Below are 57,671 nucleotides of genomic sequence, written 5' to 3'. Positions count from 1 at the left end.
CCAAGTCTAGGCTACGATCGTTATTATAATGAAGCTGACTTTAAAGTATCTGCAGCTACTTCAATTGGCTGGGGTCTGAAAGATAAATATTTTGTTGAGCAATCTGTAGAAAAAATGGCTGCTGAACCTAAACCGTTCTACAACCGTATGATTACATTAACAAATCACTATCCGTTTGAGTTAGATGATAAAGATTTAATGATTCCTCGTTTAAAAACAGGAGACCAAACTGTTGATAATTATGTTACAACAGTTCGTTATTTAGATGAATCGATCAAACGTTTCATTGAAGAAATGAAAGCAAAAGGTTTATATGATAATACGATTATTGTTATGTATGGTGACCACTATGGTATTTCTGAAAACCATAATCGTGCAATGAGTGAAGTTTTAGGACAAGACATCACTCCTGCTGAACATGTTAAATTACAACAAGTACCTTTCTTTATCCACTTACCTGGACAAACTAAAGGTAAAACAATGCATGAAGTGGCAGGTCAAATTGACATTAAGCCTACAATCTTAAACTTATTAGGTGAAGATCCAAATAAAACATCTATCAACTTTGGTAATGATTTATTCTCTCCAAAACACAAAGATTTCGTAGTCTTCCGTGATGGTACAATTGTTACTGATAAGTATATTTATACTGGTGAGAAGATGTATGATCCAAAAACTGGTGAAGAATTAAAAGGTCAAAAACCACCTAAAGAAGATTTAGCAAAAGCAAATAAATCACTTGAGTACTCAAACTCAATCATTTATAAAGATTTACTACGTTTCTACCAAATCAAATATGATAAAGGTGAAACAAAGTTTGAATAACGACAAAAAGCACTTCCTTTAAGGGAGTGCTTTTCTTTATTTTTACTTCATACAATTAATTAGATAAATTTATATGAGGTTAGATAAATTTATATGAGGTGAAAATATTGAATAATAGTAATCGACCCTTTGTCTTCTATCCAAGAAGATATGATTTTAATGAACTAACTAATGATATCAGTTTACTAGTTGAAAAATTTCCTTTTCTTCGTGTGAATACAATCGGTTATAGTGTTTTGAACAAACCTATATACGAAATTGAGATTGGCAATGGTCCGAGAAAGATTCATTGGAATGGTTCATTTCATGCAAATGAATGGATTACAACCTGTGTCATAATGAAGATGGTTGTTTGGTTATGTAACACGTTAGCAATGGAGGATTTACCCTTCCATCAAGAGCTATTGTCCTTATTTAATCAAAATACATTATCGGTTGTACCAATGGTTAATCCTGATGGAGTAAATTTAGTTTTAAATGAAGTTGTTGATTATAAAGAATTTATGGATTTTGTTAATCTAATAAACAATGGAAATGATGGTTTTACTGGGTGGAAAGCGAATATAAGAGGTGTTGATTTAAATAATCAATTTCCGGCAAATTGGGAGATTGAAAAAGAAAGAAAGAAGCAAAAAACATACGCTCCAAGAGATTATCCAGGAGATGCGCCATTAACTGAACCAGAAGCAATTGCAATGAGCAATTTGGCGATTGAAAAGCAGTTTGATCTATTATTAGCACTCCATACACAAGGTAAGGAATTCTATTGGGGCTATGGTCAGCTTGAGCCGGCAATTTCGGAAGTTTATGCTAATTATTTTGCTAGTGTGAGTCCATATAAGGCGGTAAAAACGATTGATAGCCACGCAGGCTATAAAGATTGGTATATACAAGAATTTAGGAAACCTGGATTTACATTGGAATTAGGTAAAGGAATTAACCCATTGCCACTTTCTATGTTTGAAACCATTTTTTCAGAAACGTTTCCAATCCTATTAGGATCATTATTTAATTTAGAAAATTACCCCAACCAAACTTTAAAATAAAAAAGCTGACAATTTAATGTCAGCTTTTTTATTTTAAGTAACATGTTTCTATGTAGAAATTAGTACGCTACATAAAGAATAAATATTATAAGTGCGCTGGTGGATATCCGTTATGTAAAATTGTCATAATGGCAAACCAACCGAATAAAACTAATGTAGCTCCAGACCAAAAAATGGCTAAAAAGTTCTTCTTTTTTATTGATCCTAAAAAAGCTGGAACACTTAGAATAGCTACTAGTATAAAAATGATAACTGTACCCATTGTAAACCCCCTATAAATTTCTTCAAGCAACCCCTGTTTGCTATCACATCATTATTATTGTAAAACTTTTATGAACAATTGTCTATTTGAAATTAAGTGCTAAAACAAAATTATGATATAGTATTATATAGATTAAATAAAGAAAGCAGGGTATGAATATGAATGTTTTTCAATTACCGTTAGGTCCTTTACAAACTAATTGCTATATCATAAGTAATGATCTGAAAGAAGCAGTAATCTTTGATCCAGGCGAAGATGCTGATGTAATCTTTAATAAAATTGAAGAAAATGGATTAAAACCATTAGCAATTCTTTTAACGCATGCTCATTTTGACCATATTGGGGCTGTTGACGATGTGCGTGATGAGTATAATATACCCGTTTACATCCATAAATATGAAGCAGATTGGTTAACTGACGGTCAAAAAAATGGTTCTGAATTATTTATGAGAAATCAATCCATTTTTGCTAGGGAGGCAGATCACCTAATTGAAAAAGAAGGTAAAATGGAAATCGGTCATTTCTTATTTTCAATTTTTGAAACCCCAGGCCATTCACCAGGAAGTGTTTCATTTTATTGTAAAGAAATCAAAACAGTCTTTTCTGGAGATGCATTATTTGAAGGTAGTATTGGCCGTACAGATTTACCAGGTGGAGATCACGACCAACTTATTAGAAGTATAAAAGGTAAGCTTCTTTCATTACCTGATGATGTAGTCGTATGCAGTGGTCATGGTGATACAACAACAATTGGTGACGAGAAAAGGTATAATCCATTTCTTTAAGGTGAAATGATGAAAAACTTAATTTTTAACGCAATAAATAATAGTGAAGATCATTTTATTACATACGAACAATTTATTTCATTAGTACTTTATGATCCTGAAAAAGGTTATTATCAAATGGCTAATGAAAAAATTGGTCGAAAAGGTGATTTTTATACTTCAAGCTCAGTTGGTTTAATATATGGAGAAGTAATTGCAGCTACCTTTTGTCGATTTGTTAAGACTAATCTAATTGAACCTTTTTTTGTTGAAGTTGGCGGTGGAAACGGTAGATTTGCCTCATCCTTTCTGACGTATTGTGAAGAACTGGAGCCAGAAATATATAATCGATTAACTTACTATATAATTGATGCAAGTAAATATCATCGAAAATTACAACAAGAACTATTAGAAAACCATTTGAGTTGTAACTATTTCTCAAATATAGAAGAGATTGAACAAATCAATAACGGGATGATATTCTCAAACGAATTGTTTGACGCTTTACCAGTACGAGTAGTGGAATTCAATCATAACGAGTGGCAAGAGGTTGTAGTTACTCTTGATGAGCAAAATAATCTAAAAGAAAATCTTGTTAATATTAAAGATCCAATAATAAGCGATTTTCTAATAAGAAATCATTTTGATGGTAAAAATGGTCAAAGAGTTGAAATTCCGGTTGGAATGGAAAAATTATATGACCTTTTACAATCAAAACTTAATTATGGAATCATATTAACTGTTGATTATGGATTTACTAGAGAAGAATGGGATGCACCCCATCGAATCAAAGGAAGTTTGCGTGGTTATTCAAAACATGAAATGAAAACAAATTTATTTGAGAACTTAGGTACAATGGACATAACTACACATATACACTGGGATGAACTAAAGAATTTTGGAACGCTTAATAATATTGAAAATCTATACTTTTCTAGTCAAAGAGAGGCTTTATTAGATTTTGGAGTCTTAAATTGGCTCATTCCTCATGCTCAATCAAATCCATTTTCGAGTGAGTATAAACAAAATAGGGCAGTCCAATCACTGATTATGCCTGGTGGGATAAGCGATTCGTTTCAAGTCCTATTACAAACAAAGGGAATGTCAAAAATTGATCAAACTAAGTTGAATGAGTTAATTTCATTAAATGAATATAAATAAAAAAACCAGTCATATGACTGGTTTTCTTATTATTCACTAAAGCTAGGTACTAATAAGAAAGTACTATAATATGTAAATCCAATAAAGAACACAGTTAAGTATGCGCCAAAGATATAGATGTACATACGCTCAGAAAGCTTCAGAGAGCCTAATACAAAGAAAAATGCTGTTTGACATGCGAAAATAAGTGCTGCTGCTGACATATGTCCAACAAAAAACATTACTGTAAATATTGCTGTCCAAAATCCTAGAACGCGGAACATGCGATCCATTCTAAATCCCCCCATAAAAAATTTCTACCCATTCATTATTATAAAATAAGAAAGTTACAATTGTAAACAATGTATTAATACAATTCTAAATTGATACAAAGATAATGAATGTAGCTTATCCATTATTATTTTTCTTAATTTGATATTTTCTATACATTGCTTTAAAAATCACCATATTATTTTTCAATTTATTTTTGAATTTCAAGTCCATTATTTCGATAAAGTAACCTTTTGTTTGTATGGAAATATTGATGAAAACTAAGATTTTTAAACAAATATATAATTTTCATGATTTGATAGTCGATTGAAACGAAACTACAATCTCAGACGAATCATTAGTTATTCGAATTCACCCTCAAAAAAAACTTCTCCAATAGAAAGTCTATCCTAATTTCCATATACAATTCGTAAGCTTTTTTCTTTATTAAATCATACACTTGGATTAATGTTGTTTACAGGTCCTACAGATTGTGGAAAATACAAAAAATTTAAGGCATATAAATTTAGGAATAGTTTAACTATTAGTTATTTATACATGATATTATGAAAATGAAAGGTGGTGATATTGTGGTATGGTTTATTGTAATTGTAATTGTAATTATTGGTATAATACTTAAAATGAATAGCACTTCTAGCCGTAAGGAAGAAAAACATACTCCTGAAGAAATTATAGAAATTGCAGAATTCGAACTGAAATTCAGGTCAGAATTTGCAAAAAATAAAATGTTACTAAAGAGTGGTAAGATATCAGATAGACAATCAATGAAATGGTCAAAAAATTTATTGGAAGAACACAATGAAATCCAAAAAAAATACAATATAACAGAAGAAGAAATGTCTGAATACTATGAACTTGTATATTCTAAATCAAGCGTTTATCGTAATTAAAATTATTTCAAATCCTTAGTAAAACTAGGGATTTTTTATATTCCCTTAGTTATGGACAAACTGGTTGCGCTAAAACTACTACATTGTATTCTTTATTACAGTCAGCTAAAAAAGACATTGCAAGAAATATTATAACTTTAGAACACCCGATTGAAAGAAAGTCAGATGAATACTCTCAAGTACAAGTTAATGAGAAGGCCGGGCTAACTTATGCAACAGGTTTAAAAGCTATTCTTCAATCAGACCTGATATCGTAATGATAGGAGAAATAGATTTAATTAGTTTTTTTAAAAACTATCGTCTCAAAATTTATGTAGGACTACATCAATTTATTTTTGAATTTCAAGTCCATTATTTCGATAAAGTAACCTATAGTTTGTATGAAAATTTTGATGAAAACTAAGTTTTATAAACAAATACATAATTTTCATGATTTGATAGTCGATTGAAACGAAACTATAATTGCTACAAATGAGAAAGGGGGAAGAAATGTGGTATCGGTTGAAAATATGGTCGAAGAACTTTTAAAAAAAGCTTGTCATTTTGGTGCCTCGGATATTCATTTATTACCAAAACAAGATCACGTAGAAATTTATTTTCGTGTTGATGGCGATTTGAAAATCATTCAGCGAATTAATAAGGAGAAATCTAAGAGGATGATTACGCATTTAAAATTTTTAGGAAGTATGGATATAGGCGAAATAAGAAGGCCACAAACTGGAATATTAGTCGTTAATATAAACGACATATTATTATCGCTCCGATTGGCAACATTACCTACGATCTCGGACGAATCATTAGTTATTCGAATTCACCCACAACAAAAAATTTCTCCAATAGAAAGTCTATCCTTATTTCCATCTACAACTCGTAAGCTTTTGTCTTTATTACATCATTCACATGGATTAATGATGTTTACAGGTCCTACTGGTTGCGGTAAAACTACTACATTGTATTCTCTATTACAGTCAGCTAAAAAAGATATTGCAAGAAATATTATAACTTTAGAAGACCCAATTGAAAGGAAGTCAGATGAATACTCTCAGGTACAAGTTAATGAGAAAGCCGGGCTAACTTATGCAACAGGTTTAAAAGCTATTCTTCGATCAGATCCTGATATCGTAATGGTAGGAGAAATCCGAGATGAGGAGACAGCGAAAATCGCTGTTAGAGCTGCTTTAACAGGTCATTTAGTATTAACTACAATTCATTCTAACAATACTAAGGGTGCGATTTATAGAATGCTGGAGCTTGGGATTCCTAAAGAAGAATTATTCCAAGCGATCGTAGCAATCGTTTCACAGAGATTAGTTCAAGTAAAATGTCGTTTTTGTGAAGGTGAGTGTGAGCCGAATTGTTTCGTTCATCGAACAAACCGGAGATTAGGGGTATATGAACTACTGTATGGAAATGCATTAAATTCGGTCATAAAACAAATTAAAGGAAGCGATAAACAAATTCAATTCAACACTTTAAATGATCAACTCATTAAAGGATATGCTTTAGGATTTATTGATTATAAATCTTTAGACAAAAGTATGCTATATGGTTAAAAAGTTTATTAAAAGAAGGCTATCGTATAGTGAACAGGCTCGGCTTTTAAAAATACTAAGTGAACTTTTAGAAAAAGGATATCCCTTAATACAAGCGATTGAATTTCTAACGATACAATTCCAAGACGATGTTAAAGGATTAATTGAAAAAGCTAAAATATCATTGTTAGAAGGGCATTCATTTATTGAATTTGCTAAATTATTAAGGCTTCATCCAGACGTTCTTGTTTACTTGTATTATGCTAAAAAGCATGGCGATTTATCTTTTGCATTAAGTGAAGGTAGCTTTATGCTAACTAAAAAAATTCAACATAGAGCCTATTTAAGAAAAATCATGGGCTATCCTATTTTTCTAATTTCAATTCTTTTATTCATTTTATTTTTGTTTAAAAGTTTAATTATTCCTCAATATGAAATGCTTTTTTCTACGTTTCAATCCAACCAGCATTCGTTTATTTTCATCTACTTAAAATTTATAAAAAACTTACCTTCAATTATGTTTTTCTCACTGATCATACTTGGTTGCATTGTTTTTGTTTATTTAATTACGATAAAAAAATTAAATCCGATCGAGCGAATGAATAAATTTGTTCTCATCCCATTCGTTAGAAAATATTTAATCGCGATCAATACTTATGAATTTTCAATGCAATTAAGTATTTTACTACATGCTGGATTTCCAATTAGTGATGCATTAAAAACGATGCAGAATAATGAAAGTAGAACATTTTTAAAAGAAAAAGCGGTTGTTCTATATAATCAAATTCGCAATGGAATCTCTATGCAAGAAGCTTTAAGAAATGAACGTACATTTCATAGAGATTTATTATTTGTGATTGAACATGGCATGAACAATAGTACACTGGGAAAAGAACTTGCTGATTACGCTGATTATTTAAAAGATAGCATCGAAGAATATTTTCATCGATCAATAAAAATCATTCAACCAATTATTTTAATTCTTATCTCATCAAGTATTCTTTCTCTGTACGTAGCCATTTTATTTCCAATGTTTCAATTAATGAACAATATTTAGGAGGATTATGTTGTGAATGAGCGTGTGTTTACTTTAAAGAAAGTTCGTAAATATGCTCGTTTAGGGACTGACAAACTAAATGAGCAAAATGCATTCACCCTTATCGAAATGCTAATTGTTTTAACAATCATTTCCCTTTTATTATTACTTGTAATTCCAAATTTAGGAAAGCAACAAGAGTCAATCCAATCGAAAGGCTGTTTGGCACTACAAAAAATGGTTCAATCGAGCGTTGAGGCGTATAGGTTAGACAATGAACAATTACCAGAAAGTTTATCAAGTTTGAAGGAACAGGGCTATATAACAACTTATAAATGCAAAAATAAGGTTGAATTATCGTATGACAAATCGACTGGCACAGTATCGATGCCTTAAAAAAAGATTGGGGAATTCTCCTGGTTTTACGTTTATTGAATTGTTATTAGTCCTAACATTAATGATGATGTTATTAATTTTACCGATTTCTCAAGTTAGAAAAGTTGAAGATGAACAAAAACTAAGTTTATTTATACAAATGCTTCAGAATGATATTTTTCTTGCTCAAAGAAACGCAATATTAAAACAAATTCCAACTAGAATAATTTTTTATCAAAATAAATATGAGTTGGAGGATAATTTACTAAATCCACCAGTAGTAATTCGAAACTTTGACGAATTGATTAAGATTACCTATCTTACTTTAAAACCTCCATTACGATTCAACTCTGACGGTAATATTTCCAACTTTGGCACGATTTCAATTAAGTATAAAAAAATAGAATACATTGTTACTTTTTATTTGGGAAGTGGTCGATTTAAGTATGATAAAAAGTGAAAAGGGATTTACATTCATTGAGGCAATCATCTCATTAAACTTGCTAATTATTTTTTGTTTTATGATCGTTCCTTCAATGTCATTATTTTTACAAAAAAAAGATCAATTAACTATTAGAAATAGCGCAGATGATTTATTAACGGATATGGTGCATCTTTATTTTGTTAATAAAGAAGATTTTATAGAAGGTTTATATAAGAAGAATGGTAAAGATTTTTTTATAAAATTAAAGTCTAGAAATCATTCGCACTCGATTTGTGTTTCATGGGTCGATCGTGATAAGGAATGTGAAATATGTGAAAAAATTATTGGATGAAAAAGGGTTTACTTTAATCGAAACACTTTTTTCACTTGTTTTATTTTTAATGATTATCGCTATAACTACTTCAAGTTTAAAAAGCTTCGTTAAACGAAATTATCGCTATGAATCAGTTAATAAATTGGAATTAGATAATTTTATTAAAGAAGTTCAGAAAGAAGCAAATATAAGTAGCAGTTATAAAGTTTATTCAGATATGCTTTTATTTGAAGATTACGCTCATGTTCCAATTACTTATCGTAAGTATGCAACGATCATTCGGAGGCAAAAGCTTGGAACAGGACATGAAATAGTCCTTCAAAATATAAGAGACATTGAATATAGTCAAAATTACCAAAGTCAAATTTTAGTAAAAGTGGTTGATCTAAATGGTGGTATTTATGAAAAAACGATTCGAGTATTTACTAATTAAATTTAAGTGGCTTGATGAAAGCGGAATTTATTTACCTTATACAATATTTATGATAAATCTTTTATTAGTTTTTTTTCTAATTCAAGTTGATATCTTTCAATCAATTCACACTTTTTATAGCTATACAATTAGTCAAAATAATCTAGAGCGAGCACATATACAAGCAATTTACGAATTAAAAAGTGGAGAAATACCCTTTCAATCAAATACAATAAAGTATTATAATAATACAAAAATTGTCTGGAATTTCTCTTTAATAGCTAATGATGAATACCATGTTACATTAACTAGTAGTAATTCAAATATTAAAAAACATGTTGTTCAATTCAATTATAAAAAGAATTCAAACCAAGTATTTAAATGGATAGACTAAGTTGGAGGATGTAATGGAGTCAGTTTATTTAGTAGGATTTATGGGATGTGGAAAGTCAACTGTTGGTAAAGAACTAGCCAGAAGAATGAACAAAAAATTTATTGATTTAGATGAGGAAATTGTCATTCAAACAGGAAAAAGTATACCTGAATTGTTTAATGAATACGGTGAAAGTGGATTTCGTGATTTTGAAACGCAAATTTTAAGAAATGTATCAGGAAAAAAATCGGTTATTTCAACAGGTGGGGGCATCATACTGCGCGATGAAAATATTTGTTGTATGAAAGAAACTGGTAGTATTATCTATCTTGAAACATCAATTGATGTAATATTCGATCGAATTCACTTAGATTCTAATCGACCAAATGCTGTAAATCGAACGTTAGAGGAGTTAACCGTTTTATTTCAAAGTAGAGAAGCGCAATATAAAAAAGCGGATTTTAAAATATCAACGAATAATTTAACGCCAATTGAAATTGCGATGGAAATCATTGACTGTTTAAATTATTCAAAAGGAGGAGATAGTAGAAATAAGTGATAAGAAAGTAAGGTGATTTTTTTGAAAACGAATGATTATGTGAAATATATGACTGAACAGTTTATTAATTATATCGATCAGCCTAAAGAGAAGCGAGATTCAATGAAACAAGAAAAAGAGGATTTGAAAACACCATTTTCTACCAACATGTTTGGAATGTTACCATTGAGTATAGCTTTATATATGAAAAAAATTTCAAATCGAAAAGAAAAAGAAAAGAAAAGTATATAATTAAAAAGACTGATTTCCCTAAAAAACGAAATCAGTCTTTCTTTTTAATTTAAATCACTCATTGTGTTTGGTGATAAATAAAATAGTCCACCATTAATACAATCAACATGAATGATTGGTTCATAAAGTTCCTTTAATGCATTTAACTCAACATGATAATTTTCTGGTTTATCCTCATCATCTTTATAAAATTGATTTAGTAAATCTAAATCATGTTGCCATCTATTTCTTGCTTCTTCAGCCCAGCTTTTATCTTCAGCCTCAATTTTATTCCGAAGTAATTGTTCCATACGATTTAATCCACTAATTGGTTTAATGATCGGAGACATTGAATAGCAAAAGTCAGGAATTTTGGAGTTGAATTGAATTTTTTCAAGTTTTGTATGAAAATCCTCAATTATTTTTCCTGAAATCAAATGGATTCCAAAAGAATATAAATAATCTTTTTTATGATCACAAGTAAATGAAACTTGATAATTAACAGCTAACCAAGGATGAAGTGCAATCTGTTGGCCTATCGGTGCTTTTGTGTCTTCATAAAGTCTAATTGATTGTCCAAGTTCATTAACAATTGAGAAAATCTGGTGAAGACGAGGCGAGCCAAAATGAATTTGTTCGCCTTTAAGATCTTCCGGTGCATTATCACTATCAGTAATAATTGTTAATTTCATTGGATTTGGAATGCCACCAGTTTTTTCTAAGTAATGCCAATAGAAAGGTCGGTTCATTAATTTTTTATCCATGTCGATTGTTAATTGAATTTCTAAATATGTTGGCATTTTCTTTATGATTTCACAATCATTATGTTGGAAAAAATGTTCAATATAATCATTAATTTCATGTTGCTGCATAACTATCACCTGCTTGTTTATGTTGCTGTAATTGAATAATGGATGTTAAATTTTCCATTTTAATTTTCATTTCGCCTTCTGTTTTTGAATTAATAAAAATTTCATTCATATGGGCTTCGAAATCTTTATATGGAATTCGAGTTAAGATATCGTCAAGTTCACCAATTACACGTTCAAATAAATGAATTTTCTCATAAAGCAATCGTAAAATGTGTTCTTCAATCGAACCGACTGTTGCAAAATTATAGATGCTAACATCCTCTGTTTGTCCAAGACGATGAATACGACCAATTCTTTGTTCTAATCTCATTGGATTCCAAGGGAGGTCATAATTGATCATATTAGAACAGAATTGTAAGTTAATCCCTTCTCCACCAGCCTCGGTTGCTATTAGAACTTGTACCCTACTTTTAAATAATTCCTTCATCCAGTCTTTTTTTCCGCGTTTAAAACCACCACGAAATGGAACAGACGTAATGCCATTTTGTTTTAAAAACCATTGTAAGTACAATTGGGTAGCTCGATATTCAGTAAAAATAATTACTTTATCATTTATTTTTTTTATTAGTTCAACTACTTTATTTGCTTTTGAATTGGAGGTAATTTGATTAATCTGATTAAAAACTTTATCGACATAAGGATCATTCATATCAATATTTTCTTTTTCGAATCTCTGTAGCATTTTCTTCATCGAGACATATACAGCTTCACGACTACTACAAGCTTCTCTTTTAAATGTTAAAAAAGAGAAAGCTGATGTTACACCGGTATATTGTGATTTCTGCCATTCATCTATTAAGTCATATAGTTTTTGTTCATCTTCACTAAAATTAATTAGTACTGTTTCAACCTTACGCTTAGTCCACTCGATACCTGTATCTTGTCTACGATTTCGAACCATTACTTTTCCAATAAGTTCGCGCAGCATGTCTTCATGTTCTAATGAGCGGTTTTTAGCAGAAAAATATTCTTCAAAACTAGATTTATTACCTAAGTGACCTGGTTTTAATAATGAAACTAGGTGAAAGATTTCTTCAATATTGTTTTGAACTGGAGTAGCAGTTAATAGTAAACAATATTTCTTTTTAAGAAGTTGAACAAACTCATAGTTTTTTGTTTTATTATTTTTAAGTTTGTGAGCTTCATCGATAATGATTAGATCATAATTAATGTCTAATATTTTTTCGCGATGAGGTTCTCTTTTTGCCGTATCTATTGAAGAAACAACTACATCACAACTATCCCATACATAATTCTTTTTTTGTTGAGCTATTGCAGGGATATGGAATTTTGTATTTAATTCAAATGTCCACTGTGATACGAGGGAAGCTGGAACTAGAATTAGAACTTTATTAACTAATCCGCGAATCATGTATTCCTTTAAAATTAATCCTGCTTCAACTGTTTTACCTAAACCTACTTCATCGGCAAGAATTGCTTTACCGTTCATTTTTTCAATGACAGTCGTAGCAACTTCTAATTGATGGGGTAGTGGAGTTAAATTTGGTAAATGGGTAGGAGCAATCATACCGGTAAAAGAAGGAACTGCTAATTTCGTAGAAGTATGATATGCGAGTTTATAATTCTCCCAATTTGACCATGGTCCATCACTTTCTAGCTTTTCTAAGAACTCTTCCTGCCATTCTGTATGGAATTTAATCTCTATTGACATGCAAAATTCACCTATTTCTAATTTATATTAGATAATCATGAACGTTATAGTAGAATAACTGATATAATGTTCGTAATTTTATTTTTAAAAAAATTCACTTTGATATTGCTGAAACTTGTCGTTTAATGTTAGGATAATAGTGTAGAAAAAAGTAAAAATTTATTATTCTTTTATTAAACAAAAAACTCTTATTGTTAAGAAAAAACAGTTAATTATTACAGTTTGATAATATTTTCTTGTTTTCTACTAGTTTTTCCGAAAATATACAAAAATATGTAAATTATTTAATGGTTAGCTGGATGAACTATTAATTTAGTTTTCCATCATGCTAGCATGTAGATAAGGGGGAAATGGCTACATGACGACTTTATTACGCACACCATTGTTTGAAGATTACAAAGTATTAGGTGGTAAAACAATTGATTTTGGTGGCTGGGAGCTACCTGTTCAATTTTCAAGCATTAAAGAAGAACACGAAGCTGTTCGTACGGCAGCTGGTTTATTTGATGTTTCTCACATGGGAGAAGTTGAAGTAACTGGTAAAGATAGTCTTAAATATTTACAAAAAATGATGACAAATGATATTTCAAAATTAAATGAAGAAAGCGCATTATATACTGCTATGTGCTATGAAAACGCTGGGACTGTAGACGACTTACTAGTTTATAAGTATAACGATGAACACTATTTATTAGTTGTAAATGCGTCTAATATTGAAAAAGATTTCGAATGGTTACTTTCACATGTTGAAGGTGATGTAAAAGTAGAAAATAAAAGTAATGAAGTTGCACAATTAGCTCTACAAGGGCCAAAGTCTGTGGCAATTTTACAACGTCTAACTGAAGAAAACGTTACGGATATTAAGTACTTTACGTTTAAAAATAATGTATTAATTGGTGACCTAAATGTTTTAGTTTCACGTACAGGATACACTGGTGAAGATGGGTATGAATTATACTTAGCTGCTGAAGACGCGTCTAAACTTTGGACGTTACTATTAGAAGCAGGTAAGGAAGACGGTTTAAAACCATGTGGATTAGGTGCACGCGATACACTTCGTTTCGAAGCAGCGCTAGCTTTATATGGTCAAGAACTTACTAAAGACATTACTCCATTAGAAGCTGGTATCGGCTTTGCTGTGAAATTAAATAAAGAAGAAGATTTCTTCGGTAAAGAAGTTCTGAAAAATCAAAAAGAGCAAGGTGTACCTCGTAAACTTGTTGGAATTGAAATGATTGACAAAGGGATCCCAAGAACTCACTATCCTGTATATGTAAACGGGGAAGTAATTGGTGAAGTAACAAGTGGTACGCAATCTCCAACATTAAAGAAAAATATTGGCCTTGCATTAATTAAATCTGAATTTTCTGCTTTAGGCACTGAGCTTGAAGTTGAAATTCGAAATAAAAAATTAAAAGCTGTTGTAGTTTCAAAACCATTTTATAAAAGAGAGAAGAAGTAACTAGGGGGAGAAAGGGGATTACCTTAATGCATCGTTATTTACCAATGACAGAGCAAGATCGTCAAGAGATGTTAAAAGTAGTAGGCGTTTCATCAGTTGATGAATTATTTAGTGATATTCCTGAGAAAGTTCGTTTTAATGGCTTATTAAATATTAAAAAAGCTAAATCAGAAACTGATTTAATCCAGGAGTTAAGTGGATTAGCGAATAAAAATGCTAACTTAAGAGAGTATGTATCTTTCTTAGGTGCTGGTGTTTATGATCATTACTTACCAACAGTTGTAGATCATGTTATTTCACGTTCAGAGTTTTATACTGCTTATACGCCGTATCAACCTGAGATTTCACAAGGTGAACTTCAAGCAATTTTTGAATTCCAAACAATGATTTGTGAATTAACAGGTATGGCTGTAGCAAACTCTTCAATGTATGACGGTGGTACTTCTTTAGCGGAAGCAACTACTTTAGCAGCAGGTCACAATGGTAAAAAACGTATTTTAGTATCAAAAGGTGTTCATCCACAATCACGTGAAGTTATCTTATCTTATGCAAAAGGTCAACACTTAGAGGTTGTTGAAATCGGCATTAAAGATGGAAGAACTGATATAGAAGAATTAAAAAATGAAATGAATGATAATGTAGCATGTGTTGTTGTTCAATATCCTAACTTCTATGGACAAGTAGAAGAATTAGCAGAAATCGAACCAATTGCACATACTGGTAAAAGTTTATTCGTTGTTTCAAGTAATCCATTAGCATTAGCAGCTTTAACTCCTCCAGGTGAATTCGGAGCGGATATCGTTGCAGGTGATGCTCAAACATTTGGTATTCCAACTCAATTTGGCGGACCTCACTGTGGATATTTTGCTACAACAACTAAATTAATGAGAAAAATGCCAGGTCGTTTAGTTGGTCAAACTGTTGATGGAGAAGGTCGTCGCGGTTTCGTATTAACATTACAAGCACGTGAACAACATATTCGTCGTGACAAAGCGACTTCAAATATTTGTTCTAACCAAGCTCTAAATGCATTAGCAGCTTCTGTTGCTATGACAGCTCTTGGTAAAAATGGTGCTGTAGAAATGGCAATGCAAAATATTTCTCGTACTCAATATATGAAGAAAAAATTAATTGAAAACGGTATCGAAGTTGTATTCCAAGGTGCTGCATTCAACGAACTAGTAATTGATGTGAAACAAAACGTTTCAGAAATCAATAAACAATTATTTACAAAGAAAATTATCGGTGGTTATGACTTAGCAAAAGTTGAACCTACTATGGAAAATCATATGTTAATCGCAGTAACTGAATTACGTTCTAAACAACATATTGATACATTTGTAGAAGAGTTAGCACTATTAGTAGACGGAAAGGGGATTCAACATGCTGAAGGATCAACCGTTAGTTTTTGAGATAAGTAAAGAAGGTCGTATTGCATATAGTCTTCCTACATGGGATGTAGAAGAAATAGATCTTAATGAAGTGATTCCAAGTGCTTATATCCGTAAAGAAAAAGCGGAATTACCAGAGGTTTCTGAATTAGATTTAATGCGCCATTATACTGCATTATCTAAACGTAATCATGGTTTAGATTCTGGATTCTATCCTCTTGGATCATGTACGATGAAATACAATCCAAAAATCAATGAAGCTGTAGCACGTTTTGCAGGTTTTGCACATATTCACCCACTTCAAGATGAATATACAGTGCAAGGTGCCCTTGAATTAATGCATGAGCTTCAAACAGAATTAAAAGAAATTACTGGTATGGATGAAGTAACATTACAACCAGCTGCTGGTGCTCATGGTGAGTGGACAGGATTAATGATTATCCGTGCTTATCACGAAAGCCGCGGTGACTTCAACCGTACTAAAGTAATCGTACCAGACTCAGCTCACGGTACAAACCCAGCATCTGCTACTGTAGCAGGCTTTGAAACGATCACTGTTAAATCAAATGAAAAAGGTTTAGTAGACCTTGAAGATTTACGTCGTGTAGTTGATGAAAATGTTGCAGCATTAATGCTTACAAACCCTAATACATTAGGTCTTTTCGAAGAAGATATTTATGAAATCTCTGAAATCATCCACGCTGCTGGTGGTAAAGTTTACTATGATGGAGCAAACTTAAATGCTGTATTAAGTAAAGCACGCCCAGGAGATATGGGATTTGACGTAGTTCACTTAAATCTTCATAAAACATTCACTGGTCCTCACGGTGGTGGAGGTCCTGGTTCTGGTCCTGTTGGAGTTAAAGCAGATTTAATTCCTTACTTACCAGCACCAATCGTTGAGAAGGTTGGAGATGAGTACGTATTAAATGCAGATCGTCCAGAAACAATTGGTCGAGTTAAACCTTTCTTCGGAAACTTTGGAATTAATGTTCGTGCATACACTTACATTCGTTCAATGGGTCCTGAAGGATTAAAACAAGTAACAGAAGATGCTGTATTAAATGCTAACTACATGATGCGTCGTTTAGAGCCTCATTACGATCTACCATTCGATCGTCATTGTAAGCATGAATTCGTATTAAGTGGAAAACGTCAAAAGAAATTAGGCGTACGTACATTAGATATCGCAAAACGCCTATTAGACTTTGGTTACCATCCACCAACAATTTACTTCCCATTAAACGTGGAAGAGTGTATCATGATTGAACCAACTGAAACTGAATCTAAAGAAACTTTAGATGCGTTCGTTGATGCAATGATTACAATCGCTAAAGAAGCAGAAGAAAATCCAGAAATCGTACAAGAAGCTCCACATACAACAGTTGTAAGCCGTCTTGACGAAACTTTAGCGGCACGTAAACCAGTATTACGTTACATTAAAGCATAAGTAAAAAGTTCCCTTTTGTTAGGGAACTTTTTTTTGTCTGATTTAACTATAAAAACAGAGTAAAGGGCTTATAAGCAAGCAAAAAGGAAGAATCTGAAAATATGATACTCATAAGAGGATCATGAGTTAAAAAAAGAACAAGAAGAAGGAAATAATTAACTCATAAAGGGTTCATGAGTTAAAAAAAGAGCAAGAAGAATTAATAAGTTAACTCATAAAGATTACAATAAAAGGCCAATCCAAAATAACACGGATTAGGCCCTTATTTGTGTTGCCTATAATCTAAAAAAATGGACAAACACTTCCAACAGACAGATAATAGCAACGTAGAAGTAAAAGGAATCCGAAATCCCCCTAATAATTGATGTGAAATAAAAAGCTGACTCAAATAAGTTGTTTTTCAACGAATTTTTGAGTCAGCTTCTTTTTTGTTAAAAATAAAAAAGATGAGGAGCTTAAAAAATAATTCTACAGAAAACTTTACAATCGAGCCATTTAAGTAACTTTCTTTATCTATTTTATCCGAATGATCCGTCCATCATATACTGCGACCAATGGATTTTTTTGTTCCTTCACATAATTTTCAAATGCATCTAAATCAGTTTGACCTTCGATTTTATTTTTACCATCAAGTAAAACGGAGAAATTGTCACCGCCATTTGAGAGATAGCTATTCGTTGTAACACTATACTTAGTTTGAGGATTTATTGGGATACCATCTGTTCGCATAATATTAATCACTTTTTGGCCGGGTTGCTTACTATCATCCCAAGTATATTTTAAACCAGAAATTTGTAGCATTCGAACGTTTCCGTTATCCTGCCATTGTTGATTGAGCAGTTTTCGGATTTGTTCACCAGTTAAAGTCATCTTAACAAGTTTAAGTTTAAATGGTTGGATTGTGACCAATTCATCCATCGTTACATCCCCTTTAGGAAGATCAGCACGTATACCACTAAAGTTCATAAATGCAAAATCGGAATTCATTGCAGTGCGTTGTGAATCTGCAATTATACTTCCTAAACTGGATTCTCCGTTATGATTTTTCTTACTAAAAACGTCGTTTGCTGCTTTTCCAACAACTTTATTAACAACGGGTGCAATTTTTGATTCATATTTTTGAATCATTACTTTTATTTCAGAATCTGGTTTAAATGCATCTTGATAGACCATCACGATTTTAGCCTGTTTGTCTATGATATCTTTCGTTTTAGTATCGATTTTTAACTGAATATCAGAGAAAGCTGTTCCGTAAGAATATGCTTGCACAATCAGTTTTCCATTTACTTCTTTATTAAGATAAGTATGTGTATGCCCAGAAATAATAACGTCAACTTCATCATCCATTTTCTTTGCCATTCGAACAATATCACCTGTAACTTTTCCAGTAGATTTGGATTGACTTCCTCCATCATGTGCGAGTACGACAATTGATTTCACACCTTGTTTTTTTAGTGCTTCTACAGAATGGTTAATTGCTGTTGCTTCATCAATAAACTTTACTCCAGCGGTTTGATTAGGTGGTGCAATTTTTGGAGTATCTTTTATTACGACACCAATAAATCCAATCGGTACACCATTTATTTTTTTTATACTATATGGAGGTAGAATTGTCTTACTTGTTTTATCATCAATTACGTTAGCACATAAATATGGGAAGTTTGCTCCGTTAAAGTATTCAGTTTTTGAATTTTTTCCTCCGTGTATTAGCTTCATCATTTCTTTTACACCGCGATCGAATTCGTGATTACCTAGTGTTCCATAGTCAAAATCCATCTTGTTTAATACTTCAATGGTAGGTTCATCTTGGAGAAATGAAGAGATTGGAGGACTACCGCCAACCATATCACCAGCATGAACTAAAATAGTGTTTTGGTTTTCTTTTTTCTTTTGTTTCAAATATGCGGAAAGATAAGCTGCTCCGCCAACATTCCTTCCTTTAAATTTTCGAGTTGTATTCAATTGTCCATGAAAATCGTTAATGCCGAGTAATTGTACTTGAATGAAACGGTCCTTATCTTTCTTGTTGTGAATAGGAATGTCTAGTGCTGCCGGTTTACCGGAGACCATAAATACACCCACAGATAATGTAGTCGTAAGAACAAAAGCAAAAGCTGCCTTTTTCAATGCGTTCCAATTCAAAATTTTCTCCCTCCTATTTCGCTAGTAGGTTACTTACTAAGCATAGGAAAGGAATGTAAAAACAACTTTGCTTTAGTGTGAATTTTCAGTTAAATTTTAAAACAAAAAATAAAAGAAAGCTTATGTATAATCTTATAAGTCTTCGGAAAATTATAGTAAGCTATTAGTTAATCTAATTAACTAATAGCTATTTTAAAGAGAATATAAGAAAAAATTAATACGTTAAAGGTTCGTTAAAGGTATGTCTTCTACTATTGTTACTGTAAGACAGCTGCTTACATAAATCAGAATATAGGAGGAAATTAAAATGCAAGAAAGATTTAAAACGTTGTTAAATACAACAAAAAAGAAGGCAGTTGCAGCATCAGTATGTAGCGCTTTAGTGTTAGGCATCGGTTCAGGAGCTGTATACGCTGCTAATAATGATGGATCCAAAGTTAAAAGTGAGGAAGCTTCTGTTTCTCTACAAGGTGAAAAAGTTATGACAAAAATGTTAGTTAAAAATGAAAATGGTGTTATCAGTCACTCAATTGATGATGGTAAAACATGGATTCCAGGTGCACCTGAAGGGGGAAAAATAATTCATGATGTAGATGGAAAAGAATCATTTATAATTGGTGAAGCTAAATCCGCACCTTCTGGAGGTTTAATGGTAAAGAATGAGAACGGAAAGCTTAAGTTCTCAAAAGACAGTGGGAAGACTTGGAGCGAAAAAGCACCTGATCATTTTAAAATCGAAAAAGGCAATGGAGCTGTTTTTGAGAAAAGGAAGCTGATTATAAAAAAAGAAAATGGTGCTGTTAAAATTTCTAAAGACGGTGGTAAAACTTGGATTAAAGGTGAGCCAGAAAAATTGAAAGAACCATTTATGACAAAGAATGAAAACGGTAAAGTGATGTTTTCTACAGATGGAGGAAAAACTTGGTCTGAGAATGCTCCAAAAGGTGTAACAATTATAAAAAATGAAGATGGTTCAATTATTGTTAAAAAGAAAATTGATTAATGATCGGCACTAAGACAGAAATTACATGAAATTTTCACATCCATATAAGTGAATTTAATAACAGCAAGTATATACTTAGAGCATCTTCAACAAATGAGAAGTGTACAGCTCATTTGTTGGAGTTGCTTCGGATAAAAGAACTAGGTAAAGAGGATAAACGATGAGAATATTAATGGTTGATGATGAAATTTATATTTCAGAGGCAATTGCACAAGTTTTAAAGAAAAATCACTACAGTGTCGATTTAGCAGGTGATGGTGAGTTTGGACTAGATTGTGGACTGTCAAATATATATGACATTATTATTCTAGATATCATGCTTCCTAAAATGGATGGCATTCAAGTACTAATAGAATTACGCAAAAATGGAATTAAGACGCCAGTCATTTTGTTGACAGCTAAAGGCGATCTTACTGATAAAATAAGAGGTTTAGATAGTGGTGCTGATGATTACCTAGCGAAGCCATTCCACACTGATGAACTTCTTGCTAGACTTAGAGCATTAGGACGACGAAAAACAGAGTTAATAAGAGATGGTATTCTTACTTATGAAGATATTTCGCTTAATCAAAAGATGTTAGTTTTATGCTGCAGAGAAAATGAAGTTAAGTTGACTTTAAAAGAGTTTCAACTGTTAGAGTTGCTTATTAACCGAAAAGAAGCAATTAGCTCGAAAGAAATTATTATCGAAAAACTTTGGGGTTATGACACAGATACAGATGATCGTCATGTTGAAGTACAAGTATCACTTTTACGAAAAAAGCTAAGACAGGTTGAATCAAATGTTTCAATAGCAACAATTCGAGGTGCAGGTTATTTTTTGAAAAATGATAAAGCTGGAGAAAAATATGTTTAAGAAACTCCGTAATAAATTTCTGCTTATTAATATGTCAGTTATCTCATTAGTAATGCTTGGAGCTTTTTCAATTATCTACATTATGACATATAACAATATTCAAAATGAAAATAAAAAAAAGCTAGACGCTCAGACTGAAAAACTAATTACGTTTCAAAAAGAATTTAAGAATAAAGAAATTGGATCTGAATTAAAAAATAAAATTGAAGAAAATGGACAGGCTGAAACGAAGAAAGAAGTTACAAATATAATTGGTGCGGGAGGAATTGTTACACAAAAAATTTCTCTAGGGGATTCGGTTTCTTTTAGTGTGGAAGTTGATTCAAATGGTAATGTTGTAGAAGGGCATTCATTTATTTCAATGCCTACTGAGACATTTAAAAGGGCTACAGAAATTGCATGGGAAAATAAAAAGAACTTCTCGACTTTCACATTAGATGGGAAAAAGTGGCAATATATAATAAAACCGTCAGAGATGATTGTTAATCAAATGAATGAACAACCACAAATAATAAATAAAGTAACTTTAATTAATTTTTTAGATGTTACAGAGTCTCATAAAGCACTATTTAAGCTTTTGACGACATTAATAAGTGTTGGACTAATCACGCTTATTGCTATTTATTTTATCAGTCGATATTTCGCAAATCGAGCCATTGAACCGATTGCTGAAGCTTGGAAGAAGCAAAATCAGTTCGTAGCAGATGCATCACATGAGTTAAAAACACCATTAGCTATTATTAATGCTAATTATGATGTATTAATGGCTAATCAGGATGAAACAATCGAAAATCAGCAAAAATGGTTTAACCATATAAGAGTTGGCTCAGATCGAATGACAAAATTAATTAATAACTTATTAACTTTAACTAAAATGGAAGAAGCAATTGATGAAGTAGATTGTAAGATGTTTGATCTGAGTAAAGAAGTATATGAAGTGATGATGTCAATGGAAACAGTTTTGAAGGACAAGGAACTTACATTAAATCATGCCATTGAATCAAATATTATGATCGAAAGTGATTTAGAAAAAATTAAGCAACTAATGATTATTTTATTTGATAATGCAGTTAAGTACACAAATGAGCATGGAAAAATTGAAGTAAACCTTATAAAAGTAAAACGACATGCGAAGTTTACGATAAAAAATAGCGGTAAAGGAATTTCCGGAGAGGATTTGCCAAAAGTATTTGATCGCTTCTACCGTTCAGATCCCTCAAGGGTACATAAAACAGAAGGGTATGGACTTGGTTTATCAATCGCACAATCAATTACGAATCGTTTAGGTGGTACTATATCTGCTTCTAGTATAGAAAATGAATACACAGAATTCACTTTACTTCTAGAGCTATAATAGTATGAGCTCCCTATTTTTAGTAATCTCCTTTTCGTAAAGAGATTGCTAAAAATAGGGAGTTTTTTATTTAACATATTTTTGAGGTAGCAGTTTAAATTTTATGAAAATATTTTTAAGTGGATTTTTATACAAAATTATTAAGCGTAGCTATCGGAATCAAAAGTAAAATTGCGAGATAGCGAGGAAGAAAAAACAGGCAACTTTTATGAGCCAGCTGTATGCTTGTTCAAGTATTCCCTTTATCCTACCTTTTTTCGGCTGCACTACCATATACCTATTAATTTCAGTGCTTCCTATGAGCTTCCTTTTTCACTAGAGTGAATAAATACCCATAACAAAGCTAAATTCTTTTTGTGGAATACTAAAATTTCCCAAAAATCTTTTTAAATAGTGTTGATTTTTTCTCGTAATAGGAGGATAATTGTAGCATTATTTTAACTGAAAATTAACTTAATTAGGGGTAATAAAAATGAAAATCGTAAAATTTGGTGGGTCTTCATTAGCCACTTCTGAACAAATTGAAAAAGTATTTCAGATTGTTACATCAGATGTTGAACGTAAAATTATCGTTGTATCTGCACCAGGTAAAAGATTTCCAGAGGATATTAAAGTTACCGATTTACTAATTAATTGCGCACAGCTTGCTCTACAGGAAAAGGATTATTCTAAAGAATTTGATCAAATCATTCAAAGATATTCTGAAATTGCAAATGGATTAGGAATACATGCGGATATTGTGAATGAAATTTCACTAGGTATCGAACTTTCGATTAGTAGTAAAAGGGACGATCCTGCAAGATTTCTGGATGCTGTTATGGCATGTGGGGAAGATAACTGTGCTAGATTAGTAGCTTCTTATTTTCAGTTAAAAGGACTTGAGGCTAGTTACATTAATCCAAAAGAAGCGGGTTTATTTGTAACAAATGAACCAGGACATGCCCAAGTTTTACAGAAAAGCTATGATAACTTATTCAAATTGAGAAAAAAATCAGGAATACTCATTTTCCCTGGATTTTTTGGCTATTCAGAAGACGGGCATATCGTTACATTCTCACGGAGTGGATCGGATATTACTGGATCTGTTGTGGCAAATGGAGTTAAAGCTACACTGTATGAAAACTTCACAGATGTTGACGCAGTTTTTTCTGTTAATCCGGCGATTATAAAAAATCCTAAGGAAATTAAAGAATTAACTTACCGAGAAATGCGAGAGCTATCTTATGCAGGCTTTAATGTATTTCATGACGAAGCATTGATTCCCGCCTTTGAAGCTGGCATTCCAGTAAACATTAAAAATACGAATAATCCCGTAGGTCCTGGTACACGAATTGTAAAGGAACGAGCATTGTCAAACGGTCCTTTAATTGGTATTGCTAGTGACAATGGATTTTGTAGTATTTATATAAGCAAGTATTTAATGAACAGAGAGATTGGATTTGGTCGTAAATTATTGCAAATTCTTGAAGATTATCAAATTTCATATGAGCATCAGCCAAGTGGAATTGACGATATTTCAATCATCATTCGTCAAAGTCAATTATCAGAGGAATTAGAGTTTGAAATTATTAAACGAATCCAAGATGAATTAGACGCAGACCATGTCGTAGTTGAAAGGGACCTTGCATTGATTATGCTAGTGGGTGAGGGTATGCGTCATAATGTTGGTACTACTGCAAGAGCGAGTCAAGCATTAGCAAGTGCAGGGATCAATATAGAAATGATAAACCAAGGGTCATCAGAGGTTAGTATGATGTTTGGCGTAAAATCATGTGATGAGAAAAAAGCTGTTCAAGTGATTTACGAAGAATTCTTTACAAATGTGTCATCTAACTAAAATATTAAAATATAGATGAATAGAATAAACAACTGAAGGTTATTCCAGAAAAATTGGAATACATAAGGAGTAAATGAAAATGACAGAAAAAGAAATACAATTATTACAGTGTATCGAACAAAATGGTCGATTAAATAATGATGTTTTGGCAAAAATGATTGGAGCTACAGAAGAAGAGGTAGCTCAAATATTAACGAAGTTCGAAAATGATCGTGTTATTCTTCAATATATTACGCTTATTGATTGGGGTAAAGTGCCAGTTCAAGAAAGTATAACTGCAATGATTGATGTGAAAGTTGCACCAAAACGCGGGGTTGGCTTTGATGAGATTGCAGAAAAAATCTATTTATACCCAGAAGTAAAATCAGTTTATTTAATGTCAGGAACATATGATTTATCAGTTGTAGTTGAAGGGAAGACAATGACATCAATCGCTTCATTTGTATCTCAAAAACTTTCAACTTTAGAATCTATTTTATCAACAACTACCCATTTTATTTTAAAACGATATAAGCATGACAGTATTGTATATGGTCAAAAACAAAGTGATAAGCGTATGGTGATCACGCCATGAGTAAATTTAATTTATCAAATACAGTAACTTCACTACAACCATCAGGGATTCGTAAGTTTTTTGATTTAGCGGCTAGTATGGATAATGTCATTTCACTTGGGGTAGGTGAACCTGACTTTGTCACGCCTTGGAACGTAAGAGAAGCAAGTATTTATTCATTAGAGACTGGACATACGGCATACACTTCAAATGCTGGACTACTAGAATTACGTGAGGAAGTAAGTCGTTATTTTGCAAAGAAATTTGATGTACATTATAGTCCAGAGGAAGAATTAATTATAACTGTAGGGGCAAGCCAAGGGATTGATATTGCATTAAGAACAATTTTAAATCCAGGGGACGAAGTAATCGTCATTGATCCATGCTTTGTATCATATGCGCCTCTTGTATCACTAGCTGGTGGTGTTCCAGTTCATTTAGCGACGACGGGAGAAGAGGAGTTTAAAATTAATCTCCAAGCGTTAAAAAAGAAAATTACACCGAAAACAAAGGCAATCTTACTTTGTAATCCTAATAATCCAACAGGTACTTTATTAGAAAAAGAATTATTAGAAGATTTAGCTATATTTGTTAAAAAGCATAATTTATTAGTTATTTCGGATGAAATTTATGCTGAACTTGTTTATGATGGCGAATATACAAGCTTTGCAAATATTGATGGAATGAGAGATCATACAATCTTAATCTCTGGATTTTCGAAAACATTTGCGATGACAGGTTGGCGTTTAGGAATTGTTGCGGCACCTTCGGACATTATTTCCCATATGCTTAAGGTACATCAATATGCAATCATGTGTGCACCAACAATGTCTCAGCATGCAGCGGTTGAAGCACTTCGTAATGGAGATCATGATGTAGAAGCTATGAGACGAAGCTATATGCAACGACGTAATTTCCTTGTTCAATCGCTACAAGAAATTGGATTATCATGTCATAATCCTGGTGGCGCATTTTATGTTTTCCCATCAATTCAAAATACTGGCTTAACATCAGAGGAATTTGCTGAACAATTATTATTAAAAGAGAGAGTAGCGGTCGTCCCGGGAAATGTTTTTGGGGATTGTGGTGAAGGATATATTCGATGTTCTTATGCAACTTCATTAAATCAATTAATTGAAGCTACAAAAAGAATTAATCGTTTTTTACAAACACTGCCAACTTACAAACCAACAAATTTCTTGAAAGTTGAAAGTAAATAATAAAAGTAAAGCTCTTGTTCTTTCATAGAAGGAACAAGAGCTTTTATTTTGCCACAGTGATTAATTGTTTTGCTTGAGATTCATGAATTCTATCAGTAAAAATTGAAGTAATTAACGGGTCATATCCTAATGGTTCACATAATATCCAGTTATTTTGCATAGCTAGAGGTAGCGTTTTTTGTTTATGCTTTATTTCATTCATAAGCGTTCCTGAAAAAAATAAATAAGGTACAATAATAACTTGATTATTTTTTTCGTTCATTAGTTGATTCCAAGCTTCATGAATAGTTGGCTTTGAAACAGCCATAAACGCCGGTAAAACAGGGTGATTTAAATTAACCTCAAGTAGTTTAACAATCGAATTAAAATCTTTGATGGTTAGTGGATCACTACTTCCTCGTCCAACTAACATAATTTTGGTTGGTTTAATTAAATTCTTCGCTTTTTCATTTATGCGTTTTTTAATTAATTCAATCATATTTTGGTGAATGCCAATTGGTTCAGCTATATTAATCGTAATGTCTGGATATACCTCTTGAAATTTTGCAATTTCTAGAGGTATATCCACCTTTGCATGATTTGCAGAAAGGAGTAAAACCGGCAATACTGTTACCGATTTTGCTCCTTTACGCAAACAATTCTCTAATCCTACTGAAATTGATGGTTCAGCGAGTTCGATGAAACTAATTTCTTGTACTTTGCAATCAATTTGCTTTTGAACTTTTTTAACAAATTGTATGGCAGAATGGACAGCCGATTTTACACGGCTTCCATGACATACATATAAGATTGCATCCATTGTAAAGCACCTCATTTCATGCTAGGCGAGAATTTAAAGACTAGAATAATTAATATTTTTATGGTCAGCTATAGCGTTATATTTCGTTTCAAACCATTGTAATTGATGATGTAAGTGAACGACCTCTCCTACAATAATCATACTAGGGTTTGTTATTTTTTCTTTTTCAACATCTGTTAAGACATTTTTTAATGTACTTATGACAGTTCGCTGTTGTTCAGTAGTACCGTAATGAATTAGTGCAACAGGGGTATCTTGATGCTTTCCATTTGAAATTAGTTGATGACGAATATATGGTAAATTATTAACTCCCATATAAATTGCTAGAGTATCGATGCCTTTTGCTAAAGCTGCCCATTTTACAGTATCCTCTTCTTTGCAATGCCCTGTTACAAATGCAAATGAACTACTGTAATCGCGGTGGGTAACAGGTATGCCGGCATAAGCTGGAGCTGCTATACCTGAAGTAATACCAGGAACAATTTCAAAGGAAACACCACGTTCAACAAGATAAGCTGCTTCTTCACCACCGCGACCAAAAATGAACGGGTCTCCACCTTTTAATCGAACAACGTTTTTTCCTTTTTTAGCATATTTCACTAGGAAGGCATTTATAGTTTCTTGCTTCAATGCATGGTAGTTTGGTAGTTTACCAGCGTATATTAACTCGACGGATTCTTTTGCATAATCTAGTAGTTCCTTATTGACTAATCGGTCATATATAATGACATCTGCATTTTGAATGCACTTTAGTCCTTTTACAGTAATTAGATCAACATCCCCTGGCCCAGCTCCAACTAAATAAACTTTTCCAATCATTCCACACACCTCATTATTATCGTTTACTTAAAACTTCTAAATCTAAAACAAATCCACCACTTTGACTAACTTTCTTTTTTTCATACATTAGTAGATCTTTAACGTCTGGTTTTTTTACATAAAACTTTTCAAGTTCAGTATCAACTAACTTAAATGCTTTTTCATCATCACTTGCTAAAATAACAATAGGTACGACACGGCTTTGGATTGTTGCTTCAAATCGATATAAAAACATATGTCACCGTCTTTCTTTAAGATGCTTTAACAGTTTCAAGAATAGCTGTTAAATGATTTTGCAATTCTTCAATTCCAACTCTTGATACATAATCTAAATAAGGTTCAGAAGGTAGTTTATTTTGACTAAAGTGCTGCAAGAATTTTTCTAATACAAGATGTAGGGCAGGGGATTCAACCTTACCTTTTAATTTTTCGTTTAATTTACCACCGTTCGCTAATGTACCACCTACGTAAATTTCAAAAGCTTCTACTAATTCTTTTTTCTCATTACGAGCTTTGATTCCTTGAAGACCTATATCCGCGATTGCTCTTTGACCACAAGAGTTAGGGCAACCGACCATATGAATTCTGACAGGGACATCTAATGTGATTTTTTCATCTAAATAAGAAGCAGTATCCTTCATACGAGCTTTTGTTTCCACTAATGCTAAGTTGCAATATTCATTTCCAGTACAAGCGACAGAGTAGCCAATGAATTTTGGAGGCACTGGCGTGAATTTTTCAAGAATAGGTTCCTTTAATAGTTCATCAAGATTTTCTGTTGGGATATTTGGCAAAATTAAATTTTGTGAATTACAATTTCGTATTTCACCATTACCATATCTTTTTACGATTCTAGCTAATTCAAAAACGTCCTTAGAATGTAATCGTCCAACAGGTATACTTAATCCCACATAATTTAGTCCTTCTTGCTTTTGTGGATGAACTCCGTAAAAATACCCTGCATTCCATGACTCCTCAAAGCCTGTTCCTTTCGTTAATAGCTTACCTGTGTATCCTTCTAAAACTTCTTTAAACTTCTCAACTCCCCAATCAGCGACCAAAAACTTTAAACGGGAGTGATGGCGTTTTTCACGATAGCCAAAATCTCTAAAGATTGTTGTAACAGCTATTGAAACTTCTTTAACTTGATGTGGTAGTACGAATAGATCTAGTTCTTGAGCTAAATGTGGAGCGGCAGAAAGTCCACCACCAACTTTTACATGGAAACCAGAAGTTTCTTTTCCATCAATCTCTTTAATTGCAGGAACAAATGAAATACAGTTAATTTCTGCATTGGATGCATTACTTTTATTCGTACTAATCGACATTTTATATTTTCTAGGTAGATTAGAGAAATCTTCATTAAACTGAAAAAATTCATAAATTTCCTTCACAATTGGTGTAGTATCAAATAATTCATTTGGATCGATTCCTGCAAGTGGATTTCCAACGATATTACGAGTAATATCACCGCATGCACCGGAACTAGAAAGCCCAACTTTTTCTAAACGGGTGAAAATATCTGGTATTTGATCAATTGTTAACCAATGAAATTGGATTGCTTGACGAGTTGTAATGTCATAAACATCTCGACCATAATCACGAGCGATTTCAGCTAATGTTACAAGTTGATCATGCGTTAAAATACCAGAAGGAACATTTACACGCATCATAAAATATCCGGCTTCTTTTGGTTTTTGTAAATAGCATCCAGCCCACTTGAACATATCCCATTGATCCTTTGGAATGGATTCAAACCCATTTTCAGCATAGTAGGGGATGTCATCATAAATTTTTAGTCCATCTTTAACGAGTTTCTTTTTTTCAGTTTCATTTAACTTAAGATTGTCTTTCCATATTTTTTCAAATGCCATCGAACATCACCTTACCCAATATAATTTTTACTCTTTAAAAATTGAAGTACTGTTTCAACACATTCTTGAACGGATAGTTTATCTGTGTTTAATGTAATTTCTGGATTTAATGGAGCTTCATACGGAGAACTGATGCCCGTAAAGTTTTGAATTTCACCATTTTTTGCTTTTTTGTAAAGGCCTTTCGGGTCTCTACTTTCACATGTCTCAACAGAGCACTCTACATAAACTTCAATAAATTCATCTTGAGCGACTAATGACCGCACTATATTTCGATCAGCTATAAAAGGGGAGATAAAGGCAGTTAAGACAATTTGCCCATTATCTACAAAGAGCTTTGCTACTTCACCAATACGACGAATGTTTTCAGTTCTGTCATGATCAGTGAAGCCAAGATCGTTATTTAATCCGTGGCGAATATTATCACCATCTAAGACGTACTGTTGAACATTAAGGTTGAACAATGCTTTTGCAATTTCATTAGCAATAGTTGATTTCCCTGAAGCCGATAATCCTGTAAACCATAAAATAGCGCTGTGGTGATTGTTTTTGAAACGGCGATCTTGTTTTGTAATACTTGCTTGGTGCCAAACAATATTTTTAGACATTTAAAATTTCTCCTATTCTGCTGAAATTGATTGAGGTTCTTTCAATCCCTCTATTAATACTTCAACAATTTCTTTCCTACTAAAAGCTGAAGGAGGAACTTCACCGTTTTTCAGCATTTCACGAACCTTCGTACCAGATAAAGTTACATGGTGCTCACTACCATGCGGACAAGTTTTTGTTGAACCCATATTCTCGCATTTTGAGCAATAGAAACTATTTTCAAAGAATAAGAGATTGATTCCTAATTCATCCTGTGAAAAGTTTTGAAAGATTTTTTGTGCATCATATGTTCCATAGTAATTACCTACTCCAGCATGATCACGGCCAACTATAAAATGTGTGCAGCCATAATTTTTTCTAACGATCGAATGGAACACAGCTTCTCTTGGGCCCGCATATCGCATAGCGGCAGGGAATACAGCTAAAAATACTCGGTCTGTTGGGTAATAGTTTTGGAGTAATACTTTATAGCTTTTCATACGTACTTCCGCAGGAATATCATCCGATTTTGTCTCACCAACTAATGGGTTTAAGAACAAGCCATCTACGATTTCAAGTGCAGTTTTTTGAATATACTCATGTGCACGATGAACTGGATTACGAGTTTGAAACCCAACAATTTTTTTCCAATTTAATGACGCAAATTTTTCTCTCGTTTCTTTTGGACTTAAATAATGCTCAGTGAACTTAGTACGATTAATTTGTTTAATAACAGTTACTTCTCCACCTAAATAAACATCACCACGAGAATACATTTTCGCAACTCCAGGGTGGTTTGTGTCAGTAGTTCCATAAACAAACTGTGCTTCTAGTAACTTATTAGGTGTATAAATATCTTCAATCGCTAACAATGCATACACATCATTTTCCCAAGTAAGTTTCACTACTTCACCTAGTTTTAGCTTACTAGCTAATTGACCATTTACAGGAAGGGTAATTGGAATACTCCATACTGTTCCGTTTTTTAATCTCATTGTGCTTACGACTTGCTCATAATCATCTTTTCCTAAAAATCCAGTTAGGGGACTATAAGCACCATTTCCAATTAGCTCGAGATCACTTAAAGCAATTAAATCTAAAGGGATTTCTTTCAGACCATCTCTAACAGCTACTTCTGGATAAAATCGATTAATTAAGACTCCACCGTGAGGGGCTAAACTCATTTCTAAACACTCCTTATATTTTCCTAATTTAATAGTTAGTAAGAATAAAATTTAGTTTTTTAGCATCTAATAAGACAACTAGTCATGTAAACCGCATTCTGTTTTATTTGTTCCTGACCAACGTCCAGAACGACTATCTGAAGAGTTCGAAACAGGCAATGTACAAACCTCACAACCAATGCTCGGATAACCTATATCATGTAATGGATTATATGGAAGGTTTTTGTAATATACATATCGCCAAACTTCCTTCCAAGTCCAATGAATTAAGGGGCAAACCTTTATTGAATTGAACTTTTGATCTAGATTAAGAAATTCTGTATTCTGCCTAGAAGGTGATTGTTCCCTTCTTAAGCCTGAGATCCAAGCTGGAGCACCCTTTAGAGCTTCTTGAAGAGGTAGGATTTTGCGAATATTACAGCACTTATTCGGTTCACGCTTCCATAGCTCATCTCCGTGAATGCTTGCTTGTTCTTCTAAAGTAAGACTTGGTGTTTTCTTTTCGATTTGTAAGTGTGGATATTTTGCTTGGACACGGTCTATTAATTCATATGTTTCTTTAAAATGTAGGCCGGTCTCTAAAAATACAATCTTTGCATCAGGCTTAACTTTTGAAATTAAATCAATTAATAAGATTCCCTCAACACCAAAGCTACAAGCATAAATTAGCTCATCACCATAGGTTTTGTAAGCCCACTCAAGTACTTCAAGTGCACCTTTAGTTTCATTATCAATCGAAAAGCTAGGAATATTTTTCTCATTCCAATTTTCAAACTTCATTTTCTTTCCTCCAATTGACTAAAGAGAGTAGAGCGGAAAACCGATCTTTTTCAAAAGAAAGTTTATTTCCATTCAAGTTATCCTAAAAAGAAAAAGGCAGCCCAAATCTACAGTTTCGTAGACTTGAGCTGCCTCTAGTTTTTCTAGTCAGCAGGAACACATTTTACTTTAATCGTATTTTTTCTTGCTTTTCTACTTGAATAATTCTCCCATCTTGAACGACTAATGTGATTGTTCCAAATTTTAAACCACTAAGTAACGATTCCACGACCTCAATGATGGGTTTTAAGTCGTTGGCTTGGCTCATGGGCTTCCTCCTAGATATTAATTACAACTAAGTCTATCAGAATTGTATGAATTGTCAATTTGAAAAATGATAATTTATTAAAAAAATTTAGGGGCGATCGTTAAAGGCAAGAATTTCAAGTCAATGAGATAGAACATTAAAGTCAGAAAATGCAAGTGGAATATTTTATACTACGCTACTATTGCCCAGATTACGAATTCCTTATTTCTGACTTAAATATCAGTTCTTTTACAAAGTTGGTGAATATACAATTACTTAAGGAAGATAATAATGGAATAATAATTTTTTGTATTTAGAGGAGGTACGTTTTGTCGATACTTCATAACGAACCATTGGTTTCAGCGGTGATCGCGTGGTTTATTGCACAGTTCTTAAAGGTTATTATTCATTTGTTTAAAGAAAAGGACTTTGATATATCTAAGTTTTTTGCCTCTGGTGGTATGCCAAGTTCACATTCTTCTACGGTGACAGGATTAGCACTGAGTGTAGGGTTAACAGAAGGCTTTGAAAATGTTACTTTCGCAATCTCAGCGATTTTTGCGACGATTATTATGTATGATGCTTCTGGGGTTAGACTTGCAGTTAGTAAACATGCAAAGTTATTAAATGATTTTTTTCATGGGAGAATAAAAAATTATAAAGCATTAAATGAATTAGTAGGTCATACTTCATATGAAGTTGTTGTCGGTGCAATATTAGGCATAATCGTTGCTATATTTGTTTCAAAATTTTAGCGCTCAAATATAAATCAATTTGATTTATATTTTGGGCGTTTTTTTATCATCTTAAGAAAGAATAAATATGCAGTTAAGAAGGACACTCGTCGTAGTCACACAAATTACACTTACGACTCGGTCTTCACTTTAAGGTCCATCAATTTTTGCGAGTTTTCTTTAAAAATTCTTATGTCAAAATATAAAATAAATAGGCGAATTTACACTAAAGTTTGATAAAATATTGGTAGGATATGTAAATAAGGAGTGGAAAGATGAAAAGTACAGTAAATGAAAATAGTGCTTGGAAAAAGGTGGGTCGTTCGATATATCAACTTCGATATTTTATCATAGCAATATTAGCCGTGATTTCAATTTTTTTAGGTGTCTATTCTAAACATTTACCGGGCATTTTGGATGGGGATGGATTTAGAACACCTGGGGAATATGAAAAAGCTAAGAATGTATTGGAAAAAGAATTTGAACAATCACCCGACTCACTAATCATAATTCTTGAACGGAATAAAGGGGTAACCGATGCTAAATTCCAATCTGAAATTGAACGTGTCGTTAAAGAAGTTCAAAAAGAAAAGAATATAGCACAATTTCATCATCCTCTAAATAATCCAAGTATGAAAAAGAAGAATATCGCTTACTTATCTTTTTTATACAATGAAAAGGACCATGATAAGCTTGTTGATCTAAATAATAAATTTGCAAAAAAAGTAGAGTCCTTGTCAGATGATTCTGTGAAAATAGGTACAACTGGATTTACGATCATTAGTGATGTTATGAATAAAACTAGTCAAAAAGACTTAAAGAAGGCTGAAATGATTGGTGTTCCAATTGCGTTTATTGTACTATTTTTTGCATTTGGAAGTTTAGTTGCATCTGCTATTCCAATTATTATTGGTATGATTAGTATTTTAAGTACTTTTGGTATATTAGCCTTTATTGGAAAACATATTGAATTGTCAATCTTTGTATTAAATGTTGCACCGATGATTGGATTAGCACTATCAATCGATTTTGCACTGCTATTCGTTAGTCGTTATAAAACTGAATTACAGAATCATTCAACAGTGAAGGAAGCTATTAGTGTCACATTTGCAACAGCCGGCAGAGCGATTATTTTTTCTGGAATCTGTGTATTTATAGGTTTATCGGCACTTTATTTCATTAATATTGATTTATTTAGAAGTGTTGCAATCAGTGGCGCAGTTGTAGTTTTAGTTAGTTTATTTTTATCATTAACATTACTACCAGCTGTACTTTCAGCTCTTGGTAAAAATATTAATAAAGGTACGCTAAAATCGATTGCGAATCGAAGCCAAGACCAACAACAAGCAGTTTGGAGAAAATTTGCAAATTTCGTTATGAAAAGACCAGTCATTATGGCTCTAACATCGTTAATCATATTAGGTCTTTTTGTCATTCCAATTAGAGATGTGCACTTAAACATACCGACGATTGACGCATTACCGAAGGATGCAGCATCGCGAATTAATTATGAAAAATATCAAAAAGCGTTTCTTCCAGAAGCTCAAAAGCATGGGACAATTTCAATCGTATTGGCATCTAAAGATGATTTCTTAAATCAAGATCATTTAAACACCTTAGAAAACATACAGAAAAAACTTGAAAAAGATCAGAATGTTTATGAAGTAAAAAGCGTGTTGAATGCAGTTAATTTAGATGCAAAGCAAGTATTACCTGCTTTAAAAACTCCTAGTGCTTCAAAAATTCAGCCAGCGATTGATGCTTATATTAAAAATAATAAAACATATATACAAGTTTTCCTGAATTCTAATCCGAAATCAGAAAAAGGGAAGCAATGGGTACGAGATTTTGAGCATAAATATAAAGGAAAAATTGAAGGCCTTAACTATACTGTAGGTGGTCAAGTTAAATTCGAACAAGAATTATTTGATGAGATTACAGATAATATTTTATACGGTTTACTTGTCATTATGGTAAGTACTTTCATCATATTAATGATTGCTTTTAGGTCAATTATCATCCCAATCAAAGCAATACTAATGAATGTATTATCACTAAGTGCAACTTTTGGAATTATTACGTGGCTATTCCAGGGTGGGAAATTTGGATTACCTCAATCTGATATTATGTTGATTTTACCAGTGTTTGTCTTTGGATTAGTTTTTGGCTTAAGCATGGACTATGAAGTATTTTTAATGTCAAGAATGCAAGAGTTATATTATGAATCTGGAGATAATACTTATTCGACTAGAGAAGGTTTAGTATCGACGAGTCGTATTATTACATCAGCAGCGTCCATTATGATCGTTATAACTGGAGCATTTGCTTTTACTGATATGGTACCGGTAAAACAAATGGGAATCGGTATCGCAATAGCTATATTCTTGGACGCTACAATCGTTCGCTTAGTCTTAGTTCCAAGCTTAATGCAGTTATTTGGAAAATGGAATTGGTGGTTTCCATTTAGTAAAAACAATATCGAAGAACGATCGAAAAAAGTTGTGTAAATTAAAAAGGAAACTGCTATTCATTTAAAGATGGATAGTAGTTTTTTTGTACTGTAAGAACTCTAAATAGGGAAAGATGAAGAAAATCGATGTGGTTTCCAATTTTATATGTCTGTCTTAACCTTAAATCGATCCAGTCGGCGAATTTTCATTAAATTTATCGGAAGTTGTCTATCTGTGTAAAAATTCCCAATTTTTTGAAACCGTAGAAAATAAGTGGTCAAATTTGGTAAACTATAATTATGGAAAGAGGGGAGAAGTAAAAATGTTAAAAAGATCTTTTAGAGCAATTTTAATAAGCTGTCTTGTATTAACGATTAGCTTATTAGCCGCATGTGGTAACAATAATGATAAGACTGCAAAAGGGAATAAGCATGTGAAAAACCCAATTGCAACGATAACTGTAAAGGATTATGGTGTCATTAAAGCTGAATTATATCCTAAAATTGCGCCAAATACAGTAGATAATTTCATTTCACTAGCAAACAAAGGGTTTTATAATGGTTTAACGTTCCATCGAGTTGTTAGAGATTTTGTCATTCAAGGTGGAGATCCAGAGGGAACTGGTAACGGTGGTCCAGGATATACTATTAAAGGGGAATTTACATCAAACGGTTTTAAAAATAATTTAAAACATACAACAGGTGTATTATCAATGGCAAGAACTGGTGAACCTAATAGTGCTGGTAGTCAATTTTTCATAATGGCTAATGATACACCAGACCTTGATGGACAATATGCATCATTTGGTAAAGTGATTGAAGGAATCGATATTGTTAAAAAAATCGATGAAGTTGAAGTAGATTCAATGGAAAAACCTGTAACTCCTGTAGTAATCGAATCAATTAAGATTGATACAAAAGGTGAAAAATATAGTAAACCGAAAACTCAAAAAGAATAAGCATATGTAATAATTACATAAACGTAAAAAACTACTTCCTATAATGAAGTAGTTTTTTTATTTACATTAAATGTAGATTATAAGCCTTTTTTTACTTTACCAGACCAAAGCTTGAAGCCGCCTTTAAGTTGGTAAAGCTCCATTACGCCTTGTTTACGTAAAATACGTGCAGCTTGTCCAGGACGAACGCCCATTTGATCGTATAAATATACTGCCTGATCTCTACGAATTTCTTTTGAACGCGTTTTTAGTTGTGCGAACGGAATATTACGAGCACCTAATATATGGCCGTTCTTAAAATCTTCTTGATCGCGTAAGTCAATTAGTTGAGCTTTACGTAAGCCAGCACGAAATTCTTCCTCAGTTAACGTTTTAATTAAACGTTTTTGGTAGAAATACATTACTGTTGAGTATACAATGATACCTAGTACGACAAAAATTACTGGTAAAAACTGATTCAAATTTTTCATCACCTTTCAATTACCTACTTATCTTATTATAATTCTCTAATAGGATTGTGCAAGAAACTTTCATTAAAAAAGTAAAATTTTAAACAAAAAAGAGGAGTTTATCAACATGGCAAAGACTAAGTGGAACTTTATTAATAGTGGAGTGAAATCTGGTAGCTATAATATGGCACTTGATGAATGCTTAATTAAATGGCAAAGTGAAGAAGGCTTTCTACCAACCTTACGTTTTTATGAATGGGAAAATCCTACTGTCACAATTGGTTATTTCCAAAAGAATCAAGAAATTAGTTTAGATGCATTAAAAAAATACAATGGTGACTTCGTTAGACGACAAACTGGTGGTAGAAGTGTACTACATCATGAAGAACTAACTTATAGTGTAATCGTTCCAGAAAGCTATCCGAATATGCCTGTATCAGTAACTGAAGCATATAGAGTTATTTCAATGGGAATTTTGGAAGGGTACAAGCTTCTAGATCTAGATGCATCGTTTTCAGTACCAAAAACTGCTGAAGAAAAAAATCAACTTAAAAACCCAGCAAGTGCAGTATGTTTCGATGCTCCATCTTGGTATGAAGTCGTAGTGAACGATAAAAAAATTGCTGGAAGTGCTCAAACTAGACAAAAAGGCTCAATTCTTCAACACGGGTCAATTCCATTAAATATTGATGTTGATATGCTATATGACCTATACATTTTCTCTTCAGATGCCGTAAAAGAGAAAATGAAGAAAAGATTCTTAGATCGCGCAACTTGGATTAATGCAGAAAGTGCAACTCCAAAAACAATGGCGGATCTATACGAAGCATTTGAAAAAGGATTTGAAATTGGACTAGACATTGAGTTAGTTCCATATGAATTAACAGAAGCACAAGAAAAAGAAGTTCAAGACCTACTAGCTACAAAGTATAGCACTGAGGAATGGAACTTACGTAAATAATTTTATATGTAATAGGTAGTTTTGAGGAAAGCCTTTTTGGCTTTCTTTTTTTTGTGGGGATTAAAGGGGTAACAGGGCAATGGTGCAAATTAACCTGGAGATTCAATTATAAAAGTGATAAGAGCAAATAAAAAGGACAAAGCAGCAAATAAAACCAGCTGAACGCAAATACCAGTGAAATAAGTGCTAATAAACAATGAAGTGCAAATAAACATGAAGTGCAAATAAGCAGGGCGAAAGTGCAATTAAAAATAGGAAAAATGCAAATAAAATCCGAGAATCGCAATTAAAAATGATAAAAGTGCAAATAAAACAAAAATATACCCATACCCCTTAGGGTATTGCAGTGTGATTCGTACTTAAATCAAGTCATCTTGACCTTTAAAATTTATTTGAATGGCCGATTTAAGTGTAATTTGAAGAAAAATCGGTTCATTTTAAAGAAAAACATTTAGTATTACTTTAAAAATTTGCAAATCAGTTAAAAAATACATGTAATGCAGTTGTTTTCATATGCAAACAGCTTACAAAACAAAAATAACCCTTAAACCCCAAGCGGTGCGCTACAAATAATAAAAGAACATCAAAATGAGCTTCCTACCATTTCCAATGTTTTATTTTTAATTGGGGTCAATACTAAGCAATAACGTGGAGAAGGGGTGATTGGATGAAACCTTTTGTACCAAAACTTGTTTATTTTGAGCCTCAAGCTTTAGAGTATCCTTTAGGTAGGGAGTTAAAAGAGAAATTTGAGAAAATGGGGCTAGATATTAGAGAAACGACTTCCCATAATCAAATTCGTAATTTACCTGGTGAGAATGATATTGAAAAGTATCGTATTGCAAAATCAACTTTAGTTGTTGGATTACGTAAAACATTAAAATTCGAGACTTCTAAACCTTCTGCGGAGTATGCTATTCCACTTGCTACAGGTTGTATGGGACATTGTCATTATTGTTATTTACAAACTACTCTTGGTTCAAAGCCGTATATTAGGGTTTATGTTAATTTAGAGGATATTTTCGCACAAGCAGAAAAATATATGAAGGAGCGGGAGCCTGAGATTACAAGGTTTGAGGCAGCGTGTACTTCGGATATAGTAGGGATTGATTATTTAACTCACTCGCTTAAGAAAACAATTGAATTTATTGGACAAACTGAGTTTGGTCGTTTACGATTTGTAACGAAATTTCCACATGTTGATCATTTACTCGATGCAAAACATAATGGGAAAACAACATTTAGATTTAGTATAAATTCTAGGTATGTTATTAAAAATTTTGAACCTGGCACAGGTTCTTTTGATGAGAGAATAGAAGCTGCGAAAAAAGTTGCGCATGCAGGTTATCCATTTGGTTTTATAGTGGCACCTATTTATATGCATGATGAGTGGGAAGAGGGCTATGAAGAGCTCTTTATTCGGTTGAAGGATGCATTAGGTGAATTGGCCGATGAGAAAATGACGTTTGAGCTAATTCAGCATCGTTTTACTAAGCCTGCAAAAAAAGTGATTTTAGAGAGGTATCCTAATACGAAGCTTGAGATGGATGAAGAGAAAAGGAAATATAAATGGGGGAAATACGGAATTGGAAAATATGTTTATCAAAAGGAAGAGGCTGCTTCAATCGAAGAGACAATCTCCAGCTATATAAATAAATATTTTCCGAATGGTGAAATTCAATATTTTACTTAAATGTGTATCTAATTAATAGGTACACTCTTTTTATTTTTGACATATTCTTATACAGTAGGACTATCTATCGATTCTAGTTCATGTTAATTGCTCTTTTGGCATATGTATTGTATCATTTTAACTGATGCTTATTGTAACGGATAAAAGTTTGAATTACTGTATTGGAGGAAGAACATGCCCACACCTAGTATGGAAGATTATATAGAACAAATTTACCTTTTAATTGAAGATAAAGGGTATGCTCGTGTTTCTGATATTGCTGAAGCCTTATCAGTACACCCATCGTCGGTGACCAAAATGGTTCAAAAACTTGATAAAGACGAGTATTTAATTTATGAAAAGTATAGAGGACTTATCTTAACGCAAAAAGGTAAAAAAATGGGGAAAAAGCTTGTTTATCGCCATGTTTTACTTGAGCAATTCCTACGTATTATTGGTGTTGATGAAAAATTAATCTATCAAGATGTTGAAGGAATGGAACACCATATGAGTTGGGAAGCGGTTGATCGAATTGGAGAATTAGTTCAATACTTTGAAGAAGATAAAGAGCGAATTGAAGCATTAAAATATATCCAAAAATCGAATGAAGAGCAACAATCGAATTCGAATAAATAAAAAGACCGTGCTTAGTAGGAAGCACGGTCTTTCTTTTTGCCCTTTTCACCTTCAATCACAGTTAAGTGGCTCGAATCCTTTATTCGTTTTTTTAATAAAGGGCTGGAGGTACTTTTTCTTGAAGTGGGCTTTGATTTGTTCATCGATTTTTTTATCGGACTTGATTTTTGTGTGTTATATTTTTTTATCGTTTGTTTTGCAGCCTTTCGATAAGAATCCTGTTGGCTTCTTTGACTGTTTGAAGAGGTAAAAACTCTATAAATAAAATAAAGAATTAAAAGGATTAATCCTATAAACAAAAACCTTTGTAATATTTTTGCTGGTTCGTGTATCAACTGAGCAATTAAGCCAAAAAGTGCTAATGCAATGATTCCATAAAATATTGATGTGTACACTTTTTGATTCACTTTAAGCACCTCCTAAGTGAAGAGTAAATTTGTTATTAATTGTATTAGAAAAAATATGGTTTCTTATAGTTTATTACATTTTATCCAATAAGTTGATATTTTTTATAAAATTCTGTCAATTATCTGATGTTATTTTTTTCCATGTCCATCAGTCGGTTAAAAGAGGCGATCGATACTTCAACTTGATCATCAGTAGGTTCTTTTGTCGTTAATAATTGAAGCCATAATCCTGGGTAGCCAACCCATCTTAATATTGGAATGTTTCGAACTTTATTTGTTAATTGTAAAACTTCGAATGATACGCCTATTACAACTGGAATTAATAAAAGTCTATCTACAATCCTTAACCAAAGTGGGCTTGTTGGAACTAAGAAGTAAATAAACATGCCAACAATTACAGTAAATAGAATGAAACTACTACCACAACGATAATGTAGTCGTGATTGTGATTGAACGCCTTCAATTGTTAAAGGTATATTGTTTTCAAATGCGTTAATTACTTTATGTTCGGCACCGTGATACATAAATACTCTTTTAATAAATGGAGTTAACGAAACTAAATAAATATAAATTAACAGAAAACCTAGTTTTAAAATACTTTCTATTACGACTTGTTGAAAATCGGTTTCGAATATTGGTTTCAATGTTGCTGCTAGTAGAACGGGCACAAGTGTGAAAATAACTTTTCCAACTAAAAATGATAAAACGGCAAGTAATGAAAGCCCAAGGTAAGTTGCAAGTTTACCTTTTTGTTTTTCACGTTCAATTGCTATTTTTTCATCATCTTTTGGATCAACACCATATCTATCAGTGGAATAGTTTAAATGCTTAGATCCATTGATGCTTGCTTGAACAATCGCGACTACACCACGGACAAATGGAATTTTTTTTAATTTTTGCATTGTCCGATTTATATGTATCGGTTCTTCATAATATTGTATTTCATCATTTGATCTGCGTATTGCAGAGACTGTATGTGTTTTGCCACCAAACATTACACCCTCAACGATTGCTTGACCCCCATATACTGCTTTATTCTTCTCTCTCATGTTGCACCAACCTAAACTTGTATTTATCTATTTATATCTATTGTAAATGTAAGCATTATAAAGGTGCAAGTATAAGAAGTAGGAAAATAAAAATAATAATTTAAATATTTTTAATTTTCAAATAAATAATCAGATTCACATTAAAAATTTCTTTGTTGGACATAATACAGTAAGATATTTAGCAATGTATGGAAAGGGAAATGTTAGATGGACAAAGGGCATAAAGAGCAAGAAGAGAATAAAGAACAAGAAAAGCAGGGTCAAGATCAAAACCAAGGTCAAGATCAAAACCAGGAACAAAATCCAAACCCAGACCAAACTCCGGCTGAGAATCAAGTTCAGGGTGGGCAAGGAGATTCTAATGGAAATACGAATTTTAATAAGATCGTAAGTATTGGCTTTTTTGGTGGGGTATTTTGGTCCACTATTTTGTTAGTTCTTAGTTATTTTGATTTTACTCAAATTGGTCCGAATTTTGTTTTAGAAAAAATTAAGCTTGGAAAATGGGCACATGGTTACATAGAAAACCTCATTTCAATTGTAGGAATTGGAATCATTTCAATTATAATCGCATTTGTATTTTACTTTATTGGTAAAAGGTTTACTGGTGTTCTTCCGGGAATATTTTTTGGATTAATTCTTTGGGTCATTGTTTTTATCGTGCTCGGTAAAATAGCATTTGATTTAAAAGCAGTTAAGGATTATTCATCTGATACAACAGTTACAACTATCTGTGTATTCATTTTATACGGAACATTTATTGGATATTCTGTTTCATTTGCATTTCAAGAACAAAAGACATATTTGCGTGGCTATTCAAAATAGTCTGGCCTATGATAAAATAAAGCTTGGGTATTCCAAAATATGCGTTTTTGGGATAAATATGCTGAAATGATGGGTGGAGACTTTTAAATGGCTAAGTTTTTATTGTTAAATGGACCTAATCTAAATATGCTCGGTCAAAGAGAAGTTTCTATCTATGGTTCAACTACATTAAAGGATATTGAGGATCATGTATCATCACTAGCACATGAAAATGGAGATACAATTGATTGCTTTCAATCTAATCATGAAGGTGATTTAATCGATAAACTTCATGCGGCAAATAATGTCTATGATGGGATTCTTTTTAATCCAGGCGCATTTACTCATTACAGTTATGCAATTCGTGATGCAATTGCTAGTATTACTGTTCCAACGATTGAAGTACACATTTCAAATATACATAAGAGAGAAGAGTTCCGACATACTTCAGTTTTAGCTGCAGTTACTGTAGGACAAATCGTAGGATTAGGTGTGTATGGATATGATTTAGGGTTAAGTGCGTTACAAAAGATTAGTAGGGGAGAGAAAAATAATGGAAAAAATTAACAAGTTACGTGAGACTTTAGTAGAAAAAGGTTTAGACGCATTATTAATTACTAGTACATACAACAGACGTTATATGACGAATTTTACAGGTTCTGCAGGTGTTGCTTTAATAACTCAGGACAAAGCTTTATTCATTACTGATTTCCGTTATATTGAGCAAGCTACTAGCCAATGTGTTGGCTATGAAATTGTAAAACATGAAGGTTCTATTCCTGCAGAAGTTGCTGCATTAACTGAAAAATTAGGAGTTTCAAAACTTGGATTTGAACAAGATTATGTTACATTTACAGAATTCGGTTCATATCGCAAAGTTGTAAAAGCTGAATTAGTGCCAGTAAGCGGATTAATTGAAAAATTACGTTTAATTAAAACTGATGCAGAAATTTCAATTATTAAAGAAGCTGCTAAAATTGCAGAATCTGCTTTTGATCATATTTTAGGATTTATCCGTCCGGGTGTTACAGAATTAGAAGTATCAAATGAATTAGAATTTTTCATGCGTAAATTAGGTGCAACTTCATCATCTTTTGATACAATTGTTGCTTCTGGTGCACGTTCTGCACTTCCACATGGTGTAGCATCTGAGAAAGTAATTGAAATCGGTGACTTTGTAACATTAGATTTTGGTGCATACTATAAAGGTTATGTTTCAGATATGACTAGAACTGTATCTGTTGGTGAGCCTAAAGATGAATTAAAGAAAATTTATGAAATCGTTCTTGAAGCTCAATTACGCGGTGTTAACGGAATTAAGGCAGGAATTACAGGTAAAGAAGCGGATGCTTTAACTCGTGATTATATTACAGAAAAAGGTTATGGAGAATATTACGGACATGGTACAGGTCATGGTATTGGACTTGAAGTACATGAGGGACCTGGAGTTTCATTCCGTTCTGATACAGTATTAGAGCCAAATATGATCGTAACTTGCGAACCTGGTATTTACATTCCAAATTTAGGTGGAGTTCGTATAGAAGACGATTTAATCGTTAAAACTGGTGGTAACGAAAACTTAATGTCTTCACCAAAAAATCTAATCATACTATAAGTTTTCATTAGATTAGAAAATAGAACTACACAAAATGTGTATTTTACTTTATGATATAAAGTTGTAAAAGAAATTCATGGTAAGCGAAATGGTTCTTTTTTTACACGATACATATTATTAGGACCATTTCATTTTTTAGGAGGATATTTTAATGATTTCAGTAAACGATTTTCGTACGGGTTTAACAATTGAAACTGACGGTGGCCTTTGGCAAGTAATTGACTTCCAACACGTTAAACCGGGTAAAGGTGCTGCATTCGTACGTTCAAAACTTCGTAATCTACGCACAGGTGCTGTTCAAGAAAAAACATTCCGTGCAGGTGAGAAAGTTGCAAAAGCACATATTCAAAACCGTAAAATGCAATACTTATATGCTAACGGTAACCAACATGTATTCATGGACAATGAGTCTTATGAACAAATTGAATTACCAGAAGCAAACATTGAACGTGAATTAAAATTCCTTAAAGAAAATATGGAAGTTTATATCATGACTTTTGAAAGTGAAATTTTAGGTGTTGAATTACCAAATACAGTTGACTTAAAAGTAGTTGAAACTGAACCTGGTATCAAAGGTGATACAGCTTCAAACGTTACAAAACCAGCTACTATGGAAACAGGTTTAGTAGTTCAAGTACCAATCTTCATTAATGAAGGTGAATTATTAATTATTAACACTACTGAAGCTAGCTATGTTTCACGTTCAAAAGCTTAATTAATAAATATAAAAATTGGAGGCACTTATTTATGAAGTGTCTCTTTTTCGTATTAACAAATTTAAATAAGTAAGGGTGATGAAAATGGTTACATCAATCGTTCTTTGGGCATTGATCATCATTTGTTTTGCTTTAGCGTTTATTGCGTTAATCAAACCAATTATTCCTGGTGTTCCTGTTTTATGGGTAGGTTTTTTAATATATTATTTTGGTATTAATAAAAGTAATTTAAATCTGTCTTTTTGGATCATAATGGTGATTTTTACAGCAGTTATCTTTTTAGCGGATTTTCTAGCGAATGCATATTTTCTTAAAAAATATGGGAGTACAAAAACAGGTGAAAGAGTAGGTTGTTTAGCTGTAATCGTTGGTTCGTTTGTTTTTCCTCCGTTTGGCTTAATCATTGTCCCGTTTATTTCTGTTTTTGTAGCAGAAAAATTACAAGGTAAGGATACGAAAGAATCAATCAAATCTGCCTGGGCTACAGTACTTTCATTTATAAGCAGCTCGTTAGCGAAAGCGATTTTGCAGGTTATTATGGTTATTATCTTTTTTGTTTATCTAGTTTTTTAATTATATTTGAGAAGTAAGTTCAGTGGATTATTACTTGCTTTTTTCGGTGGGCGAGACCTGAGTGTCTTCTATCCTGTGGGGGTTCATGAGTAAGTAAAACAGCAGAAATTCCGAAAAAGGTTACTCATAAAGTGCTCATGAGTAAGTAAAACAGCAGAAATCCCCAAAAAAGGTTACTCATAAAGGGTTCATGAGTAAGTAAAACAGCGGAAATCCCGGAAAAGGTTACTCATAAAGAGTTCATGAGTAAGTAAAACAGCGAAAATCCCGAAAAAGGTTACTCATAAAGGGTTCATGAGTAAGTAAAACAGTAGAAATCCCGAAAAAGGTTACTCATAAAGGGCTCATGAGTAAGTAAAACAGCAGATATCCCGAAAAAGGTTACTCATAAAGGGTTCATGAGTAAGTAAAAAAGCAGAAATCCCCAAAAAGGTTACTCATAAAGGGTTCATGAGTAAGTAAAACAGTGGAAATCCCGAAAAAGGTTACTCATAAAAGGTTCATGGGTAAGAAAAAAAGCAGAAATCCCGAAAAAGGTTACTCATAAAGTGTTCATGAGAAAGTAAAATGGTCTGAAGTTAAAAAATTAATGGGAATCCACTACCACCAAATTTACTGAGTAGATCCTGTTAGTCGCTACTTTACATATTGATAATTCACCACTCTAAAGAGAGAAGTTAGAAAACTTCTCTCTTTTTTTATGTCTTCTAACTAATGTTTGTCTTCTGAAATGGACATGTTCAGCATATTAGTAATAAAAAGACTGAAAAAAGGTGTGTAGCTATGAAGGACTGGATTGAATCAATGGATCGAGCAGTTTTGAGTATGGGGATGCTTAGGGTTTTTGGAGGAAGTGTGGAATTGATTGCAGCTTTTACAATATTGTATTTGAACGATATTAAGAAGGCTTTAGCTGTAAATAGTGTTTTGGCCACTGTTGGTCCAATTATTCTGATTTCAACGATGGCAATTGGAATTATAGGTGTTGCATCTAAATTAGACCCTATTCGATTAGTTTTAGTAGTATGTGGTGTGTTTTTAATATTATTAGCAGTTTTTAAATGATAGGATGTGACCTTTATGGAAGAGGTTTTCAATGTAATTCCTACTTTGTTAAAAGAAAAGTTACAGCGTTCTTATGGAGACCTTCGTTATGTAGAGGAGCTAAGGCTAAGGGTCGGACGCCCGGTTGAGGTGATCTCTAATAATGAGTCCAACTTTATTCCTTATATTTTAACGGAAGAGGAAGGTAGCCAAATACTTGGGAAGCTTAGTCAGTTTTCCATTTATACAATTGAAGAAGAATTGAAAAAAGGCTACATCACAATAAAAGGTGGACATCGGGTCGGGCTTGCTGGTCGAGTCGTTACTGAAAATGGACTTGTTAAAATGATTCGAGATATTAGTTCTTATAATTTTCGGATTGCGAAAGAAAAAGTTGGAATAGCTAATCCATTTGTTAAGTATGTTTATGAAGGAAGATGGAAGAATACAATGCTGATTGGCCCACCACAAGCAGGTAAGACAACATTACTAAGAGATTTTGCGAGAGTCGTTAGCCAAGGTGATGTCGTAAGAGGAATTAGGCCTGGTAAGGTTGGGATTGTTGACGAACGATCGGAAATAGCAGGTTCAGTAAAAGGGGTTCCTCAATATACATTTGGTGAAAGAATCGATGTATTAGATGCTTGTCCAAAGGCTGAGGGGATGATGATGCTTGTTAGGTCAATGAGTCCTCATGTCATCCTTGTAGACGAAATAGGAAAAAAAGAAGATGTTGACGCGATTTTAGAGGCCATCTTTGCTGGTGTTCAATTAATTGTAACAGTGCATGGTTACTCGTTAGAGGAGATAAAGAAGCGGCCATCATTACAACCATTGTTTCAAAATGCGACTTTTGAGCGATTTATCGAAATTTCGAATTTTCCTTCGCCAGGTACTGTAACGGATATAAAAAATAAAAATTGCACTAGTTTATTTCATTCTAGGGCGGTGCTTTAAATGAGATGGATTGGAGCGCTTTTTATCATCTTTTCAACAAGTTGGCTTGGATTTTATTTTGCAGGTCGATTATCAGAACGAACAAAAGAACTAAGGGGTTGGAAACTAGCTCTCCAATCTCTTGAAGCAGAGGTTATGTATAGTCAATTGCCACTGCAAGAAGCATTTCGAAGAATCTCTAGTCAATTAAAAGGCCCGATTAATGGGTGTTTACAGGATTTTGCAACTCAACTTGAGACAAGCGCATTGACAGCAAAAGAGGCCTGGGAAAGTTCATTAATGAAATATGCAAAAACAGTCTCCATTAAAGAGTCAGATCTCCAAGTATTATTACAGTTTGGTGAGACGATTGGAATGCATGATAAATATTCACAGCAAAAACAAATTATTTTGGCATTAAAACATTTAGAAAGAGAAGAACAAGAAGCGATCGATTCGCAAGCTAGTTATGAACGGATGTCAAAAATGCTAGGCGTTTTAAGTGGAATTTTAATCGTTATATTACTCTTGTAGGAGGGGTTTAAGTTGATTACAAATTATGCATTAATGTTTCAAATAGCTGGAATTGGGGTAATTGCTGCGATTATCCACGCTGTCTTAAAAAAAGCAGGACAAGAAGAGTTCGCTACTTGGACAATTATTACTGCATTTATAATCGTGTTTTTACAAGTCATCACAAAAGCTGGTGATCTTTTTAATAAAGTTAAGGATGTATTTCTATTTCATTAGATTAGGAGTGAAAGCGTAATGGAAATCATCCAAATTGTCGGTATAGGATTATGCGCTACATTTATCATTCTATTATTAAATCAATTTAAGATGAATAATTTCAATTTAGCAATAACTGTTTTTATAAGCTGTGTATTATTTTTATTTTTACTAGATAAGGTTCAATACTTACTGCATGAAATTCAAAAATTAGCAAATCAAGCAAATATAAAAAATATTTACGTTGAAACTTTATTAAAAATCATTGGGATTGCATATATAGCTGAGTTTGGAGTACAGATTACAAAAGATGCTGGACAGGGTGCGATCGCTTCCAAAATTGAATTAGGTGGTAAAATCCTTATTTTGGTACTTGCAGTTCCTATTTTGACAGCATTAATTGAAACAATCTTAAGCTTTTTACCTAAAGTTTCTTAAACGTAAGGGAAGGAGGACATTATGGCCAAAAAATTAACAGTTTTTCTTCTTTTCTTTACCTTCTTTTTTTTAGTACCAAAATATGTACAAGCTGCTCCTCCACCTGCTGAAATCGTAAATGAACAAATACAAAAGCTAGGGATCGATGATGTTCAACAATATTGGGATGAAGTTGTGAATAAATATGGTGGCTTTTTACCTGAAAGTCAAAAAGGTGACTTTATCCAATTTGTAAAGGGAGAAAAGAAATTTTCAATACAAGAATGGTTTATCGCATTTGGTAAATATATATTTTTTGAGTTATTAAGCAATGGGAAAATATTAGGAATCCTAATTATGCTAGTCATTTTCAGTTCACTCCTCCAGTCATTACAAAATGCTTTTGAGAAAAGTACAATCAGTAAAATTGCAGATAATGTAGTTTTTCTAGTTTTAGTAGTTTTCGCTTTAAATAGCTTTTATGTGGCAACTCAAGCCACGCAAGATGCAATTACAGTCATGATTGATTTTTTAAGAGCATTAATCCCTATTTTACTAGCTTTAATTGCAACCTCTGGTGGCGTAATATCCGTTGGCTTCTTTCACCCAATCTTAATATTTTTAATGCATACAAGCGGATTACTAGTAACGTATTTTGTCTTACCTCTAATTCTCGTATCAACAATTTTAAGTATTGTAAGCATCATTAATGATGAGTTAAAGGTGACAAAATTAGCAGCTTTAATAAGAAATGTTGCAGTTGGTGTATTAGGGATCTTTTTAACTATTTTTTTAGGGGTTTTAGGTGTACAAGGTATGACGACAGCAGTAACAGATGGAGTAGCTGTAAAAACGGCTAAATTTGTGACAAGTAACTTTATTCCGGTTGTTGGGAAAGTATTTGCTGATGTTACGGATACAGTTATTAGTGCGTCTTTATTACTTAAAAATACAGTTGGGATTGTAGGTTTAGTGACACTTTTAGCAATCATCGTTTTCCCAGCTATTAAAATATTAGTTTTAGCGTTAATTTATAAATTCTCAGCTGCAATCCTTCAACCAGTGGGTAGTAAAAATATCATTAGCACGATCGATACGATCGGAAAAAGTGTAACGTATTTATTCGTTTGTTTATCGATTGTTTCATTAATGTTTTTCTTAAGTATGACATTAATAATAGCGGCAGGAAATATTGTCGTCATGTTTAGGTAGGTGAAAAGATGGAATTCTTTATACATTGGGTATCAAATATTATCGTCTATATATTAGTTGCAACGATTATTATGATGTTAATTCCAAATTCCGGCTTAGCGAAATATGTGCGATTTGTTGCGAGTCTATTATTAATCGTCATGATGCTTCAACCGATTTTTCAACTTTTTAAAGTGAATATTAAAGAAGTTCTAGCTGGATACCAATCTACAACTTATCAAGCGAATAACGAAATAAAAAATGAAATAAATAATAAGAAAAGTGAAATACAAGAAGCAGAACGTGCATATATATTAAAACAAATGGCTGTCCAAATGAAAAAAGAAGTTGAAAAAAGCTTTACGAAAGAATTTGAACAGGTAATTACAAACGTGGATTTACAAGTAAAAGATGGAGTAAATACAGTAAAAACGGCCCAGGACCTATCTAAAGTAACCGTTTACGTTAGTCCGAAGAAAGATGAGACAAGCAATGTAGAACCTGTTCAAGAAGTTTCAATCAATACTGATCAACCAGTGCAGACAGACGATGAAAAAATTAAACAACAAGAGTTACAAACTTTTTTAGCAAATAAATGGGAGCTTGAGGACAAGCAAATTGAAGTCAAAATGGAAGGAGGGGAGTAATGACAAATGAAGAAAAAGATTCCACCAATAAAATTAGCAGACTTTCTAAAAGGGAATGGCGATGATAAAACCTCTTCTGAAAAAGGACAAAGTCCATTTAAATTTTCGAGAAAATATGTACTAGCCCTACTAGGACTCGGGATTTGTTGGATGCTTGCAAGTGGTCTATTTTCAAATGCGAATCAAAAAACGAATTCAATGATTTCACCGTTGTCGACTGAAACTAGTGGAAAACCAAAGAATGAAAATGCTGTTGAGACTCTTGGTAGTGGTGGTGGAAATTCATCGTCTAGCAAAATAGAAGAATTTGAAAGGAAATATGAGCAACAGTTAACAGACACTTTAAATAATATGGCTGGTGTAAGTAATGTAAAAGTAGAAGTAAATCTTGAAGGTAGTGAGAAGAAAGTCTATCAAACAAATAAAACAAACCGTACTCAGGAAACTGATGAAACAGATAAACAAGGCGGGAAAAGAAATATTGATGATCAATCTCAAGAAGAGCAAGTAGTCATTATAGATAACGGTGATAAACAAGAACCTGTTATAGTCGAAACTGAAATGCCAAGAATTAGAGGAGTACTTGTTATTGCTAAGGGCGCAGATAATCTTGAAGTAAAAAGCATGATTCGAGAAGCTGTAACACGATTACTTGATGTACCAAGCTATCGTGTATCTGTATTACCAAAAAAATAAGAGGAAGAAGGTAAAATTTAAATGAAAAAACAAACAATTTGGTTATTAACAATGTTAAGTTTAGTTGTTGTATTATCAGTGTATTATGTCACAACGCCTGATAATTTAAAAACTACAAGTTTTATGGACATGAATAATAATACTGATACAAGTTCATTAGACTCAACTCCTAAAGACTCAACTCCTAAAGACTCAACTCCTAAAGACACTAAGAAATCTGATTCTTCTAAACAAGGCGATAAAGAAACAACTTCTCAAGAAAATTCAACTAGTGAAGTATTCCTAAAACAACGTATGGAACAAGAAGATCAAAGAAGTCAATTAATCGATGAATATAAAGCTACAGTAGACTCAGCAACTGCAACTGCAGAAGAAAAAAGTGTAGCATTTACTAATATGAACGAGCTTCAAAAATTAACTGCATTAGAATCAGATGTAGAAACAATGATTAAAGAAGCAGGTTATAAAGATGCATTAGTTCGTACAGACAAAGACGAAGTAAAAGTAGATGTAACTTCATCTAAAGCAAGTAGAAAAGCAGCAAACGATATTATTCAAATGACAAGAAGTGTTCTTGGAGAAAAATTAGTTGTAGTACAATTCCAAGTTAAATAATTTAGAAGTATTAGCCAGCAGACCTATTCTGCTGGCTCTTTAATTTTTCTAAAAAGCATATAATGAATAACCATAATATTTTGACTATTCTATTTTCGGTGCCCTTCCTGTCTTTCCTTTTCCCTGTTATAATAGGTTATACCAAAATATTTTAGATAAGGAATGATATAATAAATATTCCTAGTAAAATGGCTAAAAATAAGTAGGAATTTGCCTGTTTAAAATAATTTGTTGAAAAGTTTAGTATTAGGTTATAAGATTAGACTATATGTCTTAAGGGGTGAACAGAAATGAAAATTCATGAAATTAGAGAATTAATTAAGTTAATCGATCAATCAACAATTAATGAATTCGAATTCGAAGATAATGGTGCTATAGTTAAAATTAAAAAAGGTGGACAAACAACTGTTGTTTCACAAACAACTCCAGTTGTACTCCAAGAAGTAGCTCCAATTGTTACAGCTGCTCCAGTTGCAACATTAGAAAGACCAGCTGCAGAAGTTGCTGCTCCTGTAGTTGAAAAAGAAGATACTAGTAACTTACATAAGATTACATCACCAATGGTAGGTACATTCTATGCATCGCCATCTCCTGATGCAAAAGAGTACGTATCAATTGGCGATCGTATTAAAAATGATTCAATCGTATGTATCGTTGAAGCAATGAAGCTATTCAATGAAATTGAAGCTGAAATTGAAGGCGAAATCGTTGAAGTACTTGCTAAAAATGGTCAATTAGTAGAATACGGTCAACCATTATTCGTGGTAAAGGCTTAAGTATCTACAAAATCAAAAGTACTTTACTAGAGAAGGTGAAGAAATGAAAAAGGTTTTAATCGCGAATCGTGGAGAAATCGCCATTCGTATTATTCGAGCATGTAAAGAATTAAATATCGAAACAGTTGCTATTTACTCTGAAGGAGATAAAGAAGCATTACATGTTCAAATGGCTGATGAAGCATATTGTGTAGGTCCAAAATTATCAAAAGATAGTTATTTAAATATGACGAACATCATTAGTATTGCAAAACTAACAGGTTGTGATGGAATCCATCCAGGTTATGGTTTCTTATCTGAAAATGCTAGTTTTGCAGAATTATGTACTGAATGTAATGTGAAATTCATTGGACCGACAGCTGACTCCATTTCAAAAATGGGTACTAAAGACGTTGCTCGTGAAACAATGAAAGAAGCAGGAGTTCCTGTTGTACCTGGTTCACAAGGTATTATTGAAAGTATTGAAGATGGTAAAAGAATTGCTGCAGAAATTGGCTATCCTGTTATTATCAAAGCTACAGCTGGTGGCGGCGGTAAAGGTATTCGTGTAGCAAAAGATGAAGCTGAATTAGAAAAAGGTATTCAAATTACCCAACAAGAAGCTCAAACTGCATTCGGAAATCCAGGCGTATATCTTGAAAGATATATTACTGATTTTAGACATGTTGAAATTCAAGTTTTAGCAGATGAACACGGTAATACGATTCACCTTGGAGAGCGTGACTGTACTATTCAACGACGCCTTCAAAAATTAGTAGAAGAAGCACCATCACCAGTATTAGACGAAGAGACTCGTGCAAAAATGGGTCACGCAGCCGTTCGTGCAGCTGAAGCAGTTAATTATTGGGGTGCAGGTACTGTTGAGTTCATTTATGAGCCACATACTAAAAACTTCTTCTTTATGGAGATGAACACTCGTATTCAAGTTGAACATCCCGTAACAGAATATATTTCTGGTATCGATCTTATTAAGCAACAATTATTGATTGCTAAAGGTCATCCTTTAAAAATGACACAAGCAGACGTATCTCTAAAAGGATGGTCTATTGAATGTCGTATAAATGCTGAAAATCCAGCTAAGAATTTTATGCCTTCTCCTGGTAAAATCGTTGCGTATTTACCACCAGGTGGCCCGAATGTTCGTGTTGATTCTGCAGTATATAGCGGGTACACAATTCCGCCATATTATGATTCAATGATTGCGAAAGTTATCGTACATGGCAAGACAAGAGAAGAAGCAATTGCTATAATGATAAGAGCACTTGAAGAATTTGTGGTAGAAGGAATTCACACAACAATTCCATTCCATTTAAATTTATTGCAAAATGAAATCTTCGTAAAAGGGAAGTATAATACTAAATTCCTTGAGGAGCATGCGCTTGTTAAAGGATAAAGTGGAGGGATCCGTATGAATGAAAATCAAATTTTAGAAATGGGTACTGCGACATTAGGTCGAGTAGAAATCGCACCTGAAGTAATCGAAGTAATTGCTGGTATTGCAGCTGCTGAAGTTGACGGTGTTTCAAGCATGCGTGGTAACCTAGCATCAGGTATTTCTGAAATTATCGGTAAGAAATATCATGGTAAAGGTGTCCGAGTGGATTTATCAGACGATCGAATTACAATCGATGTATACATTCTAGTTAAATTTGGTAAGTCAATCCCAACAGTAGCAGGTAATGTACAAGACAATATCCGTCAAGCTCTATTAACAATGACTGGTCTTGAGTTATCTGAAGTAAACGTTCATGTTGTAGGAGTTCAATTTGAAACGAAACCAGAGCAAGAAGCTCCAATTGAACTTTAATATTTGAAAAAAGAGGATGTCCACTTTTAGTGGCATCCTTTTTTTATTGGAACAATTATTAAAAAAGTAGAAGGTGTAAGGACGATTAGAGTTTGAATGGTGCAAATAAAGGATACGGACTGTTCAAATTAGAGAAGTAACAGGTGCAAATAAGAAGACAGAAAGTGCGATTTAATGTTGAGGAGGATACAAGAGTGTGGGGGTGCAAATAAAAGAGTATCTGATGCGAATAAGGTGATCGAAACTGCGATTAAGTGTCGAGGTGGATATAAGAGTGTGGGGGTGCAGATAGAAGAGTAAAGGGTGCAAATAAAGAGATCGAAACTGCAATTAAATGTCGAGGTGAATAAGAGTGTGAGGCATACGAATAAAAGAGTATCTGGTGCAAATAAGAGGCCTAAAGCTGCAAATAAAAGTGTATTGGGTGCAAATAAAAGATTCGAATCTGCAAATAAAAAGTGAAGTGCAAATAAAAATAGAGAAACTGCAAATAAAATAAGCAAAACCGCAATTAAAATTAACAAAACTGCAAAAAAAATTTGTAAAATCGCAATTAAATGCCTACAATCGCAATTAAAATAAGAAAATACCTATACCGGTTAGGGTATTTCACTTTTGTATTTGACCAAAAATAGCTCTTTTAATAGTCAAATTAGCAAGCTTGGTCTAAATCTATCAAAACCTACTTAAATTTTGAAGAAATCATATAAATAAGAATCATTTATTCATCAACAAATGAAAAACAACGCTAAGATACCCCCTTATTTCCGCCACGACATAAAATCTTCAACGTTCTCCATCTAAAATCAATCAGTTTTCAATCAATATAGGAGTATGCATTATGTGGTGACACTTATTTTTGTATCTCTTATTCTAAAACATTTAATTTATGAAGTGCTACTCATCTCAAAATTCTGAAATATGTTAAAATTCAAATGTAAATAAAAATAGAAAAAGGTGGAAAAATGATTCGAAATTTGAGTACAAATCGTACAACGTTACGTGAGTTTGTGGAAAATGATTGGAAGCAAGTACATAAATATGCATCTCAAAAAGAGGTTTGTCAATTTCAGCCGTGGGGACCAAATACTGAATACGATACAAAGGAGTTTGTTGGAACGATACTTGTTGATCAGAAAAAAAATAATAGGACAAGGTTTGCATTTGCAATAATCGAAAAAGAAACAGACGAATTAATAGGCTCGATTGAGTTTAATATTAGGGATGAACAAAATCGAATCGGGGAAATTGGATATATCATTCATCCTAGTTATTGGGGAATGGGATTTGCAACCGAGGCTACGAAAGAAATAATTTCATTTGGATTTAAAAAGTTTAAGCTTCACCGAGTTTATGCAACATGTGATGTTAGAAATATTGGATCTGCAAAAGTACTCGAAAAGTGTGGGCTAACTTTGGAAGGAAAAATGCGCGAAGATTTATTACTAAGAGATGGATGGAGGGACACATTTTTATACAGCATTTTAGAACATGAATGGAGTAATTAGGGGAGTAACGGTAGGTATGGCAAAAAAGAAGAGGTTAAAAGAGAAAAAAATTTATTCATTTCTATTCATTTCTGTTTCCACTTAACCTTTGTTTTCTCACCTTGCACTCGTTTAATGTTCGTGTTTTGGCTCATAATTCATTTGAAGTAGTAATAAAAAGGAAAAAAGTTTTGAAAAACACAAACATTACTCTGTTATTTTATGAGATTTTAAGTTAAAATGTAGAAAACAGTTTATAGTATTGAGTTTGCTTAGAAACGTTAATAATAATAAAAATTGGAGTTAATGAATACAGTCGTTGGAACTTGTTAAAAAAAGTGGTAAAATAACGTGTTACTATACAAATTAGAATTCGTTATTACCTATGCAACGAATGATGAATTTAGCTTAAAGGAGTTTATTATTTTGATGAAACGTAGAAAAGCAAGGGAACTTGCATTACAAACATTATTTCAAATGGATTTAAGTGAGGCAAATGCAACAGAAGCATTAGAGCATGTATTAGAAGAAGCTGAAGAAAAACAAGATGCATTTTTAGATGCGATCGTAACGAATTTTGTTGATCATAAATTGGTGATTGACGAACAGTTAGCTTCAAAAGTCGAAAGTTGGACGATTGATCGCTTAGCTAATGTTGATCGTAATATTCTTAGAATTGCTTTAGTGGAATTAAATTACTTAGAGGATGTTCCTAAAAGTGTAGCAATCAATGAAGCGATTGAAATTGCAAAAATTTACGGTGACGATGATTCTAGTAAATTTATCAATGCGGTATTATCAAAATTCTAAATAGATAATTGTTTATATGCATAGGGGGAAACTAAAATGGTAGCAACATTAATTAATGGTAAAGAAATTTCAGTATCTATTCGTGAGGGTTTAAAAAATGGTGTTTCTGAATTGAAAAGTCAAGGTGTTACACCAGGTTTAGCAGTTGTTTTAGTTGGGAATAATTCTGCTTCAAGAACATATGTAAATTCGAAGCACAAAGCATGTAATGAACTAGGTATGTATTCGGAAGTAATTGAATTACCTGAGACTGTTTCTGAAGATGAATTATTATCGGTTGTAAACAAATTAAACGATGATCAGGCAATTCATGGTATTTTAGTTCAGTTACCACTACCTGCTCATATCTCTGAAAAGAAAGTAATTGAAACGATTTCTCCATTAAAAGATGTTGATGGATTTCATCCAATTAATATTGGAAGAATGATGACTAATCAAGATTCATTACTACCTTGTACTCCTTTTGGTATATTAAAATTAATTGAAAATACAAATATTCCGATTAGTGGTAAACATGTGGTTGTTATTGGTCGTAGTAATATTGTAGGGAAACCAGTTGGGCAGTTATTTTTAAACGAAAACGCAACGGTTACTTATACACATTCACGTACAACTAATCTTAAAAATATTACAAAGCAGGCTGATATTCTAATTGTTGCTATTGGTGTAGCAAAATTAATTACGGCTGATTATGTTAAAGAAGGTGCAATTGTTATTGACGTCGGAATGAATAGAGATGAAAATGGCAAATTGTGTGGAGACGTAAATTTTGAAGATGTAAAAAATATTGCTGGATTTATTACTCCTGTACCAGGTGGAGTTGGTCCTATGACAATTACAATGCTACTTCATAATACGTTAAAAGCGGCGTCTCAAA

65 protein-coding genes and 1 pseudogene (2 of these 66 running past the window's edge) are annotated in these 57,671 nt (G+C 32.8%); 50 read left to right on the top strand and 16 right to left on the bottom strand.

Going from position 1 to position 57,671, the window contains the following annotated elements; all coding sequences use genetic code 11:
* Both CN601_RS11275 and CN601_RS11270 read left to right on the top strand, forming a co-directional pair.
* On the top strand, positions 1–825 hold the final stretch of the coding sequence (locus tag CN601_RS11275) for an LTA synthase family protein (protein ID WP_142317333.1). Its footprint begins 1,068 nt before the window's first position; only the last 825 of its 1,893 coding nucleotides appear in the window; its start codon lies off the left edge, out of view; the stop codon is at positions 823–825.
* Between the two features lie 107 nt (positions 826–932).
* Positions 933–1,871, top strand: a complete 939-nt coding sequence (locus CN601_RS11270; protein WP_257131677.1) for a M14 family metallopeptidase — start codon at positions 933–935, stop codon at positions 1,869–1,871.
* A gap of 85 nt (positions 1,872–1,956) precedes the next feature.
* Here the strand turns inward: CN601_RS11270 and CN601_RS11265 are convergent, their stop codons facing one another.
* A complete protein-coding gene (locus tag CN601_RS11265; protein WP_098120029.1) occupies positions 1,957–2,133 on the bottom strand; it encodes a DUF2759 domain-containing protein in 177 nt (58 codons plus the stop codon).
* A gap of 158 nt (positions 2,134–2,291) precedes the next feature.
* Here CN601_RS11265 and CN601_RS11260 point away from each other — a divergent pair, with 158 nt between their 5' ends.
* Together CN601_RS11260 and CN601_RS11255 are read left to right on the top strand one after the other, a co-directional pair.
* On the top strand, positions 2,292–2,918 hold the full coding sequence (locus CN601_RS11260; protein WP_098120030.1) for an MBL fold metallo-hydrolase: 627 nt from the start codon (positions 2,292–2,294) through the stop codon (positions 2,916–2,918).
* 9 nt (positions 2,919–2,927) lie between these two features.
* On the top strand, positions 2,928–4,058 hold the full coding sequence (locus tag CN601_RS11255; protein ID WP_179865525.1) for an SAM-dependent methyltransferase: 1,131 nt from the start codon (positions 2,928–2,930) through the stop codon (positions 4,056–4,058).
* Between the two features lie 29 nt (positions 4,059–4,087).
* Here CN601_RS11255 and CN601_RS11250 read toward each other — a convergent pair whose 3' ends face one another.
* A complete protein-coding gene (locus tag CN601_RS11250; protein ID WP_098120032.1) occupies positions 4,088–4,330 on the bottom strand; it encodes a DUF2626 domain-containing protein in 243 nt (80 codons plus the stop codon).
* Between the two features lie 567 nt (positions 4,331–4,897).
* On the opposite strand from CN601_RS11250, the gene CN601_RS11245 reads away from it, so the two are divergent.
* From CN601_RS11245 to CN601_RS11195, 11 genes and pseudogenes are all read left to right on the top strand, one after another.
* Positions 4,898–5,218, top strand: coding sequence for a hypothetical protein (locus tag CN601_RS11245; protein ID WP_098120033.1), 321 nt, complete (start codon positions 4,898–4,900; stop codon positions 5,216–5,218).
* Positions 5,219–5,271: 53 nt separating this feature from the next.
* Positions 5,272–5,489: pseudogene (locus CN601_RS27500) on the top strand (ATPase, T2SS/T4P/T4SS family); the annotation flags it as partial.
* 220 nt (positions 5,490–5,709) lie between these two features.
* Complete coding sequence (gene comGA, locus CN601_RS11235; protein ID WP_179865524.1) at positions 5,710–6,771, top strand: competence type IV pilus ATPase ComGA; 1,062 nt, start codon at positions 5,710–5,712, stop codon at positions 6,769–6,771.
* Positions 6,764–7,807, top strand: a complete 1,044-nt coding sequence (gene comGB, locus CN601_RS11230) for a competence type IV pilus assembly protein ComGB (protein WP_098171086.1) — start codon at positions 6,764–6,766, stop codon at positions 7,805–7,807. The genes comGA and comGB overlap by 8 nt, the downstream gene beginning before the upstream one ends.
* A gap of 12 nt (positions 7,808–7,819) precedes the next feature.
* Entirely contained in the window at positions 7,820–8,182 is a 363-nt protein-coding gene (comGC, locus tag CN601_RS11225; protein ID WP_257131676.1) for a competence type IV pilus major pilin ComGC, read from the top strand.
* Positions 8,148–8,621, top strand: coding sequence for a competence type IV pilus minor pilin ComGD (gene comGD / locus CN601_RS11220; RefSeq protein WP_142317332.1), 474 nt, complete (start codon positions 8,148–8,150; stop codon positions 8,619–8,621). Before comGC ends, comGD begins: the two co-directional genes overlap by 35 nt.
* A complete protein-coding gene (locus CN601_RS11215; protein ID WP_098171084.1) occupies positions 8,608–8,937 on the top strand; it encodes a pilus assembly FimT family protein in 330 nt (109 codons plus the stop codon). Before comGD ends, CN601_RS11215 begins: the two co-directional genes overlap by 14 nt.
* Positions 8,918–9,352, top strand: a complete 435-nt coding sequence (comGF, locus tag CN601_RS11210) for a competence type IV pilus minor pilin ComGF (protein ID WP_098171083.1) — start codon at positions 8,918–8,920, stop codon at positions 9,350–9,352. The genes CN601_RS11215 and comGF overlap by 20 nt, the downstream gene beginning before the upstream one ends.
* Positions 9,321–9,725, top strand: coding sequence for a hypothetical protein (locus CN601_RS11205; protein WP_098171082.1), 405 nt, complete (start codon positions 9,321–9,323; stop codon positions 9,723–9,725). Before comGF ends, CN601_RS11205 begins: the two co-directional genes overlap by 32 nt.
* A gap of 13 nt (positions 9,726–9,738) precedes the next feature.
* Positions 9,739–10,263, top strand: a complete 525-nt coding sequence (locus CN601_RS11200) for a shikimate kinase (RefSeq protein ID WP_098171081.1) — start codon at positions 9,739–9,741, stop codon at positions 10,261–10,263.
* 21 nt (positions 10,264–10,284) lie between these two features.
* Positions 10,285–10,494: a YqzE family protein gene (locus CN601_RS11195; RefSeq protein ID WP_098120103.1), complete on the top strand. Its 210-nt coding sequence runs from the start codon at positions 10,285–10,287 to the stop codon at positions 10,492–10,494.
* Between the two features lie 44 nt (positions 10,495–10,538).
* Here the strand turns inward: CN601_RS11195 and CN601_RS11190 are convergent, their stop codons facing one another.
* Both CN601_RS11190 and CN601_RS11185 read right to left on the bottom strand, forming a co-directional pair.
* A complete protein-coding gene (locus CN601_RS11190; protein WP_098120040.1) occupies positions 10,539–11,345 on the bottom strand; it encodes a YqhG family protein in 807 nt (268 codons plus the stop codon).
* Positions 11,332–13,017: a DEAD/DEAH box helicase gene (locus tag CN601_RS11185; protein ID WP_098171080.1), complete on the bottom strand. Its 1,686-nt coding sequence runs from the start codon at positions 13,015–13,017 to the stop codon at positions 11,332–11,334. The genes CN601_RS11190 and CN601_RS11185 overlap by 14 nt, the downstream gene beginning before the upstream one ends.
* A 358-nt stretch (positions 13,018–13,375) precedes the next feature.
* Between CN601_RS11185 and gcvT the strand changes: the two genes are divergently transcribed.
* From gcvT to gcvPB, 3 genes are read left to right on the top strand one after another with little or no spacing between them, the layout of a single operon-like run.
* Positions 13,376–14,479, top strand: a complete 1,104-nt coding sequence (gcvT, locus tag CN601_RS11180) for a glycine cleavage system aminomethyltransferase GcvT (protein ID WP_098120042.1) — start codon at positions 13,376–13,378, stop codon at positions 14,477–14,479.
* A 26-nt stretch (positions 14,480–14,505) separates the two neighbouring features.
* Positions 14,506–15,891 (top strand): aminomethyl-transferring glycine dehydrogenase subunit GcvPA, encoded by a 1,386-nt coding sequence (gene gcvPA / locus CN601_RS11175; protein WP_257131675.1) that lies wholly within the window; start codon positions 14,506–14,508, stop codon positions 15,889–15,891.
* On the top strand, positions 15,863–17,320 hold the full coding sequence (gene gcvPB, locus CN601_RS11170; RefSeq protein WP_098171079.1) for an aminomethyl-transferring glycine dehydrogenase subunit GcvPB: 1,458 nt from the start codon (positions 15,863–15,865) through the stop codon (positions 17,318–17,320). The genes gcvPA and gcvPB overlap by 29 nt, the downstream gene beginning before the upstream one ends.
* A 513-nt stretch (positions 17,321–17,833) precedes the next feature.
* On the opposite strand, the gene CN601_RS11165 is transcribed toward gcvPB, so the two are convergent.
* Positions 17,834–19,390: a bifunctional metallophosphatase/5'-nucleotidase gene (locus CN601_RS11165; RefSeq protein WP_098171150.1), complete on the bottom strand. Its 1,557-nt coding sequence runs from the start codon at positions 19,388–19,390 to the stop codon at positions 17,834–17,836.
* A gap of 379 nt (positions 19,391–19,769) precedes the next feature.
* On the opposite strand from CN601_RS11165, the gene CN601_RS11160 reads away from it, so the two are divergent.
* The 6 genes from CN601_RS11160 to CN601_RS11135 all read left to right on the top strand — a co-directional run bounded on the left by CN601_RS11160 (position 19,770) and on the right by CN601_RS11135 (position 26,285).
* Complete coding sequence (locus CN601_RS11160) at positions 19,770–20,465, top strand: sialidase family protein (protein WP_098171078.1); 696 nt, start codon at positions 19,770–19,772, stop codon at positions 20,463–20,465.
* Between the two features lie 160 nt (positions 20,466–20,625).
* Positions 20,626–21,321 (top strand): response regulator transcription factor, encoded by a 696-nt coding sequence (locus tag CN601_RS11155; RefSeq protein ID WP_098171077.1) that lies wholly within the window; start codon positions 20,626–20,628, stop codon positions 21,319–21,321.
* Positions 21,314–22,675 carry a sensor histidine kinase gene (locus tag CN601_RS11150; protein WP_098171076.1) on the top strand — a complete coding sequence of 454 codons (1,362 nt, stop codon included), beginning with the start codon at positions 21,314–21,316 and terminating at the stop codon, positions 22,673–22,675. The genes CN601_RS11155 and CN601_RS11150 overlap by 8 nt, the downstream gene beginning before the upstream one ends.
* A 472-nt stretch (positions 22,676–23,147) precedes the next feature.
* Complete coding sequence (locus CN601_RS11145; RefSeq protein ID WP_098171075.1) at positions 23,148–24,512, top strand: aspartate kinase; 1,365 nt, start codon at positions 23,148–23,150, stop codon at positions 24,510–24,512.
* 73 nt (positions 24,513–24,585) lie between these two features.
* Complete coding sequence (locus CN601_RS11140) at positions 24,586–25,086, top strand: Lrp/AsnC family transcriptional regulator (RefSeq protein WP_179865523.1); 501 nt, start codon at positions 24,586–24,588, stop codon at positions 25,084–25,086.
* The gene (locus CN601_RS11135; RefSeq protein ID WP_098120049.1) at positions 25,083–26,285 is read left to right on the top strand and encodes an aminotransferase; all 1,203 of its coding nucleotides are present in this window, start codon (positions 25,083–25,085) and stop codon (positions 26,283–26,285) included. Before CN601_RS11140 ends, CN601_RS11135 begins: the two co-directional genes overlap by 4 nt.
* A gap of 43 nt (positions 26,286–26,328) precedes the next feature.
* Here the strand turns inward: CN601_RS11135 and CN601_RS11130 are convergent, their stop codons facing one another.
* From CN601_RS11130 to CN601_RS11095, 8 genes are all read right to left on the bottom strand, one after another.
* On the bottom strand, positions 26,329–27,084 hold the full coding sequence (locus CN601_RS11130) for a sirohydrochlorin chelatase (protein WP_179865522.1): 756 nt from the start codon (positions 27,082–27,084) through the stop codon (positions 26,329–26,331).
* A 33-nt stretch (positions 27,085–27,117) separates the two neighbouring features.
* Positions 27,118–27,903: a uroporphyrinogen-III C-methyltransferase gene (gene cobA / locus CN601_RS11125; protein ID WP_098171073.1), complete on the bottom strand. Its 786-nt coding sequence runs from the start codon at positions 27,901–27,903 to the stop codon at positions 27,118–27,120.
* Between the two features lie 16 nt (positions 27,904–27,919).
* Complete coding sequence (locus CN601_RS11120) at positions 27,920–28,138, bottom strand: DUF3906 family protein (protein ID WP_098171072.1); 219 nt, start codon at positions 28,136–28,138, stop codon at positions 27,920–27,922.
* A gap of 16 nt (positions 28,139–28,154) precedes the next feature.
* Entirely contained in the window at positions 28,155–29,777 is a 1,623-nt protein-coding gene (locus CN601_RS11115; RefSeq protein WP_098171071.1) for a nitrite/sulfite reductase, read from the bottom strand.
* 11 nt (positions 29,778–29,788) lie between these two features.
* A complete protein-coding gene (gene cysC, locus CN601_RS11110; protein WP_098171070.1) occupies positions 29,789–30,385 on the bottom strand; it encodes an adenylyl-sulfate kinase in 597 nt (198 codons plus the stop codon).
* 12 nt (positions 30,386–30,397) lie between these two features.
* The gene (sat, locus tag CN601_RS11105) at positions 30,398–31,549 is read right to left on the bottom strand and encodes a sulfate adenylyltransferase (RefSeq protein WP_098171069.1); all 1,152 of its coding nucleotides are present in this window, start codon (positions 31,547–31,549) and stop codon (positions 30,398–30,400) included.
* Between the two features lie 78 nt (positions 31,550–31,627).
* Complete coding sequence (locus CN601_RS11100; RefSeq protein ID WP_098171068.1) at positions 31,628–32,329, bottom strand: phosphoadenylyl-sulfate reductase; 702 nt, start codon at positions 32,327–32,329, stop codon at positions 31,628–31,630.
* A 163-nt stretch (positions 32,330–32,492) separates the two neighbouring features.
* Complete coding sequence (locus CN601_RS11095) at positions 32,493–32,636, bottom strand: YezD family protein (RefSeq protein ID WP_098120057.1); 144 nt, start codon at positions 32,634–32,636, stop codon at positions 32,493–32,495.
* Positions 32,637–32,944: 308 nt separating this feature from the next.
* Here CN601_RS11095 and CN601_RS11090 point away from each other — a divergent pair, with 308 nt between their 5' ends.
* The 3 genes from CN601_RS11090 (at position 32,945) to CN601_RS11080 (ending at position 36,757) form a co-directional block, all read left to right on the top strand.
* On the top strand, positions 32,945–33,370 hold the full coding sequence (locus tag CN601_RS11090; protein ID WP_098120058.1) for a divergent PAP2 family protein: 426 nt from the start codon (positions 32,945–32,947) through the stop codon (positions 33,368–33,370).
* A gap of 254 nt (positions 33,371–33,624) precedes the next feature.
* On the top strand, positions 33,625–35,856 hold the full coding sequence (locus tag CN601_RS11085; protein WP_098171067.1) for an MMPL family transporter: 2,232 nt from the start codon (positions 33,625–33,627) through the stop codon (positions 35,854–35,856).
* Between the two features lie 265 nt (positions 35,857–36,121).
* The gene (locus CN601_RS11080; protein WP_098171066.1) at positions 36,122–36,757 is read left to right on the top strand and encodes a peptidylprolyl isomerase; all 636 of its coding nucleotides are present in this window, start codon (positions 36,122–36,124) and stop codon (positions 36,755–36,757) included.
* Positions 36,758–36,834: 77 nt separating this feature from the next.
* Here the strand turns inward: CN601_RS11080 and CN601_RS11075 are convergent, their stop codons facing one another.
* The gene (locus CN601_RS11075; protein ID WP_098120106.1) at positions 36,835–37,227 is read right to left on the bottom strand and encodes a rhodanese-like domain-containing protein; all 393 of its coding nucleotides are present in this window, start codon (positions 37,225–37,227) and stop codon (positions 36,835–36,837) included.
* Between the two features lie 106 nt (positions 37,228–37,333).
* On the opposite strand from CN601_RS11075, the gene CN601_RS11070 reads away from it, so the two are divergent.
* The 3 genes from CN601_RS11070 to mntR all read left to right on the top strand — a co-directional run bounded on the left by CN601_RS11070 (position 37,334) and on the right by mntR (position 40,475).
* On the top strand, positions 37,334–38,167 hold the full coding sequence (locus CN601_RS11070) for a lipoate--protein ligase family protein (protein WP_098171065.1): 834 nt from the start codon (positions 37,334–37,336) through the stop codon (positions 38,165–38,167).
* 667 nt (positions 38,168–38,834) lie between these two features.
* Positions 38,835–39,860 (top strand): spore photoproduct lyase, encoded by a 1,026-nt coding sequence (splB, locus tag CN601_RS11065; protein ID WP_098171064.1) that lies wholly within the window; start codon positions 38,835–38,837, stop codon positions 39,858–39,860.
* 174 nt (positions 39,861–40,034) lie between these two features.
* The gene (gene mntR, locus CN601_RS11060; protein WP_098120063.1) at positions 40,035–40,475 is read left to right on the top strand and encodes a transcriptional regulator MntR; all 441 of its coding nucleotides are present in this window, start codon (positions 40,035–40,037) and stop codon (positions 40,473–40,475) included.
* Positions 40,476–40,486: 11 nt separating this feature from the next.
* Here the strand turns inward: mntR and CN601_RS11055 are convergent, their stop codons facing one another.
* Together CN601_RS11055 and CN601_RS11050 are read right to left on the bottom strand one after the other, a co-directional pair.
* Entirely contained in the window at positions 40,487–40,882 is a 396-nt protein-coding gene (locus CN601_RS11055; RefSeq protein WP_098120064.1) for an SA1362 family protein, read from the bottom strand.
* 119 nt (positions 40,883–41,001) lie between these two features.
* A complete protein-coding gene (locus CN601_RS11050; protein ID WP_098171063.1) occupies positions 41,002–41,931 on the bottom strand; it encodes a DUF1385 domain-containing protein in 930 nt (309 codons plus the stop codon).
* Positions 41,932–42,138: 207 nt separating this feature from the next.
* On the opposite strand from CN601_RS11050, the gene CN601_RS11045 reads away from it, so the two are divergent.
* The 20 genes from CN601_RS11045 to folD all read left to right on the top strand — a co-directional run.
* Complete coding sequence (locus tag CN601_RS11045) at positions 42,139–42,756, top strand: YqhR family membrane protein (RefSeq protein ID WP_098171062.1); 618 nt, start codon at positions 42,139–42,141, stop codon at positions 42,754–42,756.
* An 87-nt stretch (positions 42,757–42,843) separates the two neighbouring features.
* Complete coding sequence (gene aroQ / locus CN601_RS11040) at positions 42,844–43,302, top strand: type II 3-dehydroquinate dehydratase (RefSeq protein ID WP_098120067.1); 459 nt, start codon at positions 42,844–42,846, stop codon at positions 43,300–43,302.
* Complete coding sequence (locus tag CN601_RS11035) at positions 43,289–44,350, top strand: M24 family metallopeptidase (RefSeq protein WP_098171061.1); 1,062 nt, start codon at positions 43,289–43,291, stop codon at positions 44,348–44,350. Before aroQ ends, CN601_RS11035 begins: the two co-directional genes overlap by 14 nt.
* 151 nt (positions 44,351–44,501) lie before the next feature.
* Positions 44,502–45,065, top strand: a complete 564-nt coding sequence (efp, locus tag CN601_RS11030; protein ID WP_098120069.1) for an elongation factor P — start codon at positions 44,502–44,504, stop codon at positions 45,063–45,065.
* Between the two features lie 85 nt (positions 45,066–45,150).
* Positions 45,151–45,639 (top strand): DUF456 domain-containing protein, encoded by a 489-nt coding sequence (locus CN601_RS11025; RefSeq protein WP_098171060.1) that lies wholly within the window; start codon positions 45,151–45,153, stop codon positions 45,637–45,639.
* Between the two features lie 783 nt (positions 45,640–46,422).
* On the top strand, positions 46,423–46,704 hold the full coding sequence (locus tag CN601_RS11020; protein WP_216854064.1) for a YqhV family protein: 282 nt from the start codon (positions 46,423–46,425) through the stop codon (positions 46,702–46,704).
* Between the two features lie 15 nt (positions 46,705–46,719).
* Positions 46,720–47,640, top strand: a complete 921-nt coding sequence (spoIIIAA, locus tag CN601_RS11015) for a stage III sporulation protein AA (protein ID WP_098120071.1) — start codon at positions 46,720–46,722, stop codon at positions 47,638–47,640.
* Positions 47,641–48,153: a stage III sporulation protein SpoIIIAB gene (gene spoIIIAB / locus CN601_RS11010; protein ID WP_098120072.1), complete on the top strand. Its 513-nt coding sequence runs from the start codon at positions 47,641–47,643 to the stop codon at positions 48,151–48,153.
* 12 nt (positions 48,154–48,165) lie between these two features.
* Positions 48,166–48,369 (top strand): stage III sporulation protein AC, encoded by a 204-nt coding sequence (gene spoIIIAC, locus CN601_RS11005; RefSeq protein ID WP_373604971.1) that lies wholly within the window; start codon positions 48,166–48,168, stop codon positions 48,367–48,369.
* An 18-nt stretch (positions 48,370–48,387) separates the two neighbouring features.
* Positions 48,388–48,786, top strand: a complete 399-nt coding sequence (gene spoIIIAD / locus CN601_RS11000; protein ID WP_179865521.1) for a stage III sporulation protein AD — start codon at positions 48,388–48,390, stop codon at positions 48,784–48,786.
* Positions 48,787–48,807: 21 nt separating this feature from the next.
* Positions 48,808–49,977 carry a stage III sporulation protein AE gene (spoIIIAE, locus tag CN601_RS10995; protein ID WP_098120073.1) on the top strand — a complete coding sequence of 390 codons (1,170 nt, stop codon included), beginning with the start codon at positions 48,808–48,810 and terminating at the stop codon, positions 49,975–49,977.
* An 8-nt stretch (positions 49,978–49,985) separates the two neighbouring features.
* Positions 49,986–50,603, top strand: a complete 618-nt coding sequence (gene spoIIIAF, locus CN601_RS10990) for a stage III sporulation protein AF (protein ID WP_098120074.1) — start codon at positions 49,986–49,988, stop codon at positions 50,601–50,603.
* A gap of 6 nt (positions 50,604–50,609) precedes the next feature.
* Entirely contained in the window at positions 50,610–51,299 is a 690-nt protein-coding gene (gene spoIIIAG / locus CN601_RS10985; RefSeq protein ID WP_098171059.1) for a stage III sporulation protein AG, read from the top strand.
* Positions 51,300–51,320: 21 nt separating this feature from the next.
* Positions 51,321–51,914 carry a SpoIIIAH-like family protein gene (locus tag CN601_RS10980; protein WP_098171058.1) on the top strand — a complete coding sequence of 198 codons (594 nt, stop codon included), beginning with the start codon at positions 51,321–51,323 and terminating at the stop codon, positions 51,912–51,914.
* A gap of 290 nt (positions 51,915–52,204) precedes the next feature.
* Entirely contained in the window at positions 52,205–52,690 is a 486-nt protein-coding gene (accB, locus tag CN601_RS10975) for an acetyl-CoA carboxylase biotin carboxyl carrier protein (protein ID WP_098120077.1), read from the top strand.
* Between the two features lie 43 nt (positions 52,691–52,733).
* Complete coding sequence (gene accC, locus CN601_RS10970) at positions 52,734–54,083, top strand: acetyl-CoA carboxylase biotin carboxylase subunit (RefSeq protein WP_098120078.1); 1,350 nt, start codon at positions 52,734–52,736, stop codon at positions 54,081–54,083.
* A 15-nt stretch (positions 54,084–54,098) separates the two neighbouring features.
* Complete coding sequence (locus CN601_RS10965; RefSeq protein ID WP_098120079.1) at positions 54,099–54,497, top strand: Asp23/Gls24 family envelope stress response protein; 399 nt, start codon at positions 54,099–54,101, stop codon at positions 54,495–54,497.
* 965 nt (positions 54,498–55,462) lie between these two features.
* A complete protein-coding gene (locus CN601_RS10960; protein WP_098171057.1) occupies positions 55,463–56,005 on the top strand; it encodes a GNAT family N-acetyltransferase in 543 nt (180 codons plus the stop codon).
* A 408-nt stretch (positions 56,006–56,413) separates the two neighbouring features.
* Positions 56,414–56,794 carry a transcription antitermination factor NusB gene (nusB, locus tag CN601_RS10955; RefSeq protein WP_098120109.1) on the top strand — a complete coding sequence of 127 codons (381 nt, stop codon included), beginning with the start codon at positions 56,414–56,416 and terminating at the stop codon, positions 56,792–56,794.
* A gap of 36 nt (positions 56,795–56,830) precedes the next feature.
* Positions 56,831–57,671, top strand: the 5' portion of a protein-coding gene (gene folD / locus CN601_RS10950; RefSeq protein ID WP_098120081.1) for a bifunctional methylenetetrahydrofolate dehydrogenase/methenyltetrahydrofolate cyclohydrolase FolD. Its footprint extends 35 nt past the window's final position; 841 of the gene's 876 nt are visible here — the first part of the coding sequence; its start codon is at positions 56,831–56,833; its stop codon lies off the right edge, out of view.

This window comes from Bacillus sp. AFS017336 (assembly GCF_002555445.1).
GTDB lineage: Bacteria > Bacillota > Bacilli > Bacillales > Bacillaceae_G > Gottfriedia.
This window is presented reverse-complemented; position numbering and strand designations above follow the sequence as displayed.

Bases quoted from the DNA above. Each gene is read 5' to 3' on its own strand.
- CN601_RS11265 (WP_098120029.1), bottom strand. From the start codon at position 2,133: ATGGGTACAGTTATCATTTTTATACTAGTAGCTATTCTAAGTGTTCCA.
- CN601_RS11260 (WP_098120030.1), top strand. From the start codon at position 2,292: ATGAATGTTTTTCAATTACCGTTAGGTCCTTTACAAACTAATTGCTAT.
- CN601_RS11255 (WP_179865525.1), top strand. From the start codon at position 2,928: ATGAAAAACTTAATTTTTAACGCAATAAATAATAGTGAAGATCATTTT.
- CN601_RS11250 (WP_098120032.1), bottom strand. From the start codon at position 4,330: ATGGATCGCATGTTCCGCGTTCTAGGATTTTGGACAGCAATATTTACA.
- comGB (WP_098171086.1), top strand. From the start codon at position 6,764: ATGGTTAAAAAGTTTATTAAAAGAAGGCTATCGTATAGTGAACAGGCT.
- comGD (WP_142317332.1), top strand. From the start codon at position 8,148: ATGACAAATCGACTGGCACAGTATCGATGCCTTAAAAAAAGATTGGGG.
- CN601_RS11215 (WP_098171084.1), top strand. From the start codon at position 8,608: ATGATAAAAAGTGAAAAGGGATTTACATTCATTGAGGCAATCATCTCA.
- CN601_RS11205 (WP_098171082.1), top strand. From the start codon at position 9,321: ATGAAAAAACGATTCGAGTATTTACTAATTAAATTTAAGTGGCTTGAT.
- CN601_RS11200 (WP_098171081.1), top strand. From the start codon at position 9,739: ATGGAGTCAGTTTATTTAGTAGGATTTATGGGATGTGGAAAGTCAACT.
- CN601_RS11190 (WP_098120040.1), bottom strand. From the start codon at position 11,345: ATGCAGCAACATGAAATTAATGATTATATTGAACATTTTTTCCAACAT.
- CN601_RS11185 (WP_098171080.1), bottom strand. From the start codon at position 13,017: ATGTCAATAGAGATTAAATTCCATACAGAATGGCAGGAAGAGTTCTTA.
- gcvT (WP_098120042.1), top strand. From the start codon at position 13,376: ATGACGACTTTATTACGCACACCATTGTTTGAAGATTACAAAGTATTA.
- gcvPA (WP_257131675.1), top strand. From the start codon at position 14,506: ATGCATCGTTATTTACCAATGACAGAGCAAGATCGTCAAGAGATGTTA.
- gcvPB (WP_098171079.1), top strand. From the start codon at position 15,863: ATGCTGAAGGATCAACCGTTAGTTTTTGAGATAAGTAAAGAAGGTCGT.
- CN601_RS11165 (WP_098171150.1), bottom strand. From the start codon at position 19,390: ATGGTCTCCGGTAAACCGGCAGCACTAGACATTCCTATTCACAACAAG.
- CN601_RS11160 (WP_098171078.1), top strand. From the start codon at position 19,770: ATGCAAGAAAGATTTAAAACGTTGTTAAATACAACAAAAAAGAAGGCA.
- CN601_RS11155 (WP_098171077.1), top strand. From the start codon at position 20,626: ATGAGAATATTAATGGTTGATGATGAAATTTATATTTCAGAGGCAATT.
- CN601_RS11150 (WP_098171076.1), top strand. From the start codon at position 21,314: ATGTTTAAGAAACTCCGTAATAAATTTCTGCTTATTAATATGTCAGTT.
- CN601_RS11145 (WP_098171075.1), top strand. From the start codon at position 23,148: ATGAAAATCGTAAAATTTGGTGGGTCTTCATTAGCCACTTCTGAACAA.
- CN601_RS11140 (WP_179865523.1), top strand. From the start codon at position 24,586: ATGAAAATGACAGAAAAAGAAATACAATTATTACAGTGTATCGAACAA.
- CN601_RS11135 (WP_098120049.1), top strand. From the start codon at position 25,083: ATGAGTAAATTTAATTTATCAAATACAGTAACTTCACTACAACCATCA.
- CN601_RS11130 (WP_179865522.1), bottom strand. From the start codon at position 27,084: ATGGATGCAATCTTATATGTATGTCATGGAAGCCGTGTAAAATCGGCT.
- cobA (WP_098171073.1), bottom strand. From the start codon at position 27,903: ATGATTGGAAAAGTTTATTTAGTTGGAGCTGGGCCAGGGGATGTTGAT.
- CN601_RS11120 (WP_098171072.1), bottom strand. From the start codon at position 28,138: ATGTTTTTATATCGATTTGAAGCAACAATCCAAAGCCGTGTCGTACCT.
- CN601_RS11115 (WP_098171071.1), bottom strand. From the start codon at position 29,777: ATGGCATTTGAAAAAATATGGAAAGACAATCTTAAGTTAAATGAAACT.
- cysC (WP_098171070.1), bottom strand. From the start codon at position 30,385: ATGTCTAAAAATATTGTTTGGCACCAAGCAAGTATTACAAAACAAGAT.
- sat (WP_098171069.1), bottom strand. From the start codon at position 31,549: ATGAGTTTAGCCCCTCACGGTGGAGTCTTAATTAATCGATTTTATCCA.
- CN601_RS11100 (WP_098171068.1), bottom strand. From the start codon at position 32,329: ATGAAGTTTGAAAATTGGAATGAGAAAAATATTCCTAGCTTTTCGATT.
- CN601_RS11095 (WP_098120057.1), bottom strand. From the start codon at position 32,636: ATGAGCCAAGCCAACGACTTAAAACCCATCATTGAGGTCGTGGAATCG.
- CN601_RS11085 (WP_098171067.1), top strand. From the start codon at position 33,625: ATGAAAAGTACAGTAAATGAAAATAGTGCTTGGAAAAAGGTGGGTCGT.
- CN601_RS11080 (WP_098171066.1), top strand. From the start codon at position 36,122: ATGTTAAAAAGATCTTTTAGAGCAATTTTAATAAGCTGTCTTGTATTA.
- CN601_RS11075 (WP_098120106.1), bottom strand. From the start codon at position 37,227: ATGAAAAATTTGAATCAGTTTTTACCAGTAATTTTTGTCGTACTAGGT.
- CN601_RS11070 (WP_098171065.1), top strand. From the start codon at position 37,334: ATGGCAAAGACTAAGTGGAACTTTATTAATAGTGGAGTGAAATCTGGT.
- splB (WP_098171064.1), top strand. From the start codon at position 38,835: ATGAAACCTTTTGTACCAAAACTTGTTTATTTTGAGCCTCAAGCTTTA.
- mntR (WP_098120063.1), top strand. From the start codon at position 40,035: ATGCCCACACCTAGTATGGAAGATTATATAGAACAAATTTACCTTTTA.
- CN601_RS11050 (WP_098171063.1), bottom strand. From the start codon at position 41,931: ATGAGAGAGAAGAATAAAGCAGTATATGGGGGTCAAGCAATCGTTGAG.
- CN601_RS11045 (WP_098171062.1), top strand. From the start codon at position 42,139: ATGGACAAAGGGCATAAAGAGCAAGAAGAGAATAAAGAACAAGAAAAG.
- aroQ (WP_098120067.1), top strand. From the start codon at position 42,844: ATGGCTAAGTTTTTATTGTTAAATGGACCTAATCTAAATATGCTCGGT.
- CN601_RS11035 (WP_098171061.1), top strand. From the start codon at position 43,289: ATGGAAAAAATTAACAAGTTACGTGAGACTTTAGTAGAAAAAGGTTTA.
- efp (WP_098120069.1), top strand. From the start codon at position 44,502: ATGATTTCAGTAAACGATTTTCGTACGGGTTTAACAATTGAAACTGAC.
- CN601_RS11025 (WP_098171060.1), top strand. From the start codon at position 45,151: ATGGTTACATCAATCGTTCTTTGGGCATTGATCATCATTTGTTTTGCT.
- CN601_RS11020 (WP_216854064.1), top strand. From the start codon at position 46,423: ATGAAGGACTGGATTGAATCAATGGATCGAGCAGTTTTGAGTATGGGG.
- spoIIIAA (WP_098120071.1), top strand. From the start codon at position 46,720: ATGGAAGAGGTTTTCAATGTAATTCCTACTTTGTTAAAAGAAAAGTTA.
- spoIIIAB (WP_098120072.1), top strand. From the start codon at position 47,641: ATGAGATGGATTGGAGCGCTTTTTATCATCTTTTCAACAAGTTGGCTT.
- spoIIIAD (WP_179865521.1), top strand. From the start codon at position 48,388: ATGGAAATCATCCAAATTGTCGGTATAGGATTATGCGCTACATTTATC.
- spoIIIAE (WP_098120073.1), top strand. From the start codon at position 48,808: ATGGCCAAAAAATTAACAGTTTTTCTTCTTTTCTTTACCTTCTTTTTT.
- spoIIIAF (WP_098120074.1), top strand. From the start codon at position 49,986: ATGGAATTCTTTATACATTGGGTATCAAATATTATCGTCTATATATTA.
- spoIIIAG (WP_098171059.1), top strand. From the start codon at position 50,610: ATGAAGAAAAAGATTCCACCAATAAAATTAGCAGACTTTCTAAAAGGG.
- CN601_RS10980 (WP_098171058.1), top strand. From the start codon at position 51,321: ATGAAAAAACAAACAATTTGGTTATTAACAATGTTAAGTTTAGTTGTT.
- accB (WP_098120077.1), top strand. From the start codon at position 52,205: ATGAAAATTCATGAAATTAGAGAATTAATTAAGTTAATCGATCAATCA.
- accC (WP_098120078.1), top strand. From the start codon at position 52,734: ATGAAAAAGGTTTTAATCGCGAATCGTGGAGAAATCGCCATTCGTATT.
- CN601_RS10965 (WP_098120079.1), top strand. From the start codon at position 54,099: ATGAATGAAAATCAAATTTTAGAAATGGGTACTGCGACATTAGGTCGA.
- CN601_RS10960 (WP_098171057.1), top strand. From the start codon at position 55,463: ATGATTCGAAATTTGAGTACAAATCGTACAACGTTACGTGAGTTTGTG.
- nusB (WP_098120109.1), top strand. From the start codon at position 56,414: ATGAAACGTAGAAAAGCAAGGGAACTTGCATTACAAACATTATTTCAA.